General features: G+C 65.3%; 54 protein-coding genes (2 of these 54 cut by a window edge). 30 read left to right on the forward strand and 24 right to left on the reverse strand.

All coding sequences use genetic code 11. The features are described 5' to 3' along the window. Positions 1-124, reverse strand: partial view of a metal-dependent hydrolase gene (locus ACO2Q4_RS02450; protein WP_311760572.1) — the start only. The gene continues 569 nt to the left of window position 1, outside the view; only the first 124 of its 693 coding nucleotides appear in the window; the start codon lies at positions 122-124; its stop codon lies off the left edge, out of view. Positions 125-250: 126 nt separating this feature from the next. On the opposite strand from ACO2Q4_RS02450, the gene gatC reads away from it, so the two are divergent. Genes gatC through ACO2Q4_RS02470 form a run of 4 tightly spaced genes read left to right on the forward strand, consistent with a single transcriptional unit; the run spans position 251 to position 3,240 of the window. After that, on the forward strand, positions 251-538 hold the full coding sequence (gene gatC, locus ACO2Q4_RS02455; protein WP_311760571.1) for an Asp-tRNA(Asn)/Glu-tRNA(Gln) amidotransferase subunit GatC: 288 nt from the start codon (positions 251-253) through the stop codon (positions 536-538). Next, the gene (gatA, locus tag ACO2Q4_RS02460) at positions 535-2,019 is read left to right on the forward strand and encodes an Asp-tRNA(Asn)/Glu-tRNA(Gln) amidotransferase subunit GatA (RefSeq protein WP_423317074.1); all 1,485 of its coding nucleotides are present in this window, start codon (positions 535-537) and stop codon (positions 2,017-2,019) included. Before gatC ends, gatA begins: the two co-directional genes overlap by 4 nt. Positions 2,020-2,041: 22 nt before the next feature. Then, entirely contained in the window at positions 2,042-2,614 is a 573-nt protein-coding gene (locus tag ACO2Q4_RS02465; protein ID WP_423317076.1) for a hypothetical protein, read from the forward strand. Continuing rightward, positions 2,611-3,240 carry an N-acetylmuramoyl-L-alanine amidase gene (locus ACO2Q4_RS02470; RefSeq protein ID WP_423317078.1) on the forward strand — a complete coding sequence of 210 codons (630 nt, stop codon included), beginning with the start codon at positions 2,611-2,613 and terminating at the stop codon, positions 3,238-3,240. Before ACO2Q4_RS02465 ends, ACO2Q4_RS02470 begins: the two co-directional genes overlap by 4 nt. Here the strand turns inward: ACO2Q4_RS02470 and ACO2Q4_RS02475 are convergent. Both ACO2Q4_RS02475 and ACO2Q4_RS02480 read right to left on the reverse strand, forming a co-directional pair. Next, positions 3,225-4,001 carry a 23S rRNA (adenine(2030)-N(6))-methyltransferase RlmJ gene (locus ACO2Q4_RS02475; RefSeq protein ID WP_311760567.1) on the reverse strand — a complete coding sequence of 259 codons (777 nt, stop codon included), beginning with the start codon at positions 3,999-4,001 and terminating at the stop codon, positions 3,225-3,227. The genes ACO2Q4_RS02470 and ACO2Q4_RS02475 overlap by 16 nt on opposite strands. Positions 4,002-4,616: 615 nt before the next feature. Next, positions 4,617-4,835, reverse strand: coding sequence for a DUF1127 domain-containing protein (locus ACO2Q4_RS02480; protein WP_311760566.1), 219 nt, complete (start codon positions 4,833-4,835; stop codon positions 4,617-4,619). Between the two features lie 336 nt (positions 4,836-5,171). Between ACO2Q4_RS02480 and ACO2Q4_RS02485 the strand changes: the two genes are divergently transcribed. The 9 genes from ACO2Q4_RS02485 to murD all read left to right on the forward strand — a co-directional run bounded on the left by ACO2Q4_RS02485 (position 5,172) and on the right by murD (position 16,123). Further along, positions 5,172-6,293 (forward strand): P-loop NTPase, encoded by a 1,122-nt coding sequence (locus ACO2Q4_RS02485; protein WP_395134901.1) that lies wholly within the window; start codon positions 5,172-5,174, stop codon positions 6,291-6,293. 690 nt (positions 6,294-6,983) lie between these two features. Next, positions 6,984-7,490, forward strand: a complete 507-nt coding sequence (gene mraZ, locus ACO2Q4_RS02490) for a division/cell wall cluster transcriptional repressor MraZ (protein ID WP_395134900.1) — start codon at positions 6,984-6,986, stop codon at positions 7,488-7,490. 3 nt (positions 7,491-7,493) lie between these two features. Then, entirely contained in the window at positions 7,494-8,468 is a 975-nt protein-coding gene (gene rsmH / locus ACO2Q4_RS02495; protein WP_423317081.1) for a 16S rRNA (cytosine(1402)-N(4))-methyltransferase RsmH, read from the forward strand. Further along, positions 8,468-8,878 (forward strand): cell division protein FtsL, encoded by a 411-nt coding sequence (ftsL, locus tag ACO2Q4_RS02500; protein ID WP_395134990.1) that lies wholly within the window; start codon positions 8,468-8,470, stop codon positions 8,876-8,878. The genes rsmH and ftsL overlap by 1 nt, the downstream gene beginning before the upstream one ends. Beyond that, on the forward strand, positions 8,875-10,680 hold the full coding sequence (locus ACO2Q4_RS02505) for a peptidoglycan D,D-transpeptidase FtsI family protein (protein WP_311760562.1): 1,806 nt from the start codon (positions 8,875-8,877) through the stop codon (positions 10,678-10,680). Before ftsL ends, ACO2Q4_RS02505 begins: the two co-directional genes overlap by 4 nt. 29 nt (positions 10,681-10,709) lie before the next feature. Next, positions 10,710-12,179: a UDP-N-acetylmuramoyl-L-alanyl-D-glutamate--2,6-diaminopimelate ligase gene (locus ACO2Q4_RS02510; protein WP_395134989.1), complete on the forward strand. Its 1,470-nt coding sequence runs from the start codon at positions 10,710-10,712 to the stop codon at positions 12,177-12,179. Further along, a complete protein-coding gene (locus ACO2Q4_RS02515) occupies positions 12,176-13,561 on the forward strand; it encodes a UDP-N-acetylmuramoyl-tripeptide--D-alanyl-D-alanine ligase (RefSeq protein WP_423317083.1) in 1,386 nt (461 codons plus the stop codon). Before ACO2Q4_RS02510 ends, ACO2Q4_RS02515 begins: the two co-directional genes overlap by 4 nt. Beyond that, a complete protein-coding gene (gene mraY, locus ACO2Q4_RS02520) occupies positions 13,561-14,643 on the forward strand; it encodes a phospho-N-acetylmuramoyl-pentapeptide-transferase (protein ID WP_311760560.1) in 1,083 nt (360 codons plus the stop codon). Before ACO2Q4_RS02515 ends, mraY begins: the two co-directional genes overlap by 1 nt. 79 nt (positions 14,644-14,722) lie before the next feature. Further along, a complete protein-coding gene (gene murD, locus ACO2Q4_RS02525; RefSeq protein WP_423317085.1) occupies positions 14,723-16,123 on the forward strand; it encodes a UDP-N-acetylmuramoyl-L-alanine--D-glutamate ligase in 1,401 nt (466 codons plus the stop codon). A 68-nt stretch (positions 16,124-16,191) separates the two neighbouring features. On the opposite strand, the gene ACO2Q4_RS02530 is transcribed toward murD, so the two are convergent. Next, a complete protein-coding gene (locus tag ACO2Q4_RS02530; protein ID WP_311760558.1) occupies positions 16,192-17,340 on the reverse strand; it encodes an OmpP1/FadL family transporter in 1,149 nt (382 codons plus the stop codon). Positions 17,341-17,597: 257 nt separating this feature from the next. On the opposite strand from ACO2Q4_RS02530, the gene guaB reads away from it, so the two are divergent. The 4 genes from guaB (at position 17,598) to ACO2Q4_RS02550 (ending at position 23,253) form a co-directional block, all read left to right on the forward strand. Next, the gene (guaB, locus tag ACO2Q4_RS02535) at positions 17,598-19,046 is read left to right on the forward strand and encodes an IMP dehydrogenase (RefSeq protein ID WP_311760557.1); all 1,449 of its coding nucleotides are present in this window, start codon (positions 17,598-17,600) and stop codon (positions 19,044-19,046) included. 101 nt (positions 19,047-19,147) lie between these two features. Continuing rightward, entirely contained in the window at positions 19,148-19,957 is an 810-nt protein-coding gene (locus ACO2Q4_RS02540; RefSeq protein ID WP_423317088.1) for a hypothetical protein, read from the forward strand. Positions 19,958-20,016: 59 nt separating this feature from the next. Then, complete coding sequence (locus ACO2Q4_RS02545) at positions 20,017-21,165, forward strand: RsmB/NOP family class I SAM-dependent RNA methyltransferase (protein ID WP_423317090.1); 1,149 nt, start codon at positions 20,017-20,019, stop codon at positions 21,163-21,165. Positions 21,166-21,216: 51 nt separating this feature from the next. Then, positions 21,217-23,253: an ATP-binding protein gene (locus tag ACO2Q4_RS02550; RefSeq protein WP_423317092.1), complete on the forward strand. Its 2,037-nt coding sequence runs from the start codon at positions 21,217-21,219 to the stop codon at positions 23,251-23,253. Here ACO2Q4_RS02550 and ACO2Q4_RS02555 read toward each other — a convergent pair. Beyond that, the gene (locus ACO2Q4_RS02555) at positions 23,250-23,846 is read right to left on the reverse strand and encodes a hypothetical protein (RefSeq protein ID WP_423317094.1); all 597 of its coding nucleotides are present in this window, start codon (positions 23,844-23,846) and stop codon (positions 23,250-23,252) included. The two genes, ACO2Q4_RS02550 and ACO2Q4_RS02555, sit on opposite strands and share 4 nt — an antisense overlap. 243 nt (positions 23,847-24,089) lie before the next feature. On the opposite strand from ACO2Q4_RS02555, the gene recA reads away from it, so the two are divergent. From recA to ACO2Q4_RS02575, 4 genes are all read left to right on the forward strand, one after another. Next, positions 24,090-25,160 carry a recombinase RecA gene (recA, locus tag ACO2Q4_RS02560; protein WP_311760552.1) on the forward strand — a complete coding sequence of 357 codons (1,071 nt, stop codon included), beginning with the start codon at positions 24,090-24,092 and terminating at the stop codon, positions 25,158-25,160. Between the two features lie 146 nt (positions 25,161-25,306). After that, positions 25,307-27,964 carry an alanine--tRNA ligase gene (alaS, locus tag ACO2Q4_RS02565; RefSeq protein WP_311760551.1) on the forward strand — a complete coding sequence of 886 codons (2,658 nt, stop codon included), beginning with the start codon at positions 25,307-25,309 and terminating at the stop codon, positions 27,962-27,964. Then, positions 27,961-28,251 carry a DUF1330 domain-containing protein gene (locus ACO2Q4_RS02570; RefSeq protein ID WP_311760550.1) on the forward strand — a complete coding sequence of 97 codons (291 nt, stop codon included), beginning with the start codon at positions 27,961-27,963 and terminating at the stop codon, positions 28,249-28,251. The genes alaS and ACO2Q4_RS02570 overlap by 4 nt, the downstream gene beginning before the upstream one ends. Before the next feature lie 67 nt (positions 28,252-28,318). Then, a complete protein-coding gene (locus ACO2Q4_RS02575; protein ID WP_311760549.1) occupies positions 28,319-29,113 on the forward strand; it encodes a class II glutamine amidotransferase in 795 nt (264 codons plus the stop codon). A 76-nt stretch (positions 29,114-29,189) separates the two neighbouring features. Here the strand turns inward: ACO2Q4_RS02575 and ureG are convergent, their stop codons facing one another. The 11 genes from ureG to ACO2Q4_RS02630 form a co-directional block, all read right to left on the reverse strand. After that, on the reverse strand, positions 29,190-29,816 hold the full coding sequence (gene ureG / locus ACO2Q4_RS02580) for an urease accessory protein UreG (RefSeq protein ID WP_311760548.1): 627 nt from the start codon (positions 29,814-29,816) through the stop codon (positions 29,190-29,192). Beyond that, on the reverse strand, positions 29,813-30,445 hold the full coding sequence (locus tag ACO2Q4_RS02585) for an urease accessory protein UreF (protein ID WP_311760547.1): 633 nt from the start codon (positions 30,443-30,445) through the stop codon (positions 29,813-29,815). The genes ureG and ACO2Q4_RS02585 overlap by 4 nt, the downstream gene beginning before the upstream one ends. Further along, a complete protein-coding gene (locus tag ACO2Q4_RS02590) occupies positions 30,445-30,915 on the reverse strand; it encodes an urease accessory protein UreE (protein WP_311760546.1) in 471 nt (156 codons plus the stop codon). Before ACO2Q4_RS02590 ends, ACO2Q4_RS02585 begins: the two co-directional genes overlap by 1 nt. A 22-nt stretch (positions 30,916-30,937) precedes the next feature. After that, the gene (locus ACO2Q4_RS02595) at positions 30,938-31,156 is read right to left on the reverse strand and encodes a hypothetical protein (protein ID WP_423317098.1); all 219 of its coding nucleotides are present in this window, start codon (positions 31,154-31,156) and stop codon (positions 30,938-30,940) included. Between the two features lie 109 nt (positions 31,157-31,265). Continuing rightward, positions 31,266-32,966: an urease subunit alpha gene (gene ureC / locus ACO2Q4_RS02600; protein WP_423317100.1), complete on the reverse strand. Its 1,701-nt coding sequence runs from the start codon at positions 32,964-32,966 to the stop codon at positions 31,266-31,268. Beyond that, the gene (locus tag ACO2Q4_RS02605; protein ID WP_423317101.1) at positions 32,967-33,365 is read right to left on the reverse strand and encodes a carboxymuconolactone decarboxylase family protein; all 399 of its coding nucleotides are present in this window, start codon (positions 33,363-33,365) and stop codon (positions 32,967-32,969) included. Continuing rightward, the gene (locus tag ACO2Q4_RS02610; RefSeq protein ID WP_311760542.1) at positions 33,365-34,180 is read right to left on the reverse strand and encodes a cyclase family protein; all 816 of its coding nucleotides are present in this window, start codon (positions 34,178-34,180) and stop codon (positions 33,365-33,367) included. Before ACO2Q4_RS02610 ends, ACO2Q4_RS02605 begins: the two co-directional genes overlap by 1 nt. A gap of 23 nt (positions 34,181-34,203) precedes the next feature. Continuing rightward, entirely contained in the window at positions 34,204-34,512 is a 309-nt protein-coding gene (locus tag ACO2Q4_RS02615) for an urease subunit beta (RefSeq protein WP_311760541.1), read from the reverse strand. After that, on the reverse strand, positions 34,509-35,060 hold the full coding sequence (locus tag ACO2Q4_RS02620) for a HupE/UreJ family protein (protein ID WP_423317104.1): 552 nt from the start codon (positions 35,058-35,060) through the stop codon (positions 34,509-34,511). Before ACO2Q4_RS02620 ends, ACO2Q4_RS02615 begins: the two co-directional genes overlap by 4 nt. Before the next feature lie 9 nt (positions 35,061-35,069). After that, on the reverse strand, positions 35,070-35,372 hold the full coding sequence (locus ACO2Q4_RS02625; RefSeq protein ID WP_311760539.1) for an urease subunit gamma: 303 nt from the start codon (positions 35,370-35,372) through the stop codon (positions 35,070-35,072). Positions 35,373-35,399: 27 nt separating this feature from the next. Next, positions 35,400-36,209, reverse strand: coding sequence for an urease accessory protein UreD (locus ACO2Q4_RS02630; protein WP_423317106.1), 810 nt, complete (start codon positions 36,207-36,209; stop codon positions 35,400-35,402). 197 nt (positions 36,210-36,406) lie between these two features. On the opposite strand from ACO2Q4_RS02630, the gene ACO2Q4_RS02635 reads away from it, so the two are divergent. Genes ACO2Q4_RS02635 through ACO2Q4_RS02645 form a run of 3 tightly spaced genes read left to right on the forward strand, consistent with a single transcriptional unit; the run spans position 36,407 to position 38,557 of the window. Continuing rightward, on the forward strand, positions 36,407-37,699 hold the full coding sequence (locus ACO2Q4_RS02635; protein WP_311760537.1) for an adenylosuccinate synthase: 1,293 nt from the start codon (positions 36,407-36,409) through the stop codon (positions 37,697-37,699). A gap of 1 nt (position 37,700) precedes the next feature. Next, complete coding sequence (locus ACO2Q4_RS02640) at positions 37,701-37,913, forward strand: DUF2842 domain-containing protein (RefSeq protein WP_311760536.1); 213 nt, start codon at positions 37,701-37,703, stop codon at positions 37,911-37,913. Continuing rightward, the gene (locus ACO2Q4_RS02645) at positions 37,910-38,557 is read left to right on the forward strand and encodes a thiamine diphosphokinase (protein ID WP_423317109.1); all 648 of its coding nucleotides are present in this window, start codon (positions 37,910-37,912) and stop codon (positions 38,555-38,557) included. The genes ACO2Q4_RS02640 and ACO2Q4_RS02645 overlap by 4 nt, the downstream gene beginning before the upstream one ends. Before the next feature lie 52 nt (positions 38,558-38,609). Here ACO2Q4_RS02645 and ACO2Q4_RS02650 read toward each other — a convergent pair whose 3' ends face one another. Genes ACO2Q4_RS02650 through ACO2Q4_RS02660 form a run of 3 tightly spaced genes read right to left on the reverse strand, consistent with a single transcriptional unit; the run spans position 38,610 to position 42,298 of the window. Then, complete coding sequence (locus ACO2Q4_RS02650) at positions 38,610-39,539, reverse strand: ABC transporter permease (protein ID WP_423317111.1); 930 nt, start codon at positions 39,537-39,539, stop codon at positions 38,610-38,612. Further along, positions 39,532-40,539, reverse strand: coding sequence for an ABC transporter permease (locus ACO2Q4_RS02655; protein WP_423317113.1), 1,008 nt, complete (start codon positions 40,537-40,539; stop codon positions 39,532-39,534). Before ACO2Q4_RS02655 ends, ACO2Q4_RS02650 begins: the two co-directional genes overlap by 8 nt. A gap of 58 nt (positions 40,540-40,597) precedes the next feature. Then, positions 40,598-42,298, reverse strand: a complete 1,701-nt coding sequence (locus ACO2Q4_RS02660) for a peptide ABC transporter substrate-binding protein (RefSeq protein WP_423317115.1) — start codon at positions 42,296-42,298, stop codon at positions 40,598-40,600. Positions 42,299-42,537: 239 nt separating this feature from the next. Here ACO2Q4_RS02660 and ACO2Q4_RS02665 point away from each other — a divergent pair, with 239 nt between their 5' ends. Genes ACO2Q4_RS02665 through ACO2Q4_RS02675 form a run of 3 tightly spaced genes read left to right on the forward strand, consistent with a single transcriptional unit; the run spans position 42,538 to position 46,967 of the window. Next, the gene (locus ACO2Q4_RS02665; protein ID WP_423317118.1) at positions 42,538-44,385 is read left to right on the forward strand and encodes an ABC transporter ATP-binding protein; all 1,848 of its coding nucleotides are present in this window, start codon (positions 42,538-42,540) and stop codon (positions 44,383-44,385) included. A gap of 18 nt (positions 44,386-44,403) precedes the next feature. Further along, entirely contained in the window at positions 44,404-45,741 is a 1,338-nt protein-coding gene (locus ACO2Q4_RS02670; protein ID WP_423317308.1) for an NAD(P)/FAD-dependent oxidoreductase, read from the forward strand. Between the two features lie 56 nt (positions 45,742-45,797). Continuing rightward, positions 45,798-46,967, forward strand: coding sequence for a M20 aminoacylase family protein (locus ACO2Q4_RS02675; RefSeq protein WP_423317120.1), 1,170 nt, complete (start codon positions 45,798-45,800; stop codon positions 46,965-46,967). Positions 46,968-47,072: 105 nt separating this feature from the next. Here ACO2Q4_RS02675 and lpdA read toward each other — a convergent pair whose 3' ends face one another. The 4 genes from lpdA to queA form a co-directional block, all read right to left on the reverse strand. After that, positions 47,073-48,464, reverse strand: a complete 1,392-nt coding sequence (lpdA, locus tag ACO2Q4_RS02680) for a dihydrolipoyl dehydrogenase (protein WP_423317122.1) — start codon at positions 48,462-48,464, stop codon at positions 47,073-47,075. Positions 48,465-48,504: 40 nt separating this feature from the next. Continuing rightward, positions 48,505-49,095, reverse strand: coding sequence for a DUF924 family protein (locus ACO2Q4_RS02685; protein WP_423317124.1), 591 nt, complete (start codon positions 49,093-49,095; stop codon positions 48,505-48,507). A 66-nt stretch (positions 49,096-49,161) separates the two neighbouring features. Then, the gene (locus ACO2Q4_RS02690) at positions 49,162-50,409 is read right to left on the reverse strand and encodes an MFS transporter (protein ID WP_311760527.1); all 1,248 of its coding nucleotides are present in this window, start codon (positions 50,407-50,409) and stop codon (positions 49,162-49,164) included. Between the two features lie 12 nt (positions 50,410-50,421). After that, entirely contained in the window at positions 50,422-51,471 is a 1,050-nt protein-coding gene (gene queA / locus ACO2Q4_RS02695; protein ID WP_423317126.1) for a tRNA preQ1(34) S-adenosylmethionine ribosyltransferase-isomerase QueA, read from the reverse strand. A gap of 122 nt (positions 51,472-51,593) precedes the next feature. On the opposite strand from queA, the gene ACO2Q4_RS02700 reads away from it, so the two are divergent. Both ACO2Q4_RS02700 and bfr read left to right on the forward strand, forming a co-directional pair. After that, on the forward strand, positions 51,594-51,884 hold the full coding sequence (locus tag ACO2Q4_RS02700; RefSeq protein WP_311760525.1) for a (2Fe-2S)-binding protein: 291 nt from the start codon (positions 51,594-51,596) through the stop codon (positions 51,882-51,884). Further along, on the forward strand, positions 51,832-52,317 hold the full coding sequence (gene bfr, locus ACO2Q4_RS02705; protein WP_311760524.1) for a bacterioferritin: 486 nt from the start codon (positions 51,832-51,834) through the stop codon (positions 52,315-52,317). Before ACO2Q4_RS02700 ends, bfr begins: the two co-directional genes overlap by 53 nt. 31 nt (positions 52,318-52,348) lie before the next feature. Here the strand turns inward: bfr and ACO2Q4_RS02710 are convergent, their stop codons facing one another. Continuing rightward, positions 52,349-53,026: an HAD-IA family hydrolase gene (locus tag ACO2Q4_RS02710; protein ID WP_423317129.1), complete on the reverse strand. Its 678-nt coding sequence runs from the start codon at positions 53,024-53,026 to the stop codon at positions 52,349-52,351. A 103-nt stretch (positions 53,027-53,129) separates the two neighbouring features. Here ACO2Q4_RS02710 and glmU point away from each other — a divergent pair, with 103 nt between their 5' ends. After that, positions 53,130-54,377, forward strand: the 5' portion of a protein-coding gene (gene glmU / locus ACO2Q4_RS02715) for a bifunctional UDP-N-acetylglucosamine diphosphorylase/glucosamine-1-phosphate N-acetyltransferase GlmU (RefSeq protein ID WP_423317131.1). It continues 93 nt past the right edge of the window; the window shows 1,248 of its 1,341 coding nt (coding positions 1-1,248); it begins with the start codon at positions 53,130-53,132; the stop codon falls past the right edge of the window.

The following is a 54,377-nucleotide window of genomic DNA, read 5'->3' on the forward strand; positions in this document are numbered from 1 at the left end:
CGATCGCATTCTGCTTCTGATCATCGGGAAAGACGGGGTTTCCTGACAGCCATGGATCGATCAGGATCACGGCCTGCTCGATCTCGAGGCGGAAGCCGGAATGGCCAAGCCAGGTCAGTTTCATGGAAGAGGCTCCTTTTTCGCTGCGCGCATCCTGCCAAGCCCGCTGCCGCGCGTAAAGTTCCCATGCCCGCGCTTGCCCCGACCGGGCGTGGGGGGTAAACCCTCGGCCAAGTGAAAAGGAGCCCCCATGTCGATCACAGAGGATGAAGCCCGCAAGGTCGCGCACCTGTCGCGCATCGCGGTCGATGACGCGGACCTGCCTGCGCTGGCGCAGGAATTGAACGGCATCCTGCATTTCATGGAACAGTTGAACGAAGTCGATGTCGAGGGTGTCGAACCGATGACCGGCGTTGAACCCATGCGCCTGAAGCGGCGCGAGGATGTCGTGACCGACGGCGAGATGCAGGATCTGGTCCTGAAGAATGCGCCGGATGCGCGCGAAGGCTTCTTTGCCGTGCCGAAGGTGGTGGAATGAGCGATCTGAACAAACTGACCATCGCCGGGGCCCGCGACGCGCTGGCCAAGGGCGAAGTGACCGCGGTCGAACTGACCGATGCCTGCCTTTCGGCGATCGAAGGCTCGGGCGCACTGAACGCCTTTGTCCATCAGACGCCTGAAAAGGCGCGCGACATGGCCGTCGCAGCCGATGCGCGGATCAAGGCGGGCAATGCCGCCGCCATGACCGGGATTCCGGTGGGCGTGAAGGATCTTTTCTGCGTGCGCGGCGTGCCCAGCCAGTCGGCCAGCCGCATTCTGGAAGGTTTCCTGCCGCAATATGAATCGACCGTGACCCAGAACCTGTGGGATCAGGGCGCGGTCATGCTGGGCAAGGTGAACCAGGACGAGTTCGCGATGGGTTCGTCGACGGAAAACAGCGTCTATGGCCCGACGGTCAACCCGTGGAAACTGGGTGACGGCATCGACCGGACCGCAGGCGGATCGTCCGGCGGCTCGGCGGCGGCGGTGGCGGCCGACCTGTGCCTTGGCGCAACCGGGACCGACACCGGCGGCTCGATCCGCCAGCCTGCGGCCTTTACCGGCACCGTGGGTCTGCGCCCGACCTATGGCCGGGTCAGCCGCTGGGGCGTGATTGCCTATGCCTCGTCGCTGGATCAGGCCGGGCCGATCACCAAGACCGTGCGCGATACGGCGATCATGCTGGGGGCCATGGCCTCGGTCGATCCGAAGGATTCGACCAGCGCCGACCGCCCGGTCCCGGATTACGAGGCCGCTCTGACCGGCGACATCCGCGGCAAGAAGATCGGCATTCCCAAGGAATACCGGATCGAGGGCCTGTCGGACGAGATTGACCGGCTTTGGTCCCGCACCGCCGAGATGCTGAAGGATGCCGGCGCAGAGATCGTCGATATCAGCCTGCCGCATGCGAAATACGCGCTGCCCGCCTATTACGTCATCGCGCCGGCCGAGGCGTCCTCGAACCTGGCGCGCTATGACGGGGTGCGCTATGGCCGTCGGGCGAAGCTGGGGCAGGGTGACGGCATCGTCGAGATGTACGAGAAGACCCGCGCCGAAGGTTTTGGCCCCGAGGTCCAGCGCCGCGTGATGGTCGGCACCTATGTCCTGTCGGCGGGTTTCTATGACGCCTATTACAACCGCGCCCGCAAGGTCCGCGCGCTGATCAAGCGCGATTTCGAACATGCCTATGCCGCTGGCATCGACGCGATCCTGGCGCCGACCACCCCCAGCGCAGCCTTTGGCCTGGGCACTGCGGACAAGAGCAACCCGGTCGAGATGTATCTGAACGACGTCTTCACGGTGACGCTTAACCTTGCCGGACTGCCGGGCATTTCGGTTCCGGTGGGCCTAGACAGCCAGGGATTGCCGCTTGGAATGCAACTGATCGGTCGTCCTTGGGACGAGGGTGGGCTGTTGAACCTTGCGCAGGCACTGGAAACTGCGGCAGGCTTTACCGGGAAACCGGCGCGCTGGTGGTAAGCGCAGAACTGGAGTGTGCGTGATGCGAGGACTCGTGACGCTGGGGTTGCTGGCCCCCGTCCTGTCGTTGATGGCCTGTGCCGAGAATACGGGCTGGAACCCGAATTACAGCGCGATCAACAACGGCTCGGGCTATTCCAAATATCTTCGGCAACGCGAGGCGGCATTGCACGGGACCGGCCCGGTCCCGCAGGCCATTCCAATTCAATTGCCCGCGCAAGCGCCATCCGTGCTCGACGTGGGTGGAACGCCAACCTCGACCGTTCCGGCCAAGGTCCAGATCGTGACGAAAGATGGCACGCGCAGTGCCATGCCGGTGACGACGAGCGGACCCTATGCCGGGACGACGCCGGTGCTGGTGCGTTATGCCTATGAGCAGAGGCAGGCTCCGGGCAGTTCGATCTACAAGCGGACGGGTGGATCGGTCGCGCAGGCGGCGCGTCTTTGCAGCACCTATCCTTCGGTCGATGCCGCGCAGCGCGGCTTCATCTCGCAGGGTGGTCCGCTGATCGACCCGAAAGGGATGGACCCGGACGGCGACGGTTTCGTCTGTGGCTGGGATCCACGGCCGGTTCGGCAGTCGAACGGGCTTTGAGCCTGTCTCCGAACCACGGCGACCGGCGCGGGCAGCGGCCCGAGCTGATCGTGCTGCATTATACCGGCATGGCCGACGGGCCTTCGGCGCGGGCACGCCTTTGCGATCCCGAAGCCGAGGTCAGCGCGCATTGGCTGATCCACGAAAATGGCCTGACCGAGGCGCTGGTCCCCGAGGATCGGCGCGCCTGGCACGCGGGCGCGGGCAGTTGGCAGGGGCGCGCCGATGTGAATTCGCGCTCGATCGGCATCGAGATCGCCAACCCCGGCGACCGTCCCTTTCCTGAACCGCAGATGGCGGCGCTGGAAAGATTGCTCGCGGCGATCATGGCGCGCTGGGAGATTCCCGCCTCGGGCATCATCGCGCATTCCGACATGGCGCCCGAACGCAAGATCGACCCCGGCCCGCATTTCGACTGGCTGAGGCTGGCCCGTCAGGGATTGGCGCTTTGGCCCGAGGCGGCGGGTGCGGACCTGCCGCTGTCCGAAAGCCTGCGGCGGATCGGCTATCCCGACAGCCCGGCAACGCTTTCGGCATTTCGATTGCGGTTCCGGCCCTGGGCCGATGGCCCGGAAGAGTCCGAGGATCGCAGGCTTGCCGCCGCGCTGGCCTATAGCCGGGCGTAAAGCCGTTCGATCCGGCGGGCCTCGTCCTCCAGCCCGAAGGGCGGGTTGATGACGAACATGCCGGACCCGACCATGCCATGTCCCGGCCTTGCGGGCGGAAAGCGCACCTCGGACAGCAGCGCCTGCGGGTGGTCACGGCGCAAGGCGTCGACCATCGGTTTCTGCCGGTCGTCGGTCAGGATCGGATACCAAAGCGCGATGACGCCCACGTTCCATTTCCGCGCGATCTGGGCGATGTGGCGGGGAACGGCGTCGTAATCCGCCTTCACTTCATAGCTGGGGTCGATCAGCAGCAGCCCCCGGCGCGGCGTGGGCGGGCAGATGGCCTTGGCCATCGCGAATCCGTCCTGCCGATGCAGATGCGCAAAGCCGCCGATGCGTGACAGCGCCTCGTGCTCGGTCGGGTGCAGTTCGGCCAGATGGGCCTCGTCCTCTGGGCGCAGGAAGTACCGCGCGATCAGCGGTGATCCGGGATAGGCGTCGGGGCCATGCAGGTCGCGAACCTGATCCAGCGCCCCGCGCAAGGGGTGGTCGGCGGGCAGCCAGTCCTCGGCCAAAGCGCGGGTGATGCCGGCGCGGGCCTCGCCGGTCTTTTCGGATTCCGGGCCGGACAGGTCGTAAAGCCCACGCCCGGCATGGGTTTCCAGATAGCTCAACGGTTTGGGCTTGAGCGTCAGGTAATCCAGCATCCACGCAAGCAGCGCGTGCTTCTGCAGATCGGCCAGATTCCCGGCGTGATAGGCGTGCTGATAGGACAACATCCCCTGCGAATAACCGTCTTGTCCGGAAATGAAAAGCGGCGGTGCCCAGGGAGGAGGGGGCACCGCCGCGGAACGCCGGCCCAGGGAGGAGGAGGGGCCGCGTATTGGTGCGGCAATGGCAGGGAGGAGGAGGCCATTACCGCTAGCTGACGACCCAGGGAGGAGGAGGGGCCGTCGCATTCCTTGGTCCCGACAGTGGTTTTGTGGCGGCACCCTCAGGGAGGAGGAGGAGGGTGCCGCCTGAACCGCGAAGCCCAGGGAGGAGGAGGGGCTTCGCCGTGTCGGTGGCGGCATCCCCAGGGAGGAGGAGGGGGAGCCGCCGGAACCGTGAAACCCAGGGAGGAGGAGGGGTTTCACCGTAACTGTCGGCGGCGCCCTCAGGGAGGAGGAGAGGGGCGCCGCCTGAACTGCAGGACCCAGGGAGGAGGGGGGTCCTACGGTATCTGGTCGGCGGCGCCCTCAGGGAGGAGGAGAAGGGCGCCGCCTGAACTGCGAAGCCCAGGGAGGAGGAGGGGCTTCACGGTATTGGAGCGGCGACATCCTCAGGGAGGAGGAGAGAGGATGTCGCCTAAACCCAGACCCAAGGGAGGAGGAGTGGGTCGGGTATTCTAATTCTTACTTCGAGCCCCAGGCGGCTTCGTAAGCCACGCTGCGGATCATCGAGCGGTTGATCCCCAGGTCGGCAAGCTCGCGACCCGACAGGTCGTTCAGCTCGCGGACGGTCTGGCGGAACAGGGCCCGACGCGCAAGGTAATCGCGCAGGTCGGCAAACAGGTTCCCGAAGCGTCCTTCGCCGCGTTGGGCGGCACCTTGGTTCAGATCCAGAACAGCCATATCATTCACTCTACTTTGGCGTTTGAGCTTCGGGTCTGTTTTCCGTTTCCGGCCCGTCGCTCTGTTAGGGCGAACATGCTCTTTTCGCTGCGCTTGCACAATAGCTGGGGGCGTGATGCTGCTATGCAGAAATGGAATGGCTTTTGAAAGTCCAAGGGTCAAGAGCTTCATAAAACTGGTTTTTTTGTTTTGCCTTTGGGTCAGTATCAAGGAATCCGCAATAATCCCCGGCAAGTTCTGTGAGGGATCAGGCGTTTAGTATTTCGGGGGGTGTCGGCGGCTTGCCGAGGGGCCGCGAAGTTGACATGCTGCCCCCGCTTTGAATCCGGAGGCGATATGGCCATTTCACGAGAAGTTGTGCTTTTCGAACTGCAGCAGATAGCGGTTCCGGGGGGCGGAAACCTGATCTCGGCCGATCTTGTCCGGGCCCTTACGGTGGATGGCGGGACCGTTCGATTCGTCATCGAGGCCAGTGATCCCGAGATTGCCCGCAACCTTGCCCCGGTCGAGGCCGAGGCGCAGAGGCGTCTTGCGGCACTGCCCGGCGTCGAGAAGGTCCAGATCGTGACGACCGCGCCGGCCGCCCCGCGCCGGGCTGCGGCGCCGGCGGGTGATGTGGTCGCCCGGTCGGGGCAGGCGGGCGCCGAACCGCCGCCCAGTCTCAAGATCGGACGACATCCGACCCCGCAGGCCGGGCCTGCCCCGGTCAGCGGCGTCGCGCGCATCCTGGCCATCGGTTCGGGCAAGGGTGGCGTGGGGAAATCCACGCTGACCTCGAACCTTGCCGTTGCGCTGGCACGGGCCGGACGCCGGGTCGGGCTGCTGGATGCCGATATCTATGGTCCCTCGCAGCCGCGGATGCTGGGCCTGACCGGCCAGAAGCCGACCAGCGACGGCCAGATGATCGAGCCGCTTCACGCCCACGGCGTCACCGTCATGTCCCTTGGGCTGATGATGAAAGAGGGCGAGGCTCTGGTCTGGCGCGGTCCGATGCTGATGGGCGCGCTGCAGCAAATGCTGAACCAGGTGAAATGGGGCGAGCTGGACGTGCTGTTGGTGGACCTGCCGCCCGGCACCGGCGACGTGCAACTGTCCTTGTGCCAGAAGGCGCAGGTGACGGGGGCTTTGATCGTCTCGACCCCGCAGGACGTGGCGCTGATCGACGCGCGCCGCGCCATCGACATGTTCAACAAGCTGAAGACCCCTGTTCTGGGTCTGGTCGAAAACATGTCGACCTACATCTGTCCGAATTGCGGACATGAGGCGCATCTTTTCGGACATGGCGGTGTCGCTGCCGAGGCAAAGGAGCTGGGTCTGCCCTTCCTGGGCGAGATCCCCCTGAACCTTGACGTGCGGTTGGCGGGGGATTCAGGCACGCCGATCGCTGCGACCGAGGGTCCGGTGGCGCAGGCCTTTGCCCGACTGGCCGACCGACTGATCGGCGGCGGCATGGCCTGACCTGGTCAGACCCGCATCCAATCTCAAGGGGGCCGCGTCGCGGCCCCTTTTTTCATGGTCGCGGAGGATCGGGAGAACTTCGGGATTTCATGGGAACCGGCCCCCAGATTCGAATCACCGCAGCGTGACTCGTCGTGAAGTCCCATGTTCGCCCGAGAATCGCGAGGCGCCCGGCGGGCCGTCTTATCGCTTTCGAGGGCCGTGGGCAGGGGGTCCGGCCGCGTTTTTGGGAAATTGTGGGATTTTTGCCCCACCTTTCCTGAACTACCATATGTAGTGGTTTGATCGCGCGAGACTTCCAAACCTTCCGTTCCGAAAGATGAGGTCAGATTCGGTTCGGCCGATGTTCACGGGCAAACTCCCGCTCGCGCCCCGATTGCAGCCAAACAAACCCATTGCGTCCCATGCATTCCCATGTCATCCCTTTCCTCACGGAAACGGGCTCAAGGGGCAACAAGACCCCAAGGCGAAAAGCAGGCTTCATACAGGCACCCGCTTTCCGAAAATGGCCTTTGTGGCGCGCGAGCAGCACCTCCCCCAGGTGGCGCAAACACGAAGGTCGATCCCCGAAACTACGGGGCCCAGAGATGGGAACGAGGGCGGCGGATCGGGCAGTGGCAGCAGCCCGATCCGCCCTTTCCTTTTCCGGCAAACGGAAAAGGGCAGGGACAGTGGGAAGGAGCGCGGACAGTGGCGCGCAGGTTCAGAGGATCCGAAGAGGTCAAGGTCGACGCGAAAGGTCGCGTTTCGATCCCGGCCAAGTTTCGGCGGGTCTTCGAGGCGAGCGATCCCGACTGGTCCGCTGGCAAGCGCCCCCAGCTGGTCATCGTCTACGGCACCCGCGACTGGAAGCACCTGCAGCTGTTCACCATCGAGGCGATGGACGACATCGACGACCAGATCTCGAAACTGGGTCGCGGCAGCGCAGAGCGCAACTTGCTGGAAAACATCTATCACGGCCATGCCGAGGAAACCGAGATCGACGGCGATGGCCGCCTGGTCCTTCCGCAGAAGCTGCGCGAGAAGATCGGGCTTGTCGACAGCGCCTTCTTCATTTCGGCCGGCGACAGCCTGAAGGTGTGGTCCCCCGAGAATTACGCCGACGAGGAGCGCCGCATCGAAGGACTGGTCCCGGATTTCGAACCGGGCGCCGATCCCCTGTCGCTGCTTGCCCCGGCCCACAAGGAAGAGGGGTAGGGGATGGCTCACACGGAAGATCCCCATATCCCCGTCCTGCTTGGCCCGCTTCTGCGGGCCGTTGCGCCTGTGTCCGGGACCTGGATCGACGGCACATTCGGCGCGGGCGGCTATGCCCGCGGGTTGCTAGCGCAAGGCGCGGACCGCGTCATCGGCATCGATCGCGATCCTTCGGTTTTTCGCATGGCGGCGGAATGGGCGGGCAGCCACGGCGACCGTCTGCGGCTGGTCGAGGGCACGTTTTCGGACATGGACCGGCTGGCGGGCGAACAGGTGGACGGGGTTGTCCTGGATCTGGGCGTCAGCTCGATGCAGCTTGACCAGGCCGAGCGCGGATTTTCATTTTTGCGCGACGGTCCGCTGGACATGCGCATGGGCGGCGACGGCCCGACCGCGGCCGATCTGCTGAACACCGCGCCCGAAGCCGTCATCGCGGACGTGCTTTACCTGTACGGTGAAGAGCGTGGCTCGCGCCGCATTGCCCGCGCGATCGTCGCGGCACGCCCGCTGACCCGTACCGGACAGTTGTCCGAAGTCGTCTCATCCTGCCTGCCGCGGCCCAAGCCGGGGCAGAGCCATCCCTCGACCCGCGCCTTCCAGGCGATCCGCATCTGGGTCAATGACGAATTCGGCCAGCTGGTCGCAGGGCTTGCCGCGGCCGAGCGGGTGCTGAAGCCGGGCGGCAAATTGGCTGTCGTCAGCTTCCATTCGCTTGAGGACCGGATCGTCAAGCGGTTCATGCAGGCGCGGTCGAACAGCGCGGGTGGCGGCAGCCGTCACGCGCCAGAGCTTGTGCAGACAGAGCCCGCCTTCAAGCTGCCCTTCCGCCGCGCCATCGGCCCGGACGAGGCGGAGCTTGCGCAGAATCCGCGCTCACGCTCGGCCTTGCTGCGCGTGGGCATCCGCACCGCAGCCCCCGCGGGCGGGGTTGATCCTGGATCGCTGGGGCTGCCCCGGCTGGATTACAGGGGTTCATGATGCGCTCTGTCCTTTACCTGCTGACGACATTGGTGGTGATGGGACTGGCTTTCTGGGCCTATCGCGAGAATTACAGCACGCAGGCCGCATTGACCGACCTGGGCAAGGCGCAGCGCGAGATCGCGACCCTGCGCGAGGATCTGGGCGTGCTGCGCGCCGAGTGGTCCTATCTCAACCGCCCCGATCGCCTGCGCGAGCTGGTGAACCTGAATTTCGAGAAGCTGAAGCTCGTTCCTTTCAGCGCCGACCAGTATGTCGATGTTGGGCAGGTCGCGTTCCCGGTTCCTGTCGCGCCGCAACCTTCCGATCCCGCCGCCGCGCTGGCCGGCGCGGGTCTGGGGACAGGCGCGGTGCCCGTCGAACGCCCTGCCGGTTTCCCGCCGCTCAGACCACAGGAGAGGACGCCATGATCCGCACCCCCCTGCGCCCGCTGGCGCGCATTCTCCGGGCCCGCGAAAAAGGCGAGAATCCAGACGTCATCGAGGCCGAGAACCGCGCCCAGCGTCACGCCGTCATTCAGGACGGCGCGCGCCATCGGGCCGAGGGGCGGCTGTTCATCCTGGCTCTGGCCTTCGTGGGGGCTTTCGGGGTCGTCGGGGTGCGCATGGGTGCGCTCGCCTCGACCCATCCCAGTGAGCCGCAAACCCAGGTGACGGGCGCGCAGATCATGTCGCAGCGGGCGGACATCACCGACCGCTATGGACGCGTTCTTGCGACGAACCTGCTGACCCATTCGCTTTACGCCCATCCCCGTCAGATGGTCGATCCGCAGGGCGCGGCCGAAAAGCTGGCCGCGATCTTTCCCGATCTGGATGTCGAGCGTCTGAGGAAGGATTTCTCGGGCAAGCGCAGCTTCCTGTGGATCAAGAAGAAAATCTCTCCCGAACAGATGCAGGCGGTCCATGACATCGGCGAACCCGGCCTGTTGTTCGGCCCGCGCGAGATGCGGCTATATCCCAACGGGCGCATCGCCAGCCACATCCTTGGCGGCTCGACCTTCGGCAAGGAGGACGTGGCCAGCGCCGAGGTCGTCGGCGTCGCCGGCGTCGAGAAGGCTTTCGACCGCTGGTTGCGCGATCCCGCCAATGATGGTGCACCGCTGACCCTGTCGCTGGACCTGACCGTCCAGTCCGCGATGGAGGACGTGCTTGCCAATGGCATGAAGGTCATGAGTGCCAAGGGCGCGACCGCCGTGCTGATGGAGGTGAAGACGGGCGAGGTCGTGGCACTGGCCAGCCTGCCAGATTTCGACCCGAACGATCGGCCGCGGCCGCTGCTCAAGGGAGACGCGTCGGACAGCCCGCTGTTCAACCGGGCCGTGCAGGGGCAATACGAGCTTGGCTCGACGTTCAAGATTTTCCCTGTCGCGCAGGCGCTGGACCTGAAACTGGTCAGCCCGACGACGATGATCAACTCGACCACGCCGATGAAGATCGGGAAATACCTGATCAACGACTTCCACAGCTATGGCAGCCAGCTTTCGGTGACCGACATCATCGTGAAGTCATCGAACGTCGGGACGGTGCGCATCGCGCAATTGCTGGGCGCAGATCGCCAAAAGGACTTCCTGCAGAAGCTGGGCCTGTTTGAGCCGACGCCGCTGGAACTGAGCGAGGCGCCGACCGGTCGCCCGCTGGTGCCGCAGCGCTGGCCTGCCGTAACCTCGGCCACCGTGGCATTCGGTCACGGGCTTGCGGCAAGCCCGCTGCATCTTGCCACGGCCTATGCCACCATCGCCAATGGCGGAAAGCGCGTCCGCCCGACGCTGGTTCATGAACGCCAGCGCCGCGATGGCGAACAGGTCCTGTCCCCTGAGGCCGCCAAGACCGCGCTTGCATTGCTGCGCCAGGTCGTGACCCGCGGCACCGCCCGCTCGGCCAATATCGAGGGCTACGAGGTTGCGGGCAAGACCGGGACCGCGGACAAGCCGCGTCCGACGGGGGGCTATTACCACAACAAGAACGTCTCGACCCTGGCCTCGGTCTTTCCGGTCAGCGATCCGAAATATGTCCTGGTGCTGACGCTGGACGAACCTTCGGCCGGACTTGCCGGCGGCGGCGAAAGCCGGACGGCGGGCATGACCTCTGCACCGGTCGCGGGCGAGATGATCCGCCGCCTTGCCCCTCTGCTGGGGCTGCGCCCGATCACCGAACACCCGCTGCCTATGGTTGAACGGCCTTTGACAGATGGGCTAAAGCTCGTCTCGAACTGAGATACGAGGGTTGCGTGACTGACAGGACGATGCGGCTGTCCCTTCTGGGGCTAAGGGGGGACAAGGGGCGCGATCCCGAGGTGACCGGGATCTCGGTCGATTCCCGGACTGTTCAGCCGGGGCATCTGTTCGCGGCGCTGCCCGGATCGGCCCTGCACGGGGCAGAGTTCATTCAATACGCGCTGCGCCAGGGCGCCGCCGCGGTGCTGACCGATCGCGCCGGGGCCGAAATTGCGGCGCCCGTCCTGTCCGGCACTGATGCCGCGCTGGTCGTGGCCGAGGATCCGCGCGCCGTCCTGGCCGCCGCCGCCGCCTTGTGGTTCGGTCAGCAGCCCGACACCGTCGTGGGCATCACCGGGACTTCGGGCAAGACCTCGGTCGCAACCTTCACCCGGCAGATCTGGCAGGAACTGGGCCACCGCGCCATCAGCCTGGGCACCATGGGCGTGCAGGGCGACTATCAGGCGAAGCTTGCCCATACCACGCCCGACCCCCTGACGCTGCACCGCGTCCTTGCCGAGGCAGCCGCCATTGGTGTCACCCATGCCGCGATGGAGGCGTCTTCCCACGGGTTGGACCAGCGGCGACTGGACGGGGTGCGGCTGAAGGCCGGGGCCTTCACCAATTTCAGCCAGGACCACCTGGATTACCACAAGGACTTCGACGAATATTTCGCGGCCAAGGCGCTGCTCTTCAACCATGTGCTGGACGAGGGCGCGGGCGCGGTCATCAACATCGACGACGCCCGTGGCCGCCAGATGGCCGAGATTGCCCGTGACCGCGGACTGGACCTGACCACAGTGGGCCGCGATGGCGCGGCCGATCTGCGTATCCTGGGCCAACGCTACGACGCCACCGGTCAGGATCTGCGATTCTCGTTCAAGGGCCAGGCGCATCTGGTCCGGCTGGCCCTGATCGGAGGCTTCCAGGCAGAAAACGTGCTGGCCGCCGCAGGGCTTGCCATCGCTGCGGGGGATGAGCCCAGCCGCGTGATCGAGACATTGCCCAGCCTGATCACCGTGCGCGGCCGGATGGAGTTGGCCGCAATGCGCGAAAATGGTGCTGCCGTCTTCGTCGATTACAGCCACAAGCCGGGGGCGCTCGCCTCGGCCCTGCAATCGCTGCGCCCGCATGTGATGGGCCGGATCATCGTGGTTTTCGGCGCGGGTGGCGATCGCGACCGGCTGAAGCGCCCGCTGATGGGTGAGGCGGCTCGCGACCATGCTGATCTGGTCTTTGTCACCGACGACAACCCCCGATCCGAGGATCCGGCCGCCATCCGGGCCGAGGTCATGGCCGGGGCGGGGCCTGACGCCATCGAGATTGGCGACCGGGCCGAGGCAATCCTGCGCGGCGTCGATGCCCTGCAGCCGGGTGACGCGCTGCTGATCGCAGGCAAGGGACACGAGACCGGCCAGATCATCGGCAGCGACATTTATCCCTTTGACGATGCCGAGCAGGCCTCGGTGGCCGTCGCGGCGCTGGATGGCAAGATATGACCCTTTGGACCTCGCAGGATGCCGCCGCCGCGACCGGTGGCCGCGTCACCCGTGATTTCGCGATCGGTGGCGTCTCGATCGATACCCGCACCATCCAGCCGGGCGACCTGTTCGTTGCCCTGCAGGCGGCGCGGGACGGGCATGATTTCGTCGCGCAGGCGCTGGCCAAAGGCGCCGCCGCGGCGCTGGTCAGCCGTGTTCCCGAAGATGTGGCGGAGGATGCAGCCCTGCTGGTCGTCCCCGATGTCCTGGCCGCGCTTGAGGCGCTGGGCCGTGCGGGCCGCGCGCGGATGTCGGGCAAGGTGATCGCGATCACAGGTTCGGTCGGCAAGACCTCGACGAAGGAAATGGCGCGCGTCGCGCTTGCCGGGCAGGGCAAAATCCATGCTGCCGAAGCCAGCTACAACAACCATTGGGGCGTGCCGCTGACGCTGGCGCGGATGCCGGCCGACACGGATTTCGCAATCATCGAGATCGGCATGAACCATCCGGGCGAGATCGAGCCGCTGGCGCGGCTGGCCCGCCCGCATGTCGCCATGATCACCACCGTCGCCGCGGCCCATCTTGAGGCCTTTGGTGCGATAGAGGGGATCGCGCGCGAGAAGGGCGCGATTTTTCGCGGCCTGATCCAGCCGGGCACCGCCGTCATCCCCGAGGATCTGGCGGTGACGCCCTTGCTGCGTGATTGCGCCGACGAATCGGGCGCGATCGTGGTCGGATTCGGCCAGCAGGGCGTGGCGCGGCCGCTGAAAGCCGAGACTGCCGACGGCGCGACCCGCGTGCGTGCGCGTATTCTGGGCGAGACGGTGGATTTCGATCTTGCCACGGCGGGAACGCATTTCGTGATGAACGCGGTTGGCGTTCTTGCCGCGCTGGCGGCGGCGGGCGCCGATGTCGCGGCGGCTGGAAAGGCGCTGTCTGCTTGGCAGCCTCCCTTGGGCCGCGGCGCGGTTGAGGAACTGGGCGGCATCCGCCTGATCGACGACGCCTATAATTCGAACCCGACCTCGCTTTCGGCGGGACTGGCAACGCTGGTCCGCCTGACCGGGGGCCGCCGTGTCGCGATCCTGGGCGACATGCTGGAGCTTGGCCCCGAAGAAATCGAAATGCACCGCACCATGGCCGAGGACGCGGCCATGGCTGAGATCGATCTTGTTCATACCGCCGGGCCCCTGATGAAGGCGCTGCATGACGCGCTTCCCCCCACGCGGCGCGGCCAGCATGCCGAAAACGCCGCCGACCTTGCCGCACGGGTCGGTGATCTGGTCGCCGCCGGCGATATCGTGCTCGTGAAGGGGTCGAAATCGTCGAAAGTGTCAGCAGTGGTTGACGCCCTGCGCCGGACACGGCAAAGCACGCCGCCTGGCGAAAGGAAAGAGTAATGCTCTATTGGCTCGCGACGCTCTCCGACGGCGGGGATTTTTTCAACCTTTTCAGGTATATCACGTTTCGGGCCGGTGGGGCCTTCTTCACGGCGCTGATCTTCGGCTTTATGTTCGGTCGCCCGCTGATCGACCTTTTGCGGCGCAAGCAGAAAAAGGGCCAGCCGATCCGCGATGACGGACCGCAGAATCACTTCTCGAAGGCAGGAACCCCGACGATGGGGGGGCTGCTGATCCTGGCCGCCCTGGTCGTGGGCACGCTGCTTTGGGCGCGCCTCGACAATGGCTATGTCTGGATTGTTCTGGCTGTGACGCTGGGCTTTGCGGCGATCGGCTTTGCCGACGATTATGCCAAGGTGACCAAGCAGCACCATGCGGGCCTGTCGGGCCGCGTGCGTTTGCTGATCGGGCTGTGCATCTCGGCAGGGGCGGCGGCGGCGGCGGCATACATGCATCCCGCCGCGCTCAGCGGTCAGCTTGCATTGCCGTTCATGAAGGACGCGCTGATCAATCTGGGCCTGCTCTACATTCCCTTTTCGGTCCTCGTGATTCTGGGCGCGGCCAATGCGGTGAACCTGACGGACGGGTTGGACGGGCTTGCCATCATGCCGGTCATGATCGCCGCGGCGACTTTCGCGGTCATCGCCTACATGGTCGGGAACGCCAATTTCGCCAATTACCTGGGCGTTCACTTCGTCCCCGGCACCGGCGAGCTTGCGGTCTTCGTCGCCGCGCTGATCGGGGGCGGGCTGGGCTTTCTGTGGTATAACGCGCCGCCTGCGGCCGTGTTCATGGGCGATACGGGCTCGCTCGCGCTTGGCGGGGCGCTGGGTGCCATTGCGGTTGTCACCAAGCACGAGATCGTGCTGGCCATCGTCGGCGGCCTTTTCGTGGTCGAGGCGCTGTCGGTCATCATCCAGGTCCTCTACTTCAAGCGCACCGGTCGCCGCGTCTTCCTGATGGCCCCGATCCACCACCATTTCGAGAAGAAGGGCTGGGGCGAGGCGCAGATCGTGATCCGCTTCTGGATCATCGCGTTGGTGCTGGCCCTGATCGGTCTCGCAACGCTCAAGCTGCGCTGATCCCGTCACCGTTTTCCAAATACCCTCGGGGGGTCCGGGGGGCGAAGCGCCCCCGGCCTCTCATCGCGAAGGAAAAAGCATGATCCCGGTTCAGGGTGTCGAAAACCAGACCATCGCAGTCCTCGGCCTTGGCCGGTCGGGGCGGGCCACCGCGGCCGCGCTTGCGGCGGGCGGGGCGAATGTCGTCGTCTGGGACGACGGTGTCGATACGCGTGAACAGGCGGCTGCCGAAGGCATGACCGTCCTTGACCTGACCCGCGACCAAAGCTGGGAAGGGGTCTCGGCCCTGATTACCAGCCCGGGCATCCCGCATCTTTATCCCCGTCCCCATCCTGTCATCGCCAAGGCCTATGAGCTTGGCGTGCCCGTCGACAACGATATCGGGCTGTTTTTCCGCAGCTTTGCGACGCGTGACTGGGACCAGTTCGACACCGCCCCGCGCGTGATCGCGATCACCGGGTCGAACGGCAAGTCGACGACCACCGCCCTGATCCATCACATCCTGAAAGAGGCGGGCCGTCCGACCCAGATCGGCGGCAATATCGGAACCGGCGTGCTGTCGCTGGAACCCGCCCATGATGGCGAGGTGATCGTGCTTGAGCTTTCCAGCTATCAGACCGATCTGGCCCGCGCGCTGACCCCCGACATCGCGGTCTTCACCAACCTTTCGCCCGATCACTTGGACCGTCACGGCGGCCCCGGCGGCTATTTCGCGGCCAAGCGCCGGCTGTTCGCCGAAGGCGGGCCGGATCGAGCCGTGATCGGCGTCGACGAGGCCGAGGGGCGCTATCTTGCGAACCAGCTGGGCATGGGACAGGCGGACGTTCGGGTGATCCGGGTTTCCTCGGGTCAGAAGCTGGAAGGCTTCGGCTGGTCGGTCTTTGCCCGCAAGGGGTTCCTGTCGGAATATCGCAAGGGTCGCCAGGTCGCCTCGATCGACCTGCGGGAAGTGACGGGCCTGCCGGGAGAGCACAACCACCAGAACGCCTGTGCCGCCTATGCGGCCGCCCGTTCGGTCGGGATCGCCCCGCGCGAGATCGAGCGCGCCTTCCACAGCTTCGCTGGCCTGCCGCATCGCAGTCAGACCGTGGCCGAGATCGGCGGCGTGCGCTGGGTCAATGACAGCAAGGCCACCAATGTCGACGCCGCGGCCAAGGCGCTGAATGCCTTTACCAACATCCGGTGGATTGCGGGGGGCATGGGCAAGGAAGGCGGGATCGAGGCGCTGGGGCCGCATCTGGGCCAGGTGGTCAAGGCCTACCTGATCGGCCACTCGGCCCGCGATTTCGCCTTGCAGATCGGCCAGACCCCCTATGAGATCGCCGAAACGATGGAGCAGGCGGTCGCCCGCGCCCGAGAAGAGGCGCAGCCGGGTGACACCGTCCTGCTGGCACCCGCCGCGGCCAGCTTTGACCAGTATCCGAATTTCGAGAAGCGGGGCGAGCATTTCACCCAGCTGGTCAATGCGCTGAAGGACTGACGCGACAGCTTCACGTGCAAAGGAAAAGGCCCCGCATCGCGGGGCCTTTGTCGTTCGGTTGCGCTGGCTCAGAAGTTGTAGCCGATGCGCATCCCGATGCCCCAAAGGTCGTTGCCCGACATCTTGGCGCGTTTCTCGTCCGGGGTTCCGGTTTCGGCATAGGCATCGCCCAGCTTCATGTAGCTGATGCCGGTGGTGATCTTGATCTGGTCCATCGTGTAGATCGCGGCCACCGTCACGCCCTTGCGCCCGTTGGTCGGCGCCAGCGGGGACACCAGGTCGTCGGTTTCCGGCTCATATGTGATCGAGGCGGTGCCCGACCAGTTCTCGGTGAACTTGCGGCCGATGCCGATGGTATAGGTCGTCGTGTCCTCAAGCTCGACCAGGCCGTCCTCAACGCCGAAGCCGCCGGGCGGGGCCGAGACCAGGACCTGCGGATCGACCTTGAATTCGGACCATTTCACCCAACGGATCGAGCCGTAAAGCAGCGTGTCCGCGGCCACGCCGGTCTGACCTTCAAGCACCCAGGAACGCGGCGTCTTGACCGTGGTGCTGCTGTCCACATCGATCGGGGGCAGCGCACCGGCGATGCCGGGATGCGTCTCGGTCGTGTCGAAATCATGTTCGATCGGAGAGTTGTAGGTCAGCGAGATGCGCGCCGCGATATCCGGGACTTCATAGGATGCACCCGCGACCCAGCCCACGCCCCAGGCGCCGTCCAGATCGACGTTGTAGCCGGACAGAGGACCATAGGCGAGGCCCTGCAATGTCACGTTGCCGTCCGCATGAGAGCCGCGCAGACCACCATGGACCGAGAAGTTGTTCTCGAACTTGTAGCGAAGCAGTGCGGTATAAGTCGTCGAGTTCACCTCGACCGCGGTTCCGCCCAGCATCAGCGAACCCGAGGGATCATACAGGATGTCCGCGCCGAAGGGCTGCTCCATGATGAAGGCGCCCGACAGGTTGTCGGTGAACTGCTGCTTGTAGGCCAGGCCCATGAAGCCATAGCCCTGCGCGACGTCGCCCGTCTTGCTGCCGCCATAGATGTCGAGATCGCGGCCCGAGACATCCGGGGTCACACCGCCGAAGCTGAGTTCCAGATATTTGCCCTGTTCGAACAGCACCGCGATCGATTGCGGCGCGCGCTCGATGCCTCCGGCCAGGACTGGTGCGGCGCTGGTCAGCAACAGGGCCAGCCCGGTCATCGTCTTTTTCATGTTTTCCTCCCATTCGTGGCCCAAAGGCCTGAGCCGAGCTTTTGGCCGCGGTGACGCCCCCGTCAATCGTATGGCCTGACTGACGCGACGTCGAAAGGGGCGTTCAATCATTAGGCGTGTCGGTGCGACCACTCTACAACAGCCGCGATCCTCGCGCGGTTCGCGACGGCCCACGATTCCACCGTGTTTGCGCTGGACATTCCTGCGTCTCCGTGAAATGGGAAACTGCCAAACGAACCCCTGACAAGGATGCTCCCATGCAGATTCGTGAGGCTTTGACCTTCGACGATGTTCTTCTCGTACCTGCGGCATCCTCGGTGATGCCCTCGACGGCGGATGTGACCACTTGGGTCACAAAGCAGATCCGGATGAACATTCCCCTGCTCTCCAGCGCCATGGACACCGTCACCGAGAGCCGCATGGCGATCGCGATGGCCCAGGCGGGCGGGATCGGTGTGATCCACCGCAATTTGACTGCCGAACAGCAGGCGGACGAAGTTCGCCGCGTGAAGCGGTTCGAATCCGGCATCGTCTATGATCCGGTCACGCTGCGCCCCGACCAGACCATCGCCGACGCCAAGGCGCTGCAAGAGCGCTATAACGTCACCGGCTTTCCGGTGGTGGATGACGAGGGCCGCGTCGTCGGCATCATCACCAACCGCGACATGCGTTTTGCCAGCGACGACCGCACCCCGGTTCGTGCGGTGATGACGGCGCAGGATCTTGCCATCCTGCACGAGCCCGCTGACCGGGCACAGGCGATCAACCTGATGAAGGAACGCCGGATCGAGAAGCTGCTGATCACCAATGGTCAGGGCAAACTGACCGGTCTGCTGACCCTGAAGGATACCGAGAAATCGGTCCTGAACCCGCTGGCCTGCAAGGACGAATTGGGCCGCCTGCGCGTCGCCGCCGCCTCGACCGTGGGCGACGAGGGTTATGAGCGCAGCCTTGCGCTGGTCGAAGCCGGGGTCGACATGGTGGTGATCGACACCGCGCATGGCCATTCCGAGGGCGTGGCCCGTGCCGTGAGCCGGATCAAGGCGCATTCGAACGAAGTCCAGGTCGTCGCCGGCAACGTCGCCACCGCAGAGGCCGCGCGCGCGCTGGTCGATGCCGGTGCCGATGCGATCAAGGTGGGGATCGGCCCCGGCTCGATCTGCACGACCCGCATCGTCGCGGGTGTCGGCGTGCCGCAGCTGACCGCGATCATGGACGCGGTCCGGGGCGCGGGCGACATCCCGGTCATCGCGGATGGCGGCATCAAGTTCTCGGGCGACTTCGCCAAGGCCATCGCCGCCGGTGCAAGCTGCGCGATGGTCGGTTCGGCCATTGCGGGTACCGACGAAAGCCCCGGCGAGGTGATCCTGTACCAAGGCCGGTCCTTCAAGTCCTATCGCGGCATGGGCAGCCTGGGTGCCATGGCGCGCGGTTCGGCCGACCGCTATTTCCAGAAGGATGCCGCCTCGGACAAGCTGGTCCCCGAGGGGATCGAGGGTCAGGTGCCCTACAAGGGCACGGCCTCGGCGGTGATCCACCAGCTGGTCGGCGGTTTGCGCGCGGCAATGGGCTATACGGGCAACGCCACCGTGGCCGAGATGCGGGGCGGTTGCGAGTTCGTCCGCATCACCGGCGCGGGCCTGAAGGAAAGCCACGTCCACGACGTGCAGATCACGCGCGAAAGCCCGAACTACCGCATGGGCTGAAACGGGCAGGGCGGCCCTGCGCCGCCCGCCTTTCGACCGCGGCAACGGAATCTTAAACCCGGTCCGGTATCCAGAGGCGATATCGCCGCTGCCGGGATTCCATGTCTGCCTTGCGTCGCCCCGCCGTTCTGCTGATCCTTGGCCTTCTTTGGGCCAGCCGCGCACTTGGCCAGCCCGGTGCCGAGATTTGCGAATGGGCGGCGGCGCAGGCGGCCCGCGAAACCGGCGTGCCCGCCGACATCCTGGGCGCGCTGACCCTGACCGAAACGGGCCGGCGTCTTGATGGCGTGGTCCGACCCTGGGCCTGGAGCGCCAATGCCGAAGGTGAAGGGACGTGGTTCGACGATCCCGGCAGCGCGATCGCCTTTGCCGAGGATCGGATCAGGTCGGGGCGCAGCAATCTTGATATCGGGTGCTTCCAACTGAACTATCGCTGGCATGGCGCGCAATTCGCCTCGGTCGCGCAGATGTTCGACCCGCTTGAGAATGCGCGCTATGCCGCCCGCTTCGTCAGCGACCTCTACCGAGAGACGGGCGACTGGCGGCGGGCCGCGGGTGCGTTCCATTCGCGCACCGCGGTTTATGCCGACCGCTATCTTGCGCGGTTCGACACGTTGCGCGCGACGCTGAAGGAACGCGGGTTCCAGGGCATGACCGGCACGCCCGAAACCTATAACAGCTTCGCCTCGGTCGCGGCGGACAGCCGCCAGCGCGTCCGCCAGCGGCTGATGTTGCTGGGCGCGCCGCCCGGAACCGCGGTGACGGGGACCCCCGGGTCTTTGGCCGCGATCGGTGCCGGGCGGGGCAGTGCGATCACTGCGGCGCGCGGGCCGCTGGTTCCGCTGCACGGGGGCGGACCGCTGTTCGATGATCCGACCCTGCCACCCCCGCCGGATAACGAGGGGTCATAACTTGACATCGCCCGGCAGAGTGACTTTCTGGGCAAAACCTTTCCAGCCCGCGAATTGCCATGACTCCCGCCGCCCGCGCACAGGCCGCCATCACCGTTCTCGATCAGGTCCTGTCGGGCGAAGCGGCCGAGGCTGCGCTGATTCGCTGGGCAAGGAACAGCCGTTTCGCCGGGTCCGGTGACCGCGCGGCGGTGCGTGACATAGTTTTCGATGCGCTGCGGCGGATGCGTTCGCGTGCGGCACTGGGCGGCGCGCTGAGCGGGCGGGGCCTGATCCTTGGCATGTGCCGCGACGAAGGCACAGATCCCGCCCAAGTCTTTACCGGCGCGCCTTATGCACCCGCCATGCTTGAACCGGCGGAAGTTCAAAGCCAGCGCGCGCCCAGCCCGGCCGAGGCGATGGACCTGCCGGACTGGATGCAGCCGTTTTGGCGGGACGCCCTGGGGGAAACGGCTGCGGATGTCGCCGCCGCGCTGCGGGACCGTGCCCCGGTCTGGCTGCGGGCGAACACGCTTCGCGCGAGCCCTGACGAGGCGCTGGCCGCGCTGGAGCGGGATGGAATCGTTGCCCGCCCGTCTGCGAAGCTGGCAAGCGCGCTGGAGGTGATCGAGGGCGCGCGCCGCGTCGCGGCCTCGGGCGCCTATGCCGATGGGCTGGTCGAGCTTCAGGATCTGTCGCCGCAACTGGCCTGCGCGGCGCTGCCGCGGGTCGGATCGGCGCTGGATTATTGCGCGGGCGGCGGCGGCAAGGCGCTGGCGTTGGCGGCCGCCGGTGTCACCCGCATCGTCGCCCATGATGTCGAGGCTTCGCGCATGGCGGACCTGCCCGCCCGTGCCAAGCGCGCCGGGGTGCGCCTGCGCCTTGCCGCACCCGGTCGCGTCGAGGGGAAGTTCGATCTGGTCCTGACCGACGTGCCCTGTTCCGGCAGCGGGACGTGGCGGCGGACACCAGACGCGAAATGGCGGTTGGACCGTGCCGGGCTGGACCGGCTGGTCGCGCTGCAGGCCCGGATCATGGACGAAGCTGCCGCGTTCGTCGCGCCGGGCGGGCATCTGGCATATATGACCTGCTCGGTCTTCGAACAGGAAAACGCAGAACAGATCGCGGCCTTCCGCGCCCGCAGCGATTTCGAACCTGTCAGCGAGCTTCGGCTGACGCCGCTGAACGCCTCGGACGGGTTCTATCTTGCGCTGATGCGCCGGCGTTAACCCGCGATTAACCGACTGCGGATACTGACTTCCCATGCAAGGGGAGGACGCATGGCATTCGCAGGTCTGACGCGGCAATGGATGGCGGCGCTTCTGGGGATGGCGATGGCCATCTGTGCGGGCTTCGCGATCTGCTCCATGAATGCGCGCGACAGGGCCGCACATGAATCCGCAGGGCTGGCCCTGCTTGGGGCGGTGCTGGGGATCGGCCTTCTGGGCCTGTTCCTGCCGATGGGACGCATGGCCTCGACATGGCAGCGGCGGCGCGCATTGGCGCGGCTGCGGCAAAGGCTGCGGACGGATCCCGGTGTGACGCTGGTGATCGACCGGGAGGGGACCATTGCCGCCCAGACCCAGCGCGCGCGCGAGCAGATGGGCGAACTTGTCGGCAGTCAGGCGGGCGATCTTCTGGGCAGGTCCAATGCCGATCCCGCCGCCGCGCTGCGGGATATTGCCCAACTGCTTCTGCGCAACCGCGAATGTCGCGTGGATCTGGCGGAAGCGGGCGTTTTTCTGGTCCGCCGCGATCCCGAGGGGGGGCAGATCTGGACTGCCGCCGACCCCTCGCATCTTCCGTTGCCGGTCGACCCGGCCACGCAAGTCGACGAATTCGAAACGCTGCCTGTCCCCCTGCTGCGGCTTGATGCCGCGGCGCGGATCCTGCGCCTCAACGATGCCGCACGGCAGCTTCTGGGCGACGCGCAGCCGGGCCAGCCGCTTTCCGTGCTTCTGGACGGGCCGGGGCGCGAGATAGGCGGTTGGGTGTCGGACATCTGTTTCGGACGGACCGTGGGCGGGGCCGAGGTATTGCATCTGAAGGGCGACGGCGGCGACCGCTTCCTTCAGGTCAGCCTGACGCGCGGAGACGGCGATTACGCCACCGCCGTCCTGTCGGATGCAAGCGCGCTGAAGACGCTCGAGGCGCAATTCGTCCAGAGTCAGAAGATGCAGGCGATTGGCCAGCTCGCGGGCGGAATCGCGCATGACTTCAACAACCTGCTGACGGCGATCACCGGTCATTGCGACCTGCTGATGCTGCGCCACGACAAGGCCGACCCGGATTTCGCCGACCTCGACCAGATCAGCCAGAACGCTAATCGTGCGGCCGCGCTGGTGCGGCAGTTGCTGGCCTTTTCGCGCAAGCAGGTGTTGAAACCGCAGATCATCGACCTGCGCGACACGCTGTCGGACCTGACGCATCTGCTGAACCGGCTGGTCGGGGAAAGGGTGGTGCTGACTTTCGACCACGATCCCTCGCTGCGGATGATCCGGGCTGACCGTCGCCAGCTGGAACAGGTGATCATGAACCTTGTGGTCAATGCCCGCGACGCCATGCCCGCCGGTGGTGACATTGCGATCAGGACCGACAACATGCAGCTGGATCAGGCGACCGAGGTCGGTCGCGCGCGGCTGCCTGCCGGAGATTACGTCCGGGTCGAGGTTCATGACCAGGGTTGCGGCATCCCGCCCGAGGAGCTGACCAAGATCTTCGAACCCTTTTATACCACCAAGCGCACGGGCGAGGGGACGGGGCTGGGGCTGTCCACCGCCTATGGCATCGTCAAGCAGACTGGCGGCTATATCTTCTGCGACAGCACGCCCGGAGTCGGCAGCGTCTTTTCACTGTTCTTTCCCGCGCATGACCGGTCGCTGGCGACCGAGGAACCCGAAGAGGCACCCGCCCAGCCCTTGGTTACGCGTGCCGAGGCCGAGGCCACGGTTCTGCTGGTCGAGGATGAGGCCCCGGTCCGCGCCTTTGCCAGCCGGGCGCTGAAACTGCAGGGCTATGCCGTGCTGGAGGCCGCCAGCGCCGAAGACGCCCTGACCCTGCTTTCGGATCAGCGGCTGGTGGTCGATGTCTTCGTGACCGATGTCGTCATGCCGGGCATGGACGGTCCGGCCTGGGTCCGGTCCGCGCTGCGCGACCGTCCCCAGACCCGCGTAATCTTCATCTCGGGTTATGCCGAGGACGTGTTTGCCGAAGGGCACGCGCCGGTGCCGAATTCGGCCTTCCTCGCCAAGCCCTTCTCGCTTTCGGACCTGACGGCTCTGGTCGGCCGCCAGTTGGCACGCGAGCTGGAGGCCTAGGCCGCGACCATGCAAAGCGAATCGTAAAGCGCCACGTCGCGATGCAGGAAGCGGCGCAGCATCGCCCCGTGCTCATCACTCAGCGAGACGTCGACCGCTGGCGGGACGTTGACGCGCGGCAGGCTGATGGCACAGTCAAGCCGATCCTCAAGGAAATGGGTCAGGTCCTGCATCTCCTCATAGCGGAAAATGCGGTCGACCCGATCCTCGCTCCGGGTCAGGAAGTCGCATTGCATCCCGATCTGGCGATAGGTTTCCGCCGATCCGGCATAGGACTGCGCGAATTGCGAGAAGGTGACACCATCCATGGCGTGGTCGGGATCATCGATATCGTCGCGGTGGCGAAAGCGGTACCAGCTGCGCAGCCATCCGATCGGTTCGCGCATCAGCGCGACGGTGGTGAACCTGTCCCCGGTCATCTGGTGCAGCCAGGGTTCGATATGGCGGCGATAGCTGCCCAGATCGGTGTGCTTCAATTCCGCGGGCCGCTGGACGGCGACATTGGCCAGGGATTCCAGCGCTGCCTCGACCGCGGTCGAGCCTGCCTTGGGGGTCGCCAGAAAGACGAGCCGTTTCTCCCAAAAAATCAGCATCTTGTTCCATTTCGTGCGATTGGTGGGCGGTCAGGAAATAGCGGCAGGGGGGATCGCTGTAAATCTTTTCTTAATTTCTGCCCCTCAGGATCGACCGTGAGGCGGTGGAAGAATGTGGCGAATCGGCAAGCTGTTCTTGCTTTCTTTCGCGAATTCCCCCACAAAGAGAACAACCCGTGAACATGTGACGGGCGGGCACTGATTGCCCCGACGGGCGGGGTATGAAATAAGCAAGGGGACCGCATGGCAGGGGCAACACTTTTCGACATGAACGACAAGCGATCGGCAGATAAGCAGAAGGCTCTGGACAGCGCGCTGGCCCAGATCGAACGGCAGTTCGGCAAGGGTTCGATCATGAAGCTGGGGGGCGACAATCCCGTGGCCGAGATCGAGGCGACATCGACCGGTTCGCTTGGCCTTGATATCGCGCTGGGCATCGGCGGCCTGCCGAAGGGCCGGATCATCGAGATCTTTGGCCCGGAAAGTTCGGGCAAGACCACCCTGACCCTGCATGTGGTGGCCGAAGAACAGAAAAAAGGCGGCGTCTGCGCCTTTGTCGACGCGGAACACGCACTTGATCCGCAATATGCCCGCAAGCTTGGCGTCAACCTGGACGAGTTGCTGATCAGCCAGCCCGATACCGGCGAACAGGCACTGGAAATCGTCGACACGCTGGTGCGTTCGGGCGCGGTGAGCCTGGTCGTGGTGGACTCGGTCGCGGCGCTGACGCCGAAGTCCGAGATCGAAGGCGACATGGGCGACATGCAGATGGGCAGCCAGGCCCGCCTGATGAGCCAGGCAATGCGCAAGCTGACCGCCAGCATCGGCCGCAGCAACTGCATGGTCATCTTCATCAACCAAATCCGCATGAAGATCGGCGTGATGTTCGGCAACCCCGAAACCACGACCGGCGGCAATGCGCTGAAATTCTATGCTTCGGTCCGCCTCGATATCCGCCGTACCGGCTCGATCAAGGACCGGGACGAGGTCGTGGGCAACGCGACCCGCGTCAAGGTCGTCAAGAACAAGGTGGCGCCGCCCTTCCGCCAGGTCGAATTCGACATCATGTATGGCGAAGGCATCTCGAAGGTCGGCGAGCTGATCGATCTGGGCGTCAAGGCCGGCGTCGTCGAGAAGTCGGGGTCCTGGTATTCCTATGGCGACGAACGCATCGGCCAGGGTCGTGAGAATGCCAAGCAGTTCCTGCGTGACAATACGGAAATCGCCTTCGCGATCGAAGACAAGATCCGCGCCAGCCACGGTCTTGATTTCGGTGCCGGCGACGAAGGCGACGACTCGCTGACCGAGGACTGATTGCCGAAGATCGCCATCCGCGCGTCCCGCTGATCCGGGGCGCGTTTTTCTTTGCTGCGTCCCGGTCCCTTGTACCAGCGTTCCGGCTTTACGCCCGCGCCCCCCTCGGTTATTTGCGGACTCTGCCCATCCGGAAAGATTGCGCCATGCCCAGCTTGAACGACATTCGCTCGACGTTTCTGAACTTCTTCGAACGCAACGGCCACCGTGTCGTCCAATCCAGCCCGCTGGTTCCACGCAACGACCCCACGCTGATGTTCACGAATTCGGGGATGGTGCAGTTCAAGAACCTGTTCACCGGGGTTGAGACGCGGGACTACAAGCGCGCGACCACCGCGCAGAAATGCGTTCGCGCCGGGGGCAAGCACAACGACCTGGACAATGTGGGCTATACCGCGCGGCACCACACCTTCTTCGAGATGCTGGGGAACTTCAGCTTCGGCGACTATTTCAAGACGCAGGCGATCCCCTATGCCTGGGAATTGCTGACGAAGGATTTCGGCATTCCCAAGGACAAGCTTCTGGTCACCGTCTATCACACCGATGACGAGGCCGCAGATATCTGGAAGAAGGTCGCGGGCCTGTCGGACGACCGCATCATCCGCATCCCGACCAGCGACAACTTCTGGCAGATGGGTCCGACCGGTCCCTGCGGCCCCTGCACCGAGATCTTCTTCGACCACGGCGACAAGATCTGGGGCGGCCCGCCCGGCTCGGCGGACGAGGATGGCGACCGCTTCATCGAGATCTGGAACCTCGTGTTCATGCAGAACGAGCAGTTCGAGGACGGCTCGATGCGCGCGCTTGACATGCAGTCGATCGACACCGGCATGGGGCTGGAGCGGATCGGCGCGCTTTTGCAGGGCAAGCACGACAACTACGACACCGACCTGATGCGCAGCCTGATCGAAGCGTCGGCGCATGCGACCTCGAACGACCCGGATGGGCCGGGCAAGGTGCATCACCGCGTCATTGCCGATCACCTGCGTTCGACCAGCTTCCTGATCGCCGACGGTGTCATGCCCTCGAACGAGGGGCGGGGCTATGTCCTGCGGCGGATCATGCGCCGGGCCATGCGCCACGCCCATATCCTGGGTGCCAAGGACCCGGTCATGCATAAGCTGGTCCCGGCGCTGGTGCGCGAAATGGGCGCGGCCTATCCTGAACTTGGCCGCGCGCAGGCCCTGATCGAAGAAACCTTGAAGCTGGAGGAGACCCGCTTCAAGCAGACGCTGGACCGCGGTCTGCGCCTGCTGGATGACGAACTCGGGAAGCTGCCCGAAGGGGTGAACCTGCCCGGCGAGGCGGCGTTCAAACTTTACGACACCTATGGCTTCCCGCTGGACCTGACGCAGGATGCCCTGCGCGAAAAGGGCCGCGCGGTCGATACCGCTGGGTTCGACAGCGCCATGGCCGAGCAGAAGGCCAAGGCGCGTGCCGCATGGGCAGGCTCGGGTGAAACCAAGGATGCCGCGATCTGGTTCGACCTGGCCGAACAGCACGGCGCGACCGAATTCCTAGGCTATGACACCGAGGAGAGCGAAGGCCAGATCCTGGCGCTGGTGCAGGACGGCGCGGCAGTCGAGACCGCGGGCGAGGGTCAGCAGATCCAGATCGTCGTGAACCAGACGCCCTTCTACGGCGAATCCGGCGGCCAGGTTGGCGATACCGGCCTGATCAAGACCGAGACCGGTGCCGCACGCGTCACCGACACGAAGAAGGCCAATGGTCTTTTCGTCCATGTGGCCGAGGTCACGCTGGGCACGATCAGCCGCGGGCAGGGTGCACAGCTTGCTGTCGAGCACGACCGCCGCGGCGCGATCCGGGCGAACCACTCGGCCACGCACCTGCTGCACGAAGCCCTGCGCCGCGCGCTGGGGGAACATGTCGCGCAGCGCGGCAGCCTGAACGCCCCCGACCGTCTGCGCTTCGACTTCAGCCACACCAAGGCCTTGACGGCCGAGGAAATCTCCCAGGTCGAACGCGAGGTGAATGACTTCATCCGCCAGAACACCCCGGTCGAAACCCGGATCATGACCCCGGACGACGCCCGCGGCCTTGGTGCGCAGGCCCTGTTCGGCGAGAAATATGGCGATGAGGTCCGCGTCGTGTCGATGGGCGAGCTGCAAGGCTCGGGCAAAGGCATCGGCGGCAAGACCTATTCGCTGGAACTGTGCGGCGGCACCCATGTCGCGCGCACGGGCGACATCGGGATGTTTGCGCTGACCTCGGAAACCGCGTCCGCCGCCGGCATCCGCCGGATCGAGGCGCTGACCGGTCAGGCCGCGCTGGATGCGCTGCGCCGCGTCGATGGCGAGCTTGCCGAGGTCGCGGGTATCGTCAAGGCGCAGGCCGGCGATGTCGTGAACAAGGTTCGCGCGCTCGCCGACGAGCGCAAGGCACTGGCCAATGAGGTCGCGCAGCTGAAGCGCCAGTTGGCGATGGGCGGTGGTTCGGACGAGGCGCCGAAGGAAATCAACGGAATCAAGCTGATTGCCCGTCGTGTCGATGGCGTCTCGGGGAAGGAGCTTGGCCCGCTGGTCGACGAGATGAAGGCGCGTCTTGGCTCGGGCGCCGTGGTCGTTCTGGCCGAGGCCGACGGCAAGGCTACGGTCGCGGCGGGCGTGACGCCGGACCTGACCGGCCGCGTCACCGCGGTCGAGCTGGTCCAGGCTGCGACCGCAGCACTAGGCGGCAAGGGCGGCGGTGGCCGTCCCGACCGCGCCCAAGGCGGTGCACCCAGCCTTGACGCTGCCGACAGCGCCATTTCCGCCGTCGAAACCCTGATCGGAGAGAAAGCATGACCGCGCTCTGGATTGCCCATGTGAACGTCACCAACCCGGAATCCTACGGCGAATATGCAAAGCTTGCGGGTCCGGCCATCGCGGCGCATGGCGGCGTGTTCCTCGCGCGCGGCACGCGTTATGTCCAGCTTGAGGGGAATGAACGCGCCCGCAACGTCGTGGCGCGCTTCCCCAGCGTCGAGGATGCGGTCGCCTGCTACAACTCGGACGAGTACCAGGCGGCGCTGGAACATGCCAAAAATGCCGCAGAGCGCGATCTTGTGATCGTCGAAGAAAACCCGGCCTGAGACTTCTTGATGATTCTTCAGGGCTTTCGTGCCAAGATTTCTGGAAAAGGCGCGAAAGGGGACAGGCATGTGTCGTTGGGCAGCCTATATCGGCAGTCCGATCTTCCTTGAGGACGTGATCTGCCGGCCCGGCCATTCGCTGGTCCGGCAAAGCCATGGCGCCACGCAGTGCCACACGCCGGTCAATGCGGACGGCTTTGGCATGGCTTGGTACGGCGAACGGGAAGAGCCGGGACTTTACCGCGACATCATGCCCGCCTGGTCCGACAGCAACCTGAAAAGCCTGACCGCGACGCTGAAATCGCACCTGTTCCTGGCTCATGTCCGGGCCTCGACGGGGACGGCGACCAGCCGGAACAATTGCCATCCCTTCGTGGTCGGTAAATGGGCCTTTATGCATAACGGCCAGTTCGGCGGGTATGAACGCTTCCGCCGCCATGCCGAGGTGATGATCCCCGACGAGTATTATTCCCATCGCAAGGGCGCGACCGACAGCGAGGCGCTGTTTCTTGTCGCGCTTGGCGAGGGGCTCGCCGAGGATCCCGCCGGTGCCATGGCCCGCGCCACCGCCCGGTTCGAGGCGCTGGCGGTGCAGCGGGGCGATGCGCCTCATGTTCGGTTGACCGCCGCATTTTCGGATGGCCAGCGGCTATATGCGCTGCGCTATGCCAGCGACGATCAGGCGCCGACGCTGTATCACCGCTGGTCTGACAAGCGTGGAGGTCGTGCGGTGGTCTCGGAACCATTGGAAAGCGACGAAAACGACTGGCTGGAGGTTCCCGCGCAAAGTTTCTGCGTCTTTGATGGCCCGGATCTGGTGGTGACCCCCTTCGTGCCGAACGCACTGCGCGAAGCCGCCTGAAGCGGCCTCGCGACATTCACCGTTTCTCAAATACCCATGCGAGGCATCCAGCCGCGACCCGGGTTCTGATCGGAGCTCAGGCCGGCTCCGACAGCACCAGGCCGCCTTCGCGGATCAGGAACTCGACGATTTCGGCAATGCCCTTGCCGTGGCGAAGTTGCGCCATGACAAAGGGACGTTCCCCGCGTGCGTGGCGCGCGTCGCTTTGCAGAAGTTCGACATCGACGCCGACATGCGGGGCCAGGTCGGTCTTGTTCACCACCAGCAGATCCGAGCGCGTCAGCCCCGGACCACGCTTGCGCGGGATGTCCTGGCCGGCGGCTGTATCGATGACATAGATCGTCAGGTCGGCCAGTTCGGGGCTGAAGGTCGCGGCCAGATTGTCGCCGCCCGATTCGATCAGGATCAGGTCCAGATCGGGAAAGGCGGCGCGCAGATCGGCCACGGCGGCCAGGTTGATGCTGGCATCCTCGCGGATGGCGGTATGCGGGCAGCCGCCGGTCTCGACACCGCGGATGCGCTCGACCGGCAGGACCTGGGCGCGCATCAATGCCTCGGCATCCTCGCGCGTATAGATGTCGTTGGTGATGACGGCCATGGACAGGCGGGGGGCCAGCGCGCGCGCAAGTTGCTCGGTCAGGGTGGTCTTGCCAGCGCCGACCGGTCCGCCGATGCCGACACGCAGGGGTCCGTTGTGGCTCATGTGCGAAAGATCCTTACATCCAGGGTTTCGTGCCGCATCGCGGCCAGATCGGCGCCGAAGCAGCAGGTTTCAAGTGCGTCGCGCCCGGCCAGGGCGGCACGCTCGGCAGTCCGGGCGATGACCGGATGCAGGCGTGCCAGCGCCTTCTGCCCCTGCGCCTGGCCCAGAGGCACGAACCGCGTCGCGGCCGAGACGAGGTTTCCGGCAAAGGCATGCAGGTAATGGGCGATGATTTCGGGCGCGGGCAGGTCCAGATCCCGTGCGGCCAGACCGACGGCGACCGGCAGGGGGCGGGGGGTGACATCGTGCCCGGTCAGGGCGGCGACGGTCTCGGCAAAGGCGCGGCCCTGATCCACGGTTTCCGCAAGACGCTCGGCCGAGCCGGCCTGCGCGCGCGCCAGTTGGGCCAGATCGTCGGGATCTTCGCCCGACAGCGCCAGGGACAGCAGGACGGCATCGATCCAGCCACCGCCATGCGCGACAACCTCGGCGATCCAGTCCGAGATCGCGTCGGGGTCGCGCAGCCCCTGCGCCATGGCCTGCTCAAGCCCGTGCGAATAGGCGAAGGCCCCGGTCGGAAAGGCCGGGGACAGCCATTGGATCAGCGAAAGGCGGGCAAGATGGGTCATCAATGGGCGTGGAAGCCGGGGCCGTGGTCATGGCCCATGGTGCGTCCGTGGCCATAGGCCCCGCCTTCGGGCGCAAACGGCGCCATGGTCGGCGTGACCAGCGCGCCCAGACCCTTCAGCATCCCTTCAAGGACGTGATCGGCGCGGATCAGCAGGTGGTCGGTCGCGATCTGGCAGGGGGTGTGGCGGTTGCCGATATGCCAGGCCAGCCGCGGCAGCGTGCCTTCGACGCGCAGGCATGGCTCCATCGCGGCCAGGATGCCGATCAGGCGCCCATCCTCAAGCTGGAAGGCGTCGCCGGGATCAAGGCTGACAGTCTCGGCAAGATCGACCAGAAACGAGACACCCGCGCCCGAAAGCAAACGCTTGCGGCGCAGGAAGCGTCCTTCATAGTCCAGGATGACGCTGTCGTCGGCGGGGGTCGCGCGCAGGATGGTGGTCGCGCGAAGCTGGAACAGGGGCGCGCTCATCGACGCGCCCCGAAATTCAGGCTTACAGCCAGATCACGTCGCGAAAGACGTAATGCACGATCCGGTCGCGGGTGATGCCCAACCGGGCAAGATCGGCATCCGACTTCGCCTCGAGCGCGTCGATCTCGGCGCGGCGCGAGCGTTTCTCGGCATAGGAGATCATGCCCTGTCCGATGCGTGCGAAAATCCCGTCTACGCGGGCGCGCAGCGTGGGCGCGAAGGTGGTCGATTGCATAGCCATGGGAAACCCTTTCGGTGCTGGCGAACGGTTTCCTCCCCTGACTGGGAATATAGGTCATAGGTCTTGTCTCATCTATGGCGTTTTCTGCAATGCTGCATTGCAGTAGCACTCAGAACAGGAAGTAGCGTTGCGCCAGCGGCAGTTCGCTGGCGGGCTGGCAGGTCAGCAATTCGCCGTCGGCCCGCACCTCATAGGTTTCGGGATCGACTTCGATCAGCGGGGTTGCCGCGTTCAGCTTCATGTCGGCCTTGCCGATATTGCGGGTGCCGCGGACGGCGACGGCGTTCTTCAGAAGGCTTGCGCCGACGCCCGCGTCCATGCCCGCCTGGCTGAGGAACGTGGCGGCCGAGGCATGGACCGCACGGCCCATCGTCCCCCACATGGGGCGCATGTAGAAGGGCTGGACCGGGATCGAGCCGTTCGGATCGCCCATCTGCGCCCAGGCGATCATGCCGCCGACAAGCACCATCTCGGGTTTGGCGCCGAACATCTTGGGATCCCAGATCACGAGGTCGGCGCGCTTGCCGGCCTCGACACTGCCGGTCTCATTCCCGATGCCATGGGCGATGGCCGGGTTGATGGTGTATTTCGCGACATAGCGGCGGGCGCGGATATTGTCGTTCTGGCCGGTCTCCTCGGCCAGACGGCCGCGCTGGACCTTCATCTTGTGCGCGGTCTGCCAGGTGCGGGTGACGACCTCTCCCACCCGACCCATGGCCTGGCTGTCGGACGAGATGACCGAAAAGGCGCCCAGATCGTGCAGGATATCCTCGGCCGCGATGGTTTCGCGGCGGATGCGGGATTCCGCGAAAGCCACGTCCTCGGGGACGCGCTTGTCGAGATGGTGGCAGACCATCAGCATGTCGAGATGCTCTTCCAGCGTGTTCGCCGTGAAGGGCCGCGTCGGGTTGGTCGAGCTGGGAATGACGTTCGGCGCCCCGACCAGCTTGATGATGTCGGGGGCATGGCCGCCGCCCGCGCCTTCGGTGTGGAAGGCGTGGATGGTGCGACCCCTGATCGCGGCAAGCGTGTTCTCGACAAAGCCGGATTCGTTCAACGTGTCGGTGTGGATCGTCACCTGCACGTCCATCGCGTCCGCAACCGTCAGGCAGCAGTCGATGGCGGCGGGGGTCGTGCCCCAATCTTCGTGCAGCTTCAGGGTCGAGGCGCCGGCACGAACCATCTCTTCAAGCGCCTCGGGACGCGAGGCATTGCCCTTGGCCGAGACGAGGATGTTCACCGGGACGCTGTCCAGCGCCATCAGCATCCGCTCGATATGCCAGGGCCCCGAGGTGCAGGTGGTTGCCAGCGTGCCATGCGCGGGGCCGCTGCCGCCGCCCAGCATGGTCGTCATCCCCGAGGCGATGGCGTCATCGACCTGCTGGGGGCAGATGAAGTGGATATGGGCATCCATGCCGCCCGCGGTGACGATGCGGCCTTCGCCCGCGATGATCTCGGTCCCAGGCCCGATGACCAGCGTGATGCCGGGCTGGGTGTCGGGGTTCCCGGCCTTGCCGATCCCGGCGATGCGACCGTCGCGCAGGCCGATATCGGCCTTGTAGATGCCCGAGTGGTCCAGGATCAGCGCGTTGGTGATGACAGTGTCCATCGCGCCCCGCGCACGGCTGAGCTGGCTTTGGCCCATGCCGTCGCGGATGACCTTGCCGCCGCCGAACTTCACCTCTTCGCCATAGGTGGTCAGGTCGCGCTCGACCTCGATGATGATCTCGGTATCGCCAAGACGGACCCGGTCGCCGGTGGTCGGGCCATACATCTGGGCATAATCGGCGCGGGAAATGGTCAGGGCCATTCAGTTCTCCTTGAAACGCTCGTCCACCGGCACTGCAAGCGCGGTGGCCAGCGCGTTGGTCTGGCTGGCCATGGCGATCACGGCCAGAAGTTCTGCGTGTTGTTCGGGGGTCATTCCCTTGGCGCGCGCGGCGGCGGTGTGGGAATGGACGCAATAGGCGCAGCCATTCGCGGTCGAGACGGCGATATAGACCAGCTCCTTGACCAGCGGGTCCAGCGCGCCCGGCGCCATGACGGTGGCGGCGCGTTCCCATGTCGCGCGCAAAAGCGCGGGATCATGGGCAAGCGCACGCCAGAAATTGTTGACGTAATCCGTGCCGCGGGCAGCGCGGATCTCGTCGAAGACAGCCCGGCTTTCGCCGGGTGCCTTCTCATCGGTCAGCAACGGAACCGTGGCCATCAGACGATCGCCAGAATGCGGGCTGGACCGCCGGTGCCGCGGGCGTGCTTCGGCGCGCCGACGAAGATCGTCGCGCCCTTGGCCGGAAGCTGGTCGACATTCGCGAGGTTCTCGATCCCGTAGCGCCCACCGGGCAGCCATGAATTGTGGACCGCGAAATCGGCCGAGTTGCCGGGGTCCAGCGACAGGCTGTCGCTGGCGATCGCCGCCGCCCCCATTTCGGCCAGAAGATCGGTGGCCGACTTGCCGAAGCCGGGGAAGGCGAACTTGCCATCGGGGGTGTTGCGGAACTCGGGCGAGCCGACCTTGGCACCCCATCCCGAGTTCATCGCCACGCAGGCCCCCTTGGGGATCTCGCCATTGGCCGAGACCCAGGCCTCGACATCGGCGGCCTCAAGTGCGGCATTGGCGTCGTCCTTGGCCTTGGCGGTGATGTCGATCACGCAAAGCGGGCAGACGAGGCTTTCGGCCGGAAGTTCGGCGACCGAGGTGCCGTCCTTGGAGAAATGCAGCGGCGCGTCGATATGAGTGCCGGAATGCTCGAAGATCGTCAGCTGCCACAACTGATAGCCGGACTTGTCGAAATTCACGGCCTCCTCATAGGCGATGCCGGGTTTTCCGTCGAAGGTCGGGAACTTTTCATCGAAGACATAGGTCAGGTCCACGACCTTGCCGGTTGACTGCGCAAGGGCGGGCCGCGCGCTCATCGCGCTGGCGGCAATCGCCGCAGCGCCACTTGCGGCCGCCCCCATGAACAGCTTGCGCCGGTTCAGCATGGTTTCCTTGACGCCTTCGATCACGCAGGTATTGCACATTCCAAGTCCCTCCCCAAAAAAGGTCAGTCCAGCGGACCCATGACCTTGCCGTTGAAACCCCAGATTTCCCGTGCGCCCGAGATCGGGATCAGCCGCACTTCGCGCTTCTGTCCCGGTTCGAAGCGGACGGCAGTGCCCGCCGCGATGTCAAGACGCATGCCGCGCGCCGCATCGCGATCAAAGTCGAGACCAGGATTGGTCTCGGCAAAGTGGTAATGGCTGCCGACCTGAATCGGGCGGTCGCCCGCATTGGCGACCATCAGGCGGATGGCCTCGGTGCCTTCGTTCAGGATGATGTCGCCTTCGGCAGGAAAGATTTCGCCGGGGATCACGGCATCACCACCAGCAGCGCCCCGGCGGCCGCGGTCGCCGCGCCGAGGAAGCGGGTCGCGCCAAGCCGGCCAAGGCCGATACCGGCGAGATGCAGAGCCGAAGTTGCCAGCACGAAGCCCGCGGCATAGGCGGCAAGCCCCGTTGCCGGGCCTTCAGCGCCATGTGCGTGGCCATGCATCAGACCGAACAGCGCAACCGCGGGCAGCGCGAAGCCCAGCGAGGGACGCAGCGCCAGCGCGACGGCAAGGCCCAGCAGAACGGACGATGCCAGGATCATCGGCTCGACCGCGGGCAGGTGAATGCCCGCCGCGCCGATCGCGCCCCCGGCCAGCATCGCGGCGACGAAGGTTACGGGCAGCGCCCAGATCCCGCGGCGGTCGGTCGCCGTCGCGGCCCAAAGGCCGACTGCGATCATCGCAAGGACGTGGTCAAGGCCGCCGACCGGGTGCATCCACCCATTGGTAAAGGACGAGGCCGCGCCCAGATGGCCCGGATGGGCCAGTGCGGCGGTCGGCATCAGCAGAAGCAGGGGAAGAAAGCGTTTCATCATGCTCACTCAACGGATGGGGTGGTGGACGGTGACCAGCTTGGTGCCGTCCGGGAACGTGGCCTCGACCTGCACCGAGTGGATCATCTCGGGGATGCCTTCCATGCAGTGGTCACGGGTGATGACATGGGCACCGGCCTCCATCAGGTCGGCGACCGTGCGGCCGTCGCGTGCGCCCTCGACGACGAAATCGGTGACAAGGGCAATGGCTTCGGGATGGTTCAGCTTGACGCCGCGCGCCAGCCGGTTGCGCGCCACCATGGCGGCCACCGAGACCAGCAGCTTGTCCTTTTCGCGGGGAGAAAGGTTCATGGTCTTGTCGGACTCCTCAAGTCGAATTCAGATTTGCCACACGCGGGGCAGGGGGCCGGGTCGGATCGCCTGGATCAGCCGCATCATGGCTTGGCGCAGGGGCCAGCCGTCATCGGCCATCACGCGCGCGACAAGCTTGCCGTCAAAGGCGCTGGCCGCGCCGTCGGAACCCAGCGCCGCGCGGGCGCGGTCCAGCCGGTCGGCGGCATCGGGGGCAACCAGCACCAGCGTGGCAAAGGCGCGGCAACCGGCCAGCGTCGCGATGCTTTCCCCGCGCGCCAGCGTCGCATCGCCAAGCCGCAGATTCTCGACAAAGACCGGTCGGCCGTCGCGGGTGATCCGCCTGCGGTCGGTCAGGTCAAGGGTGCGAACCGTCTCGCCCATCGCGGCGCGACCCAAGATCAGGGTTTCCACCCAAAGCGCGGTCGCATCGCCCGCCAGCGCGATTTCCTGTTCCCGCAGCAAGGCAGAGCGGTCGAACAGGATGGTTTCCTGAGGCAACAGGTCCAGATGCGCGCCCGCAGCGACTTCGAACCGCGCCGTGACCCGCGCCCGCCCGGTGGTCGAGCGATAGGCGCGCTCGGCCGTCTGGGTGGTGACGGTCAGATGGGTGCCTGCCTCTTGCGTCACGGTGATGTCCATGCGGTCCCCGCCGGTCAGCCCGCCTGAAGTGTTCAGCAGAACGATCTCGCAGCCGGGTGCAGGGGGCAGCATGGCCTTGGCGCTGCCGGCCTGATGCAGTCGGGTCAGGCGGGTCGTCCCGCGGGAAAAGGCGAATCCGGCACGAAGCGTGCCGCAAGCGCGGTTCAGTTCGGTTGAAATGTTCTGGTGCAACATCACGGCCTCTTGCCCGGACCATGAGCAAATTTCGCGCGATTTCGCAATGGATGGTGCGTTATGTCCAATGATTCTCCCGAGGATAGCCTAAATCTCAGGCATGATGCCTAAAATAAGGGCGAAGGCAATTGGGCTTTTCCCTCGGGGCGTCGGGCATTATACGTCAGCGGAATTCATGACCGCGAGAGGATACCAACATGGCCAATGTGGTGGTCGTCGGCGCCCAATGGGGCGACGAAGGCAAGGGCAAGATCGTCGACTGGCTGTCCGAGCGCGCCGATGTGATCGCGCGCTTCCAGGGCGGTCACAATGCCGGCCACACGCTGGTTGTCGGGGGCGAGGTCTACAAGCTGTCGCTGCTTCCCTCGGGGATCGTCCGGTCGGGCAAGATGAACGTCATCGGCAACGGCGTCGTGCTGGATCCCTGGGCATTGTTCCGCGAGATCGAGAAGCTGGAAAGCCAGGGCGTCAAGATCGGCCCGGAAAACCTGATGATCGCGGAAAACACCCCGCTGATCCTGCCGCTGCATCAGGACCTTGACCAGCTTCGCGAAGAAGCCGCGGGCGCTTCCAAGATCGGCACCACCGGTCGCGGCATCGGCCCCGCCTATGAAGACAAGGTCGGCCGCCGCACCATCCGCGTCGCCGATCTGGGCGACGAGGACACGCTGGATTCCCGCCTGGATCGCCTGCTCGCCCATCACGATGCGCTGCGCCAGGGTCTTGGTGCGACGCCGATCGACCGCGCCGAGTTGCGCGCCAAGCTGCTTGAGATCGCGCCGAAGCTGCTGCAATACGCACAGCCGGTGTGGAAGGCGATGAACGACTATCGCAAGGCCGGCAAGCGCATCCTGTTCGAAGGCGCGCAGGGCAGCCTGCTGGACATCGATTTCGGCACCTATCCCTATGTCACCAGCTCGACCACCATGTCGGGTATGGCGGCGTCGGGCACCGGCCTTGGCCCCAGCGCCATCGGTTTCGTGCTGGGCATCGTCAAGGCCTATACGACTCGCGTCGGCTCGGGTCCCTTCCCGACCGAGCTTGAGGATGCGGATGGCCAGCGCCTGGGCGAACGCGGCCACGAATTCGGGACCGTCACCGGTCGCCGCCGCCGTTGCGGCTGGTTCGACGCAGTTCTGGTGCGTCAGACCTGCGCGATCTCGGGCGTGGATGGCATCGCGCTGACCAAGCTGGACGTGATGGACGGGTTCGAGACCATCAAGATCTGCGTGGGCTACGAAATCGACGGCAAGCAATACGATTACCTGCCGACCGCAGCCGCGCTGCAGGACCGCGTCAAGCCGATCTATGAAGAGCTTGAAGGCTGGACTGAATCGACCCAGGGCGCGCGCAGCTGGGCGGACCTGCCCGCGAACGCGATCAAGTACGTCCGCCGGATCGAGGAGCTGATCCAATGCCCGGTGGCGCTGCTGTCGACCTCACCCGAGCGCGACGACACCATCCTTGTCACCGATCCGTTCTCGGACTGACATGGATCTCAGGGCGCGCAAACGCTGGTCACTGGTGGTCCTGCTGATCGGCCTGCCACTTTACATCGTGGTGGCCGTGACGGTGGTGAACTGGATGGACCGCGCCCTGGGCCGCCAGCCGATCGTGCTGGAGCTTGCGGTCTATATCGGGCTCGGGATCCTGTGGATCCTGCCCTTTCGCCGGATCTTCTCCGGCATCGGCAAGGGCGAATGACCGTCCTTGCCAGCACCCGCCCGGTCACTCTGATCGGGGGGGCGCCTTTTCCGCGCACCGATCTGGAAGCGGCGCTGGCGCTGGCACCGGGCGTGGTGGCGGCGGATGGTGGGGCAGATCAGGCGCTGGCGCTGGGCGTGATGCCCCAGGCGGTCATCGGAGATTTCGATTCCCTGTCTGACGAGGCCCGCGCTGCGATCCCCGCAGATCGCCTGCATCATGTCACCGAGCAGCTTGGCACCGATTTCGAGAAATGCCTGTCGCGGATCGATGCGCCGCTGGTGTTGGCCGTCGGCTTTTCGGGTGCGCGGCAGGACCATTTCCTGGCCGCCCTGAACGCGCTTGCCCGCCGCGTCGGCCCTCGGTGCATCCTGATCGCGGGCGATGATGTCATCACGCTGGCGCCCGAAACGCTTGCGCTGGACCTTGCGCCCGGAACGCGGGTGTCGCTGGTTCCCATGGGGGACGCCTCGGGGCGCTCGACCGGGCTGAAATGGCCGATCGACGGGATCGCCTTCGCGCCCGATGGCCGCGTCGGCACCTCGAACCAGGCGACCGGACGGGTCGAATTGCGCGACATGTCGGGGCCGATGCTGCTGATCCTTCCACGGGCGCAGCTGACGCTGCTGGCCGCCGCGCTCTGACGGCCGCCCGGTTTTCACCGTTTCTTAAATACCCGACGACGACCTTGCCGTATCAGCGGCGTCGGCTGCGGGGATCCATCGCGTCCCGCAGCCCGTCCCCAATATAATTCACCGACAGAACCGTCACTGAGATTGCCATCCCCGGCAGGATCACCCGCCACGGATATTGCTGCATCTGGTCGACCGCGTCGTAAAGCAGCCGCCCCCAGGTCGGGAAATCAGGGGGGAAGCCCAACCCCAGAAAGGACAGCGCGCTTTCCGTGATGATGGCGGTGGCTATGCCCAGCGTTGCCGCGACCATGATCGGCGACAGCACGTTCGGCAGCACATGGCGCAGGATCATCCGGATGGGCGGCGTCCCGATCGAGTGCGCGGCCAGGATGAAATCGCGTTCCTTCAGCGCCAGAACCTCGCCCCGGACAATGCGCGCGGTCTGCATCCAGGACGTCGCCCCGATGGCCAGGACGATCAGCAGGAAGGTTCCGCCTGCCGGTCCCAGCGTCCGCGCCAGCGGTTCGCGGAACAGCGTCACCATCAGCAGCAGCAGCGGCAGCAGGGGCAGGGCCAGAAACAGTTCGGTCAGCCGCATCAGCGGCGCGTCGAGCGCCCGGACATAGCCCGACAGGATGCCGATCAGGCTGCCCAGCGTCAGCGCGATCAGCATCGCAGTCAGCCCGACCGCCAGTGAGATCCGCCCCCCCGCCATCAGCTGCGCCAGCATGTCGCGGCCCAGTTGATCGGTGCCAAGGGGATGGGGCCAGGAAAAGCCCTGATTGCGGGCGCGGATATCCAGATGCGTCGCCTCGATCCGCCACAGAAGCGGACCGGCCAGCACGAACATCAGGATCAGCGCGAACAGGACCAGCGCAATCATCGCCCCCCGATGGCGGCGGAACTGGCGCCAGACATCGCGCCACTGGCTGCTCGGCGGGGCGGCGGGCGTTGATGCCCCGTCCAGTGTCGCGGCCAATGGATCAGTCATAGCGGATCCTTGGGTCCAGAAGACCGTAAAGCAGGTCCGCGATCAGGGTGAAGGCGACGATCAGGATGGCGAAGATGAAGGTCAGCGTCATCACCATCGGGATATCGTTCGAATTGATCGCCAGGATCAGAAGCTGGCCAAGCCCGTTCACCTTGAAGACCTGCTCGGTGATGATCGCGCCCCCGAAGACTGCGGGCAGGCCAAGCGCGATCACCGTCACGACCGGGATCAACGAGTTTCGCAGGACGTGTTTCAGCACGACGACCCGCTCTTTGAGGCCCTTGGCGCGGGCGGTGCGGACATAGTCCTGGCGCAGGTTGTCCAGCATCGAGGCACGCATGAACCGGCTGATCTGCGCCGCGTTGAACAGCGCCAGCACCGTGACCGGCATTGCCATCTGCCGGACCTGCTGGACAAGGCTGGTCCAGTCGGTCACGCGTAGCGTCGTGTCATAGATCGTGGGCAGCCATTGCAGCTTGATGCCGAAGACGATGATCAGCACGACGCCCGTGAAGAAGGTCGGCAGCGAGAATCCGACCATCGATATGAATGTCCCGATCTGGTCGAACCAGCTGTATTGGCGATAGGCCGAAACGATCCCGATCGGAACCGCAATCAGGATCCCCAGCACATAGGACAGGCCCACCACGGTCAGGGTTTGCGGCAAACGCTGGGCGATGACGTCAAAGGCGGGGCTGCGGGTCTGAAAGCTGATGATCCGCTGCATTCCCCGGCTGAAACCGGTCCCAAATATCTGGTCGAAGGCGTGCAGCGGCTCGACCCAGAAGAACTGCTGCAGCCACAGGACGTATCGGACATACCAGGCCTGTCCCAGGCCAAGTGCTTCGCGCATCCGGTCCCTGATCTCGGGGGGGATGGTCATCGGGATATCGCCCAGCGGATCGCCGGGCGACGCCTCAAGCAGCAGGAAGATCACCAGCGAGATGAACAGCAGCGTCGGAACCGCCAGCAGAACCCGGCGCAGTGCATAGTTCAGCATCCTGCTTCCCCGGGATGGGGTAGGGCGGCCCGGCCGCCGGACCGGGACGCACGCAGGTTCACTTGACGCGGGTCCAGTCCGCGACGTTCCACAATTCGCTATCCCAGGTGTTCAGGATGACGCCCCCCAGCCGGTTCGAATGGGCCGAGACGCGGCCACGATCGACCAGCGGAACAATGGTCATGCTGTCCTTGGTGATCATGTCGTTCAACCGCTTGGCCAGGTCCGCGCGCTGGCCGATATCGGCGGTCTTGCCCAACTCCACGATCAGCCGGTCATATTCGGGATCGCAGTAGCGGTTTACGTTCTCACCCTGCCATTGCGATTCCGGGCCGGGGGCCTTTTCGCAGGTATAGCGGGCCAGATAGGGTTCGGGATCCGTCCCGTCGAAGTTGTTCGCATACATTTCGACATCGGCGTAGAAGCGCTGGAAGGTGTCGGGCGACCCCGCATCGCCGCCGAAGAATACCGAAGGGTCCACCGATTTCAGCTCGGTCGCGACCCCGATCTCTTGCCACCACTGCTTGATGAGTGCCTGAAAGTCCTGCCGGATCGGGTTGACCGAGCTTTGGAACAGCAGCTCCAACGGCTTGCCGTCCTTCTGGCGGATGCCATCGGCGCCGGGAGCCCACCCGGCCTCGTCCAGCAGCTTCTTCGCGCCCTCGATATCCTGTTCAAGGCAACCGGTATTGTCCGAGGCAAAGGTTTCAGGCGCGGGGACAAGGTTGCAGGTCGGCCGGCCGGCATCGCCAAAGCCGATCTCGGTCAGCAGGGTCCGGTCGATCGCCATACTGAGCGCCCGTCGCACGCGTTCATCCGACAGGATCGGGTGGGGATGCCTGGCTGTCGCGCGCTCGCCTTCGGGCAGGTCGGGCGATGGGTCGGTCAGGTTCATCTCGATCCGCTCGACCAGCGTGCCAAAGCCGGTGACGATCTTGCCCTTGCCCGCCGCTGCCATGCCTTTCAGCGCATCGGGCGGAACAAGGGTGTTCCAGGCGTAGTCGAACTCGCCCGTCTCCAGAACGGCGCGGGCGGCTGCCGCCGCGTCTCCACCGCCTTTCAGCACCGCCTTGGCGAAGGCGGGCTTCTGCGGGTCGCGATAGTTGGGATTGGCTTCAAGGGTCACGCTGTCATTGGTGCGGAATTCGACCACGCGGAAGGGGCCGGTGCCGATGGGGCCGAAATTCTCGGCGGTGCAGGCCGACGCGCCGCTGCCGACGCATTTTCCGAACTGTGCCTTTTGCAGCACCGGCGACTGCGCCCCGGTGAAGGCGGTGAACGGATTCGGGCGAGGTTCGCGGAAATGGATGACGACCGTCAGCGGGTCGGGTGTCTCGATGCTGTCGATGCCTTCATAGCGCGCCAGCTGGGCGCAGCCGCCCTCGGGGTTCATGCAGTAATCGGCGGTGAATTTCACATCTTCCGAGGTCAGGGGGGTTCCATCGGACCATTTCAGGCCCGGTTTCAGCTTCCAGGTCACGGATTTCAGGTCTTGCGAGATGCCGCCATTCTCGACGCTGGGGATCTCGGCGGCGAGGCGGGGGAAGACCACACCCTTTTCGTCGAAGCCCGCCAGCGGCTCGATCACCAGGGACGAGGCCTCAAGATCCTTGGTCCCCGAGGAAAGGTAGGGGTTCAGCGTCGAGGGGGCCTGCCAATAGATGATGTTCACCTGCCCGTCGCTGCCGCGTTCGGCAAAAGCCGCCGGGGCCAGGGCCACGCTTGCGGCCGCACCAAGCATCAGGGTCTTCAGTCGCATCGCTCTCTCCTGTTGAACTGTGGAGTGTTCACCCGTGCTGTCGGTCTGGCCGCCTAGTCTTTTGTTTTTTCGCGCCTTCCCTTTGTCCTTTGACCGCGCCTGCGGCCTTGCCCGTGGAACAGCGCCAAGTTTCAGGCCGCTGCGAGGGAAAAAGCAAGAATCAACTTGGAGCGGAAAGATGTTGCAATGCGCTTTGGCGGGCATAGCCTTCGCCCTGACCAGATCGCCGGGGAATGACCATGCCCGATGCCGGCCAAGGCTGCCCGCTTCTTTCAGTGCGGGGGCTGCGCGTGACCTTTCAGACCCATGACGGTCCGGTGACGGGGGTTGATGGGCTGGATTTCGATATCTCGGCAGGCGAATGCCTGTGCGTGGTGGGCGAATCGGGTTCGGGCAAGTCGGTCAGCGCGCTTTCCCTGATGCGGCTTGTCGAGTTCGGCGGCGGAGAGATCGCGGCCGGACGGATCCTGCTGCGGGATGGCGCGCGCGCGGTCGATCTGGCCCAGGCTGCGCCCGGGGTAATGCGGGCCATTCGTGGCAACCGGATCGCGATGGTCTTTCAGGAACCTATGACCGCGCTGAACCCGGTCCTGACCATCGGCGACCAAATATCCGAAGGGTTGATCGCCCATCGCGGGCTGACGCGCGAACAGGCCAGAACGCGCGCGCTTGAATTGCTGCGAGAGGTGCGCATTCCCGAACCTGTCGAGCGGCGGCTGCTGCAATATCCGCATGAATTGTCGGGCGGGATGCGGCAGCGGGTCGTCATTGCGATGGCGATGGCCTGCCGGCCCAAGCTGCTGATCTGCGACGAGCCGACCACCGCGCTTGATGTCACCATCCAGGCCGAGATCCTGGCGCTGATCGAGCGCCTGAAACGGGAAACCGGCATGGCCATCCTCTTCATCACCCATGACATGGCGGTGGTCGCGCGGATGGCCGACCGGGTGGTGGTCATGTTCCGGGGCCGCAAGCTCGAAGAGGGTCCGGTCGCGCGCATCTTTGACGATCCCCAGCAGGACCACACCCGCGCGCTGCTGGCCGCCGTGCCGCGGTTGGGAGAGATGACCGGCCGCGATGCGCCGGAACCGATGCGCCTGTCGGGCATGACCCCGGCGATTCCGGCGCCCTTGCGCGCCCCTGCGCGGTCCGAGCAAAGACCGCTCCTGCGGGTTGAGAATCTGTGCACGCGGTTCGCTGTCCGGGGCGGGTTTCTGCGGCGGACCGTGGCGCGGGTCCACGCGGTCGAAGATGTCTCGTTCTCGCTGGCCGAAGGCGAGACGCTGGCCCTGGTCGGGGAATCCGGCTGCGGCAAGTCCACCACCGGCCGCTCAATCCTGCGTCTTGTCGAACCGCAGGCCGGCAGCATTTATCTTGAGGGACAGGATATTCTGGCCTTGGCCCCCTCGGCGCTGCGCCGGGCACGGCGCGACATGCAGATGGTATTTCAGGATCCCTATGCCAGCCTTGATCCCCAGATGAAGCTGCTGGATCAGGTCGAAGAGCCGATGCTGAATTATGGCATCGGCGACCGGGCCGAGCGCCGGGACCGCATCGCCCGGCTTTTCGACCGGGTCGAATTGCCGCGCGCCTATATGAACCGCTATCCGCATGAGCTGTCGGGCGGCCAGCGCCAGCGGATCGCCATCGCCCGCGCGCTGGCGCTGGCCCCGCGCCTTCTGGTCGCGGACGAGGCGGTTTCGGCGCTGGATGTCTCGGTGCAGGCGCAAGTTATGAATCTGCTGATGGAGTTGCAGCGCGAAGCCGGGATCTCGATGCTGTTCATCAGTCATGACATGGCCGTTGTCGAACGTATCAGCCATCGCGTCGGCGTCATGTATCTGGGCCGCATCGTCGAGATCGGTTCGCGGCGTCAGCTGTTCGAAAACCCGCAGCACAGCTATACCCGCCAGCTTCTGGCCGCCGTGCCGGTCGCAGATCCGCGCAGCCGGAGGAATGGGGGCGATCCCCGGTTCCGACCCGTTCCCTCTCCGATCCATCCGCCGGGGCACGATCCCGGCCCCTCGATCTATCGCGAGGTGCAGCCGGGGCACCGGGTGCTTGTGGGACCGATGACGCATGGTTAGGGCTTGGGCATGATGAAGATGGGTGGTCCGATCCCGATTTCCGCGCCGCCGCGCTTTCCTGCGAACCCGCCCGCGCAAGCGGAAGTGGTGGTCGTCGGCGGAGGCATTGCGGGCGTGATGACCGCGCTTTACCTGGCCGAGGCCGGTCGGCGGGTCGTGCTTTGCGAAAAGGGCCGCATTGCGGCCGAGCAAAGCTCGCGCAACTGGGGCTGGGTTCGCCAGCAGGGCCGCGATCCCGCCGAATTGCCGATCATGATCGAGGCGATGCGGCTGTGGCAGGATCTTGACCAACGTCTGGGCGATGCCGTCGGGCTGCGCCAGACCGGGACGACCTATCTGGCAGCCTCGCCGAAGGATCTTGAGAATTTCGCCTCGTGGTTGCCCCATGCCCGGCACCACGGGCTGGATACCCGGCTGATCGCGCGGGCCGAGCTTGACGCGATCCTGCCCAATGCCGCGGGTTGGATCGGCGCGCTGCACACGGCCAGCGATGCGCGGGCCGAACCCTGGACCGCCGTGCCGGCAATCGCGGCATTGGCCGCCGACAGGGGCGTGACGATCTGCGAAGGCTGCGCTGTGCGGGGGATCGAAACGACTGCGGGGCGGGTGTCCGCCGCCGTGACGGAAAAGGGCCGGGTCGAGGCACCGCAGGTGCTGTTGGCCGCGGGTGCCTGGTCATCGCTTTTTGCGGGCAATGCCGGGATGCGTTTTCCACAGCTTTCGGTCCGAGCCACAGTCGCTGCGACGTCCGAAATGCCCGAGTTTCATTCCGGCAACGCTGCGGATCCGGGTTTTGCCTTTCGCCGCCGGCTGGACGGTGGCTTCACGCTTGCGCCGGGGATCGGCCATGACTTCTGGATCGGGCCATCCGCCTTTCGCAACCTTGCGCAGTTCCTGCCCCAGGTCCGGCGGGACTTGCGGCATACCCGGCTTTCCCCTGCCTCGCCCCGCGACTATCCCGATGCTTGGGGCACGCCGCGGCGCTGGCGGCTTGACCGCTCCTCGCCCTTCGAGCGGATGCGGGTTCTGGATCCCCAGCCCAACATGCGTCGGGTCGAGGCGCTGGCGCAGGCTTTTGCCGCGGCATTCCCGGTGTTGGGCAAACCAGCGATAGAGCGGGTCTGGGCCGGAATGATTGATGTCACTCCGGATCAGGTTCCGATTCTGGATGAAAGCCCGGTCTCGGGCTTTTACGTCGCGACGGGGCTGTCCGGCCACGGCTTCGGCATTGGGCCGGGTGTCGGTCGGGTGATGGCCGATCTGATGCTGGGCCGGACACCCGGACATGATCTTTCCCGGTTCCGGTTTGCCCGCTTTTCCGACGGTTCGCGGATCGAGCTGGGCCCTTCGATCTGAGTCAGCTTGCGGCGGCATTTCAAAACGGCCAAGCTTTGCCCCGAAGGAGATGTCACATGCCTGTCAAGAACCGCTTCGCCGAACTTCTGCCCGAGATCACCGCCTGGAGGCGGGACTTCCACGAGCATCCCGAATTGCAATACGAGGTGCACCGGACTGCGGGCAAGGTGGCGGAACTGCTACGCAGTTTCGGCCTTGATGATGTGGTCGAGGGCGTGGGCCGCACCGGGGTCGTGGGTGTCATCAAGGGCCGCAGCGATACCCAGGGGCGGGTGATCGGGCTGCGCGCCGATATGGACGCCTTGCCGATCAAGGAGATCACGGGCGCCGAATACGCCTCGAAGACGCCGGGCGTCATGCATGCCTGCGGTCATGACGGCCATACTGCCATGCTGCTTGGGGCCGCCCGCTATCTGGCCGAGACGCGGAATTTCGACGGCACCGCGATCATGATCTTTCAACCCGCGGAAGAGGGCGGCGGCGGCGGGCTGGCCATGATCGAGGACGGGCTGGCGGAGCGCTGGGGCATCCAGGAGTTCTATGGCATGCACAACATGCCGGGTTACCCGACAGGCAGCTTCGCCATTCGCGAGGGCGCGATGATGGCGGCGGCCGACCAGTTCGACATCGTGGTGACGGGCAAGGGTGGGCATGCCGCGAAACCGCATGAGGCGGTCGACACCACACTGGTCGCGGCGCAGATCGTGGTGGCGCTGCAATCCATCGTCTCGCGCAATATCGACCCGCTGAAAAGCGGCGTCGTCTCGGTCTGCGTGGTCCAGACGGATTCGCCTGCGCATAACGTGATCCCGCAGGTCGTGGTGATGAAGGGAACGGCGCGCAGCCTTGACCCGAAAGTCCGCGACCAGCTTGAGGAAGGCATCCAGCGTGTCACGAGCAATGTCGCGGCCGCCTTCGGTGCAACGGCCGAGGTCGATTACCAGCGCGGCTATCCCGTCACCATGAATCACCCCGATGCCACGGTTCATGCCGCCAAGGTCGCGCGCGAGGTCGCCGGTGATGTCGACATGGACATGATGCCGCTGATGGCGGGCGAGGATTTCAGCTATATGCTGAACACCCGTCCCGGCGCCTATATCTTTGTCGGGAATGGCGATACCGCCATGGTCCACCATCCCGCCTATGATTTCGACGACAATGCGATCCCCGCCGGGTCAAGCTGGTATGCCGGCATGGTCGAGGCGCGGATGCCTGTCCCGGCCTGACCTTGCTGCCGGGGGCTTTGCGCCCCCGGACCCCCGCAGGGTATTTCGGAAACGATGAAGGGGGCCGCGAGGCCCCCTGTTTCGTTGTTCCGGACATGATCCGCTTCAGAAGTGGATCGTCCGGCCATAGGCCGACAGCACGGATTCGTGCATCATCTCGCTGAGGGTCGGGTGCGGGAAGACCGTTTCCATCAGTTCGGCCTCGGTCGTTTCCAGTGTGCGGCCGATGACATAGCCCTGGATCAGTTCGGTGACTTCGGCCCCGACCATATGCGCGCCCAGCAGCTCGCCGGTCTTTGCGTCGAAGACGGTCTTGACCAGACCTTCGGGTTCGCCAAGGGCGATGGCCTTGCCGTTGCCGACGAAGGGGAAGCGGCCGACCTTGACGTCATAGCCAGCGGCCTTGGCCTTTTCCTCGGTCAGGCCGACAGAAGCGACCTGCGGGTTGCAATAGGTGCAGCCCGGGATCGAGTTCGGCTTGATCGGGTGGGGATGCTGGCCCGCGATCAGTTCCGCGACCATGACGCCTTCGTGGCTGGCCTTGTGGGCAAGCCATGGCGCGCCTGCGACGTCGCCGATGGCGAAAAGCCCTTCGACGCCGGTGCGGCAATATTCGTCGGTCACGACATGGGTGCGGTCGATCTTGGCGCCCAGTTTCTCGAGGCCGAGATTTTCGACGTTGCCGACGATGCCGACGGCCGAGATGACGGTGTCGAATTCATGCGTCTCGGTCTTGCTGCCGATCTCGATATGGGCGGTGACTTTGCCCTTGGCGCGGTCGAGCTTCTTGACCGTCGCCTTTTCCATGATCTTCATGCCCTGCTTGACGAACTGCTTTTTCGCAAGGGCAGAGATTTCGGCGTCCTCGACCGGCAGCACGCGGTCCATCACTTCGACGACGGTCGTGTCGGCCCCCAGCGTGTTGAAGAAGCTCGCGAATTCAATGCCGATCGCGCCCGAGCCGATGACGAGCAGCTTGCCGGGCATCCGCGGCGGGTTCAGCGCGTGCTTGTAGTTCCAGACCAGATCGCCATCGGGTTCCAGCCCCGGCAGTTCACGCGCACGGGCGCCGGTCGCCAGCACGATGGACTTGCCGGTCACCTCTTCGGTGCCCTTATCGGTCTTGACGCTGATCTTGCCGGGGGCGGTCAGCGTGGCTTCGCCCATGATGACCGTGATCTTGTTCTTCTTCAGCAGGTGGCCCACGCCGCCTGAAAGCTGCTTGGCGACTCCGCGCGACCGCTGGACGACCGCGGGCAGGTCATAGCCGATCTTGTCTGCGGACAGGCCAAATTCCTTGGCGCGGTGCATCAGATGGAAGACCTCGGCCGAGCGCAGCAGCGCCTTGGTCGGGATGCAGCCCCAGTTCAGGCAGATGCCGCCAAGGTGCTCACGTTCGATCACCGCGACTTTCAGACCGAGCTGGGCACCGCGGATGGCGCTGACATAACCGCCGGGACCCGAGCCGATCACCACCATGTCGAAGGATTGCGCCATGGAATTCTCCCTCTGAAAATTTAGTTGAGCGTTAAACCATTTATTCGAGGGCATCAAGCAACAGCTTGCCCGACACCAGCGCGCCATAGCCGCCCGCGTGCATCACGCGATTTTCCGCCTCGGTCGGGGGGCGGCCCAGGGCGGCGTTCCGCCAGGGAAAGCGGCCGAAACGGGCAATGGTGTCGCGGTGCAGTTCGGCGTGGCGCAGATTTTCGCCCGGCATGAACTCGGCGAAAAGCTCGACCGCGCGGTTCTGGTCGGACAGGTTCTCGCTGTGCTCGAAGGGAAGATAGAAGAACTGTCGCGCCGGGGGTTCGATCCGCAGGTCGTGACCGGCGCTGACAGCGGCATCCGCGATTTCGCGGGCCAGGTCGTCGGTGGCGAAGGCGCGCGGATCTTCGCGGAACATGTTGCGGGGGAACTGGTCGGTCAGGATCAGCGCGGCAAGCGCGCCTTGGGGCGATTGCGCCCATTGCCGGGCAAGTTCATCCGCCTGGGCCCAGGTGGCCATGAAGCGGTCGCGGATCGACTGGTCCAATGCATCGTCACGGGCGTACCAGCCCTTTTCTCCGACCTCGTCCAGCCAGAAGCGGTTAATCTCGTCGGGGGTCGCAATTGCGTCGGTCGTCATCGATGCCCTCCTTGGCTGGACGGGATCGATGGTCGCAGAGCGGCGCAGGGGTCGCAAGCCCGCGAATTATTCGGCGGCGCGGGAAACATCGTCCGAGCCGGCATTCTCCAGCGCCGCTTCGATCGCCAGCGGTGTGGTCAATGGCGCGATGACCGCGAAGTTCTGGTCCTGAACCGGTGTCGGGCGGCGCGTGCGGCGCCATCCGGCATAAAGCGTCAGCGCGCCGAGCAGGAAACCGATATAGACCCAGAAGCCCTCGGGTCCCAGTTCCGACATCAGCCAGCCGGTGATCAGCGGCCCGGTCATTGCGCCGATGCCGTTGATGAACAGAAGCCCGGCCGAGGCGGCGGCCATGTCGCTCGCATCAAGGAAATCGTTCGTATAGGCCAGAAGCAGCGAATAGACGGGGTTTGCCACGCCCCCGATCAGGGCCGCGGTCAGCAGCAGGCCCCAGATGCCGGGCTGGACGTAAAGCGTCACGAAGCTGACGATCAGACCCAGCAGTGCCAGCACCATGACGATCATGCGGCGGTCATGGTGGTCCGAGAACCAGCCGACCGGGTATTGCAGCACCAGTCCGCCGATATAGATCGCGGCAACGAAGGCCGAGATCTCGGACACGCTGAGACCCTTCAGCGACCCCCAGACCGAGGCCATGCCGAAGATTGCCGAGAACACGCCCCCCATCAGGAATATACCGATGCAGCCCAGCGGCGAGACTTTGAACAGGCGGGTAAAGGACATCCGCTTGATCGTCGAGAATTGGGGCGCGGGCTGGCGCGACAGCAGGATCGGCAGGAACGACAGGCTGACCAGCACCGACGGGATGACGAACAGCAGATAACCGCCCGGATCGCTGGTGTTCATCAGCACCTGCGCGACGATGATCCCCAGCATCTGCACGATCATGTAGGCCGAAAGCGCCTGCCCCCGGTTCTGGTTGCTGGCGCTGGCGTTAAGCCAGCTTTCGGCGGTGATGTAGACGCCCGAGAAGCAGAAGCCGATGAGCAGCCTGAGCAGCGCCCAGACGATCCAGTCGGGGTAGACGGCATAAAGGATCAGCACGTTCGAGATCATCGAGCCGAGCGCCGCGAAGACGCGGACATGGCCGACCTTCTGGATCATGCCGGGCACCGTGCGCGAGCCCAGCAGGAAGCCGCCGAAATAGCACGCCATCACCACCGACATCTCGGTGGTCGAGATGCCCTCGATCGCGCCGCGAATCCCCAGCAACGTGCCTTGCATCCCGTTGCCGACCATAAGCAGCAGGATGCCGAGCAGGAGTGGCCAGGTCGTGCGCAGCACCGAGAGCATGTTCGGAATCCTTTACGGAATCAGAAGTGAAGCGTCGCCGTAACTGAAGAAGCGATAGCCCGAATCCACCGCGTGGCGATAGATGTTGCGGATCCGGTCCTGTCCCATCAGCGCGCTGACCAACATCAGCAGCGTCGATTTCGGCAGGTGGAAGTTGGTCATCAGCGCGTCGGTCGCGCGGAAACGATAACCGGGATAGATGAAGATTTCCGTGACACCGCGATAGGGATGGACGACCCGATCCTCGGTCGCGGCGGATTCGATCAGGCGCAGGGCGGTGGTGCCGACGGGAATGACCCGCCCGCCCGCGGCGCGGGTGGCATTGATGGCTTCGGCGGCCTCGGGCGTCACCTCGCCCCATTCGCCGTGCATCTTGTGGGTGGTCACGTCCTCGACCTTGACCGGCAGGAAGGTGCCGGCGCCGACATGCAGCGTCACATGGACAAACCGGACGCCGCGGTCCGCCAGCGCCTTCAGCAGGGGCGGGTCGAAATGCAGGCTGGCGGTGGGGGCGGCGACCGCACCGGTGCGGCTGGCCCAGACGGTCTGGTAATCGTCGCGGTCGGCCTCGTCCGGGGCGCGCAGCGCCGCGATATAGGGGGGCAGGGGCATCGCGCCCACCTTGTCCAGCGCCGCGTCAAATTCCTCGCCCGTCGCGTCGAAGCGCAGGACCAACCCGGCCTCGGCAATCTCGGACACCTCGGCGGAGAGCGTTTCGCCAAAGCGGATCGTCTCGCCCTGCTTCAGCTTGCGCAGGGGCTTTGCCAGTGCCTTCCAGCCGCCATCGGCGGTGGGTTCCAGCAGGGTGACCTCGATGCGGGCGACGGCTTCGCCCTGCGGGGTCTGGCGGCTGCGCGTCCCGGTCAGCCGGGCCGGGATGACGCGGGTGTCGTTCAGCACCAGAAGATCTCCCGGACCTAGCAGGTCCGGCAGGTCGCGCACATGCAGATCGCGCGTCGAGTCGCCCTGCGCCAGCAGCAGGCGCGCTGAACTGCGCGGCCGCGCGGGACGCGTTGCGATCAGGCCCTCGGGCAGATGGAAATCGAAATCGTCAAGCTTCATGTCCGGCTTGTCGCCTTGCCCCCTGTCAGCGTCAAGGCGGCGGGTAATCACAAAGTGAAAAACTCGGACTTTACTTGGCCGACGGAATCAGTAAGTTTTGGGCGCGTCCGAAAGGTACCATGATGATCATCTGCCACTGCACCCAGATTTCCGACCATGACATCCGCGCCGCGGTGGACTGGATGCGTGCGGCAGACCCGGAAACCATCATTACCCCCGGAAAAATCTATCATGCCCTTGGCAAGCGCCCCGACTGCGGAAGCTGCATGCCCTTGTTTCTAGACACGATGCGCCATTGCGATAATCTGGCTGTACCCCCGATCCTGAGGGGGCTGAGAGCCACGCGCAAAGGAGCAATCCATGAAGGGCGACGCCAAGGTCATCGAGTATCTCAACGCGGCGCTGCGGTCTGAACTGACCGCCGTCAGCCAGTACTGGCTGCATTACCGGCTGCAGGAAGATTGGGGTTACGGCCGCATCGCCGACAAGTCCCGCGCCGAATCGATCGAGGAGATGAATCACGCGGATCGGCTGATCCAGCGCATCATCTTTCTTGAGGGGCATCCGAATCTGCAGAAACTGGACCCCCTGCGCATCGGGCAGAATCTCAAGGAAACGCTGGAATCCGATCTTGCCGCCGAATACGACGCGCGCACGCTGTATGTCGAGGCGCGCGACCACTGCGAGTCGGTCAAGGATTATGTCAGCAAGGACCTGTTCGAGGCGCTGATCGCCGATGAGGAAGGCCATATCGACTTCCTTGAAACCCAACTCGATCTCTACGAGTCGATCGGGGCGCAGAACTATGGTCAGCTGAACGCCAAGCCGGCCAGCGAAGCCGAGTGATCCCGAAAGGGGGGGGCACAGGCCCCCCGTTTCACCGGCCGAGCCAGTCCTCGGCCAGGTCCGGCAGGTCGTCGAAATGCGCCAGCATGGCCTCTGGCGCCAGTCGGGCCAAACCTTCGCCCTCGGGGCCAAAGGCCACCAGCGCGACCTTGACCCCGGCTGCGGCTGCGGTCTTGCGGTCGGTCTCGGTATCTCCCACCAGGAAGGATCGCGTGACTTCTCCACCCGCGGACCGGACTGCCGCGGCATAGGGGCGGGGGTCGGGTTTCCTGACGGGCAGCGTGTCCGCCCCGATCAGCGCGGCAAAGCGGTCGCGGATGCCCAGCTCGCGCAGAAGGATCTCGGCCAGGCCTTCGGGTTTGTTGGTGCAGACCGCCAGGGTGTGCCCGGCCGCGGTCAGCCGGTCCAGCGCGTCCTCGGTCCCCGGATACAGCCGGGTGTGGACCGCGATCCTCTGGCCGTAATGATCCAGCAACCGCGCATAATCATCGTCCTCGGCCCCCGGGGGCAGCAAGGTGTCGGCGCCGATCCGCGCATAGCCGGCGCGCAGCATCGCGCGCCCGCCGTGAAACGCGATCAGGGCATCGCCGACCGGATCCAGCAACGGGCCAAGTCCACGTCCCTCGAAACAGGCATTCGCCGCCGCGATCAGGTCGCCCGACGTATCTGCCAGGGTCCCGTCCAGATCGAACACCACCGTTCCCGCCATACTGTAACCTTCCGTCAAGATGTTTGATCTGCCGGGGCCTTTCCCCGATGTCGCCCCCTAGGTAGAACGCCTGCATCGGATAAGAAACAGGCAAGAGGCAGTCATGTCAGACAACCCCATCGCGCTTATCGTCCTGGCAGCAGGCCAGGGCAGCCGCATGCAGTCGGACCTGCCCAAGGTTGTGCACCGCCTGGGCGGCGTGCCATTGGTCGGACATGCGCTGGCCGCTGGCCGCGCAGTCGAGCCCGAACGTGTCGTGGTCGTCGCCGGTCACGGCGCCGAGATGGTCAGGAAGGCCGTCGGCAAGCTCGACCCCGAAGCCGCGATCGCGCTTCAGGAGGAACAGCTTGGCACCGGCCATGCCGTGCTGCAGGCGCTGCCGCTGCTCGACGGGTTCGAAGGGCGCGTGATCGTCCTTTACGGCGATACGCCCTTTATCGGTGAGGACACGCTTCTGGCCCTGTCGAGCCACCCCGCCGATGTCGTCGTCCTGGGGTTCGAGGCCGCGGATCCCGGCCGCTATGGCCGCCTGGTCGTCGGCCCCGAGGGGTTGGAGCGGATCGTGGAATACAAGGACGCGGATGCCGCGACGCGCGCGATCCGTCTGGTCAATTCGGGTGTCCTCGCCGCCGATGCCAGCCTGCTGCGTGCGCTTCTGCCTCAGCTTGGCAACGACAATGCGGCTGGTGAATATTACCTGACCGACATTCCCGCCCTTGCCCGCGCCGAAGGTCGCCGGGTCGAGGTCGTGACCTGTGACGAGGCCGAGACGCTGGGCATCAACACGCGCGAGGAACTGGCCGCCGCGGAAGCGGCCTTCCAGTCCCGCGCACGTGCCCGTGCGCTTGAGGATGGCGTGACGCTGAGCGATCCGGCGACCGTCTGGTTTGCGCTGGACACCGTCATCGGCCGCGACGCGGTCATCGGGCAGAACGTGGTGTTCGGTCCCGGTGTCACCGTTGAAAGCGGGGCCGAGATCCTGCCCTTCTGCCATCTGGAAGGCTGCCATGTCAGCTCTGGCGCGACCGTCGGTCCCTTCGCCCGCCTGCGCCCCGGCGCGGAACTGGGTGGGGACGTGCATGTCGGCAATTTCGTCGAGATCAAGAACTCGGTGCTGGACGAAGGCGTCAAGGTCGGCCACCTGACCTATCTGGGCGACGCCCAGATCGGGGCGGGCACGAATATCGGCGCAGGCACCGTGACCTGCAACTATGACGGGGTCGGCAAGCACAAGACCCTGATCGGGGCCAATGCCTTCATCGGTTCGGACACGATGCTGGTCGCGCCGGTCCGCGTCGGCGACCGGGCCATGACCGGATCGGGGTCGGTCATTACCGAGGATGTGCCCGAC

It is taken from the genome of Paracoccus sp. KR1-242, assembly GCF_049446195.1.
GTDB classification, from domain to species: Bacteria; Pseudomonadota; Alphaproteobacteria; order Rhodobacterales; family Rhodobacteraceae; genus Paracoccus; species Paracoccus broussonetiae.

What these genes read in the sequence shown, in the direction of transcription:
- ACO2Q4_RS02675 (WP_423317120.1), top strand. Translation starts at nt 45,798, where the DNA reads ATGCCTGTCAAGAACCGCTTCGCCGAACTTCTGCCCGAGATCACCGCC.
- ACO2Q4_RS02465 (WP_423317076.1), top strand. Translation starts at nt 2,042, where the DNA reads ATGCGAGGACTCGTGACGCTGGGGTTGCTGGCCCCCGTCCTGTCGTTG.
- ACO2Q4_RS02650 (WP_423317111.1), bottom strand. Translation starts at nt 39,539, where the DNA reads ATGACTGATCCATTGGCCGCGACACTGGACGGGGCATCAACGCCCGCC.
- ACO2Q4_RS02710 (WP_423317129.1), bottom strand. Translation starts at nt 53,026, where the DNA reads ATGGCGGGAACGGTGGTGTTCGATCTGGACGGGACCCTGGCAGATACG.
- ACO2Q4_RS02550 (WP_423317092.1), top strand. Translation starts at nt 21,217, where the DNA reads ATGGCATTCGCAGGTCTGACGCGGCAATGGATGGCGGCGCTTCTGGGG.
- queA (WP_423317126.1), bottom strand. Translation starts at nt 51,471, where the DNA reads ATGAAGCTTGACGATTTCGATTTCCATCTGCCCGAGGGCCTGATCGCA.
- guaB (WP_311760557.1), top strand. Translation starts at nt 17,598, where the DNA reads ATGCAGATTCGTGAGGCTTTGACCTTCGACGATGTTCTTCTCGTACCT.
- ACO2Q4_RS02625 (WP_311760539.1), bottom strand. Translation starts at nt 35,372, where the DNA reads ATGAACCTTTCTCCCCGCGAAAAGGACAAGCTGCTGGTCTCGGTGGCC.
- ACO2Q4_RS02555 (WP_423317094.1), bottom strand. Translation starts at nt 23,846, where the DNA reads ATGCTGATTTTTTGGGAGAAACGGCTCGTCTTTCTGGCGACCCCCAAG.
- bfr (WP_311760524.1), top strand. Translation starts at nt 51,832, where the DNA reads ATGAAGGGCGACGCCAAGGTCATCGAGTATCTCAACGCGGCGCTGCGG.
- ACO2Q4_RS02670 (WP_423317308.1), top strand. Translation starts at nt 44,404, where the DNA reads ATGGGTGGTCCGATCCCGATTTCCGCGCCGCCGCGCTTTCCTGCGAAC.
- ACO2Q4_RS02640 (WP_311760536.1), top strand. Translation starts at nt 37,701, where the DNA reads ATGGATCTCAGGGCGCGCAAACGCTGGTCACTGGTGGTCCTGCTGATC.
- lpdA (WP_423317122.1), bottom strand. Translation starts at nt 48,464, where the DNA reads ATGGCGCAATCCTTCGACATGGTGGTGATCGGCTCGGGTCCCGGCGGT.
- ACO2Q4_RS02480 (WP_311760566.1), bottom strand. Translation starts at nt 4,835, where the DNA reads ATGGCTGTTCTGGATCTGAACCAAGGTGCCGCCCAACGCGGCGAAGGA.
- ACO2Q4_RS02590 (WP_311760546.1), bottom strand. Translation starts at nt 30,915, where the DNA reads ATGAGCGCGCCCCTGTTCCAGCTTCGCGCGACCACCATCCTGCGCGCG.
- ACO2Q4_RS02605 (WP_423317101.1), bottom strand. Translation starts at nt 33,365, where the DNA reads ATGGCCACGGTTCCGTTGCTGACCGATGAGAAGGCACCCGGCGAAAGC.
- ACO2Q4_RS02700 (WP_311760525.1), top strand. Translation starts at nt 51,594, where the DNA reads ATGATCATCTGCCACTGCACCCAGATTTCCGACCATGACATCCGCGCC.
- rsmH (WP_423317081.1), top strand. Translation starts at nt 7,494, where the DNA reads ATGGCTCACACGGAAGATCCCCATATCCCCGTCCTGCTTGGCCCGCTT.
- ACO2Q4_RS02635 (WP_311760537.1), top strand. Translation starts at nt 36,407, where the DNA reads ATGGCCAATGTGGTGGTCGTCGGCGCCCAATGGGGCGACGAAGGCAAG.
- ACO2Q4_RS02585 (WP_311760547.1), bottom strand. Translation starts at nt 30,445, where the DNA reads ATGACCCATCTTGCCCGCCTTTCGCTGATCCAATGGCTGTCCCCGGCC.
- ftsL (WP_395134990.1), top strand. Translation starts at nt 8,468, where the DNA reads ATGCGCTCTGTCCTTTACCTGCTGACGACATTGGTGGTGATGGGACTG.
- ACO2Q4_RS02665 (WP_423317118.1), top strand. Translation starts at nt 42,538, where the DNA reads ATGCCCGATGCCGGCCAAGGCTGCCCGCTTCTTTCAGTGCGGGGGCTG.
- ACO2Q4_RS02685 (WP_423317124.1), bottom strand. Translation starts at nt 49,095, where the DNA reads ATGACGACCGACGCAATTGCGACCCCCGACGAGATTAACCGCTTCTGG.
- mraY (WP_311760560.1), top strand. Translation starts at nt 13,561, where the DNA reads ATGCTCTATTGGCTCGCGACGCTCTCCGACGGCGGGGATTTTTTCAAC.
- ACO2Q4_RS02515 (WP_423317083.1), top strand. Translation starts at nt 12,176, where the DNA reads ATGACCCTTTGGACCTCGCAGGATGCCGCCGCCGCGACCGGTGGCCGC.
- ACO2Q4_RS02630 (WP_423317106.1), bottom strand. Translation starts at nt 36,209, where the DNA reads ATGTTGCACCAGAACATTTCAACCGAACTGAACCGCGCTTGCGGCACG.
- ACO2Q4_RS02660 (WP_423317115.1), bottom strand. Translation starts at nt 42,298, where the DNA reads ATGCGACTGAAGACCCTGATGCTTGGTGCGGCCGCAAGCGTGGCCCTG.
- ACO2Q4_RS02540 (WP_423317088.1), top strand. Translation starts at nt 19,148, where the DNA reads ATGTCTGCCTTGCGTCGCCCCGCCGTTCTGCTGATCCTTGGCCTTCTT.
- gatA (WP_423317074.1), top strand. Translation starts at nt 535, where the DNA reads ATGAGCGATCTGAACAAACTGACCATCGCCGGGGCCCGCGACGCGCTG.
- ACO2Q4_RS02530 (WP_311760558.1), bottom strand. Translation starts at nt 17,340, where the DNA reads ATGAAAAAGACGATGACCGGGCTGGCCCTGTTGCTGACCAGCGCCGCA.
- ACO2Q4_RS02620 (WP_423317104.1), bottom strand. Translation starts at nt 35,060, where the DNA reads ATGAAACGCTTTCTTCCCCTGCTTCTGCTGATGCCGACCGCCGCACTG.
- ACO2Q4_RS02545 (WP_423317090.1), top strand. Translation starts at nt 20,017, where the DNA reads ATGACTCCCGCCGCCCGCGCACAGGCCGCCATCACCGTTCTCGATCAG.
- ACO2Q4_RS02570 (WP_311760550.1), top strand. Translation starts at nt 27,961, where the DNA reads ATGACCGCGCTCTGGATTGCCCATGTGAACGTCACCAACCCGGAATCC.
- ureG (WP_311760548.1), bottom strand. Translation starts at nt 29,816, where the DNA reads ATGAGCCACAACGGACCCCTGCGTGTCGGCATCGGCGGACCGGTCGGC.
- ACO2Q4_RS02575 (WP_311760549.1), top strand. Translation starts at nt 28,319, where the DNA reads ATGTGTCGTTGGGCAGCCTATATCGGCAGTCCGATCTTCCTTGAGGAC.
- ACO2Q4_RS02505 (WP_311760562.1), top strand. Translation starts at nt 8,875, where the DNA reads ATGATCCGCACCCCCCTGCGCCCGCTGGCGCGCATTCTCCGGGCCCGC.
- ACO2Q4_RS02485 (WP_395134901.1), top strand. Translation starts at nt 5,172, where the DNA reads ATGGCCATTTCACGAGAAGTTGTGCTTTTCGAACTGCAGCAGATAGCG.
- murD (WP_423317085.1), top strand. Translation starts at nt 14,723, where the DNA reads ATGATCCCGGTTCAGGGTGTCGAAAACCAGACCATCGCAGTCCTCGGC.
- ACO2Q4_RS02610 (WP_311760542.1), bottom strand. Translation starts at nt 34,180, where the DNA reads ATGTGCAATACCTGCGTGATCGAAGGCGTCAAGGAAACCATGCTGAAC.
- ACO2Q4_RS02645 (WP_423317109.1), top strand. Translation starts at nt 37,910, where the DNA reads ATGACCGTCCTTGCCAGCACCCGCCCGGTCACTCTGATCGGGGGGGCG.
- gatC (WP_311760571.1), top strand. Translation starts at nt 251, where the DNA reads ATGTCGATCACAGAGGATGAAGCCCGCAAGGTCGCGCACCTGTCGCGC.
- ACO2Q4_RS02690 (WP_311760527.1), bottom strand. Translation starts at nt 50,409, where the DNA reads ATGCTCTCGGTGCTGCGCACGACCTGGCCACTCCTGCTCGGCATCCTG.
- ureC (WP_423317100.1), bottom strand. Translation starts at nt 32,966, where the DNA reads ATGGCCCTGACCATTTCCCGCGCCGATTATGCCCAGATGTATGGCCCG.
- ACO2Q4_RS02655 (WP_423317113.1), bottom strand. Translation starts at nt 40,539, where the DNA reads ATGCTGAACTATGCACTGCGCCGGGTTCTGCTGGCGGTTCCGACGCTG.
- ACO2Q4_RS02475 (WP_311760567.1), bottom strand. Translation starts at nt 4,001, where the DNA reads ATGTTGTCCTATCAGCACGCCTATCACGCCGGGAATCTGGCCGATCTG.
- recA (WP_311760552.1), top strand. Translation starts at nt 24,090, where the DNA reads ATGGCAGGGGCAACACTTTTCGACATGAACGACAAGCGATCGGCAGAT.
- ACO2Q4_RS02510 (WP_395134989.1), top strand. Translation starts at nt 10,710, where the DNA reads ATGCGGCTGTCCCTTCTGGGGCTAAGGGGGGACAAGGGGCGCGATCCC.
- ACO2Q4_RS02595 (WP_423317098.1), bottom strand. Translation starts at nt 31,156, where the DNA reads ATGGCTATGCAATCGACCACCTTCGCGCCCACGCTGCGCGCCCGCGTA.
- alaS (WP_311760551.1), top strand. Translation starts at nt 25,307, where the DNA reads ATGCCCAGCTTGAACGACATTCGCTCGACGTTTCTGAACTTCTTCGAA.